Below are 57,671 nucleotides of genomic sequence, written 5' to 3' on the forward strand. Positions count from 1 at the left end.
GCCTTATCGCCTATTTCTTTGTGTACACGGGAGCGGGAACAGAACTTGATAAGATTATCATTGGTTCAGTAATGCCGCTCGTTCCGGGCCTGCTGATAACAAATGCAGTAAGGGACTTAATGGCCGGGCACCTTGTTTCTGGTCTGTCAAAAGGGGCTGAAGCCTTTTTGACGGCATTTGCCATTGGAGCTGGGATTGCTCTTGTATTCACTTTCTAAATGCATGAGCGGAGGAATATGCGTATGTTTATGTTGACACATATGATGACAAGCTTTATTGCTTCAGCAGGGTTCGGAGTGCTTTTCAATGCCCCGAAAAAATCGCTGCTGAAATGCGGGTTTGTCGGGATGGTTGGCTGGTTTGTTTATATTTTGCTTGTCAATTGGCAGTACGATGCTGTCATTTCGTCACTAATCGCAGCTTTTACCATTGCTGTAATCAGCCAGATTTTTGCCAAAATGTATAAAACACCTATCATTATTTTCAGTGTTGCCGGCATCATTCCACTGGTCCCAGGAGGGATTGCTTATGATGCAATGCGGAATTTTGTTGAAAATGATTATAATACGGCAATTCAGCTGGCCGCGAAGGCGTTCATGATATCCGGGGCAATCGCAGTCGGGCTTGTCATTTCAGAGGTAATCAATCAAATGATCCGCAAAGTTCAGTTTAAATCAAGAATCTAAATTGCAGGGAAGAATTATTACATCAGCCTTGTTTAGGAATTAAGCCGTAATATCTCCTCTAAATTATCAGACTCGTTCCAGAAATAAATAGGGACGGGTTTTTCTTGTAATAAATTCCTGGTGAATTTATAATCCTATTATGTTTGATTTTTTCAGAAAAAGGAGAATATGATGATCCGACGGTTTTTTAGCTACTATAAGCCACATAAGCGCCTATTCATTCTTGATTTTAGTTCGGCGGTATTCGTGGCAATTCTTGAATTGGGCTTTCCGCTTGCGGTTCAGTGGTTTATCGACAGCCTGCTTCCAAGCGGGAATTGGTCCATGATTGTATCCGTAAGTGCCGGCCTGCTTGCTCTTTATTTGACCAGCACACTACTGCAGTTTGTTGTTAACTATTGGGGACACAAGCTGGGCATCAACATCGAAACAGATATGCGGCAGCAGCTTTTTCAGCACGTTCAAAGGCAGTCTTTCCGCTTCTTCGATAATACCAAAACAGGGCACATTATGAGCCGGGTGACAAATGATCTTATGGATATCGGAGAGCTCGCCCATCACGGCCCGGAGGATTTGTTTATTGCGGTCATGACGTTTGTGGGTGCATTCTGGATCATGCTGACGATCAATGTAAAGCTCGCCCTTGTAACGATATTTGTTCTCCCGTTTCTTGTATGGCTGATTACATTCTGCAATATTAAAATGAACAAAGCATGGAAAAGGATGTACGGTGAAATTGCCGATGTGAACGCCCAGGTTGAGGATAGTGTATCTGGAGTACGTGTAGTTCAGTCTTTTACAAATGAAGCCTATGAGATTAAAAGATTTAGAGAAAACAATGGCAGATTCCGTCTTGCCAAGCTTGCAGCATATAAGATTATGAGCTTCAGTGCTTCCGGAGTCTATATGTTGACCAGATTAGTTACGCTGATTGTTCTTGTATACGGCTCCTGGCTGAGCTTCAATGGGCAGCTATCATATGGAGAATTGGTCGGATTTGTGCTCTATGTGAATGTACTCTTAAAACCGATTGATAAAATTAGCGCCCTTATGGAACTGTACCCAAAAGGAATGGCTGGTTTCAAACGCTTTTTGGAAATCATTGATACTGAGCCGGAGATAGAGGATGCAAAAGATGCCATTGAGGTTGAATCCTTAAGGGGTGATATCCGCTTTCAAGATGTAGCATTTAGTTATGACAAGCATAAATCTGTGCTTGAGGGGATTCACCTTCAAATAAAAGCAGGTGAAACAGTTGCTTTTGTTGGACCTTCAGGTGCCGGAAAGACAACGATTTGCTCTTTGATTCCACGCTTTTATGATGTAAATAGCGGAAGCATTAAGATCGATGGCATGGATATCAAGGATATGACGAAAAAATCACTGAGATCGCAAATCGGCATTGTCCAGCAGGATGTTTTCCTGTTTACCGGTACCCTGAAAGAAAATATAGCTTACGGAATGCTTGGGGCAACAGATGAGCAAATTGCTGAAGCTGCTAAAAAAGCTCACCTGCAGGATTTCATTGCATCTCTTCCGGATGGCTGCGAAACACAAATTGGGGAACGGGGATTAAAGCTGTCCGGTGGACAAAAACAGCGAATTGCCATTGCGAGAATGTTCCTGAAAAATCCGCCAATTCTGATTCTGGATGAAGCAACTTCGGCATTGGATACAGAAACCGAACAGATTATTCAAACGGCGTTGAATGAGCTTGCCGTAAACCGCACCACACTTGTGATTGCTCACAGGCTCGCAACCATTCGCAATGCAGACAGGGTGGTGGTTGTCACAGAAGACGGCATTGCCGAAGAAGGTACACATGATGAGTTAATAGAACAGGGCGGGATCTTCGCAGGTCTCCATAATGTGCAATTCCAAAGATAAAGCAGAATCCGTAATGGATTCTGCTTTTTTGTCTAAATGGTGACCTCTGCAAAATACTGTTTCATCAAACAAACCTGGAAAAGATATTAGAAACTGGCAAACAAGCATTCATTTTTACAAACAATGCCGGGAAATCTGCAAACAATTCATGAGAGCCAATAAATAAAAGCATAATTTTCAGAACAGTCAAAAAGAACTATCGATTTAGTCAAAAATATGGAAGTTTTTAACTAGAACAGGACTTATGTGGTATAGACAACTATACTCTATCTCTATTAATCTTACAGTATGTAAACCCTTTCAAACATAAAGGAGGTTATTGGCTGATGAAAGTTCATAAAATTAAAGGAGGCAGTATGAAAAATAAAACCAAGCTTGTTGTGCTATCTGCAGCACTTAGCACATCACTCTTTATTCCGGCAGCATATCCGGCATCTGCGCAGGGCGCGGAAGGAGTTAAGCCAACGATGGAAATGAAGAATCATAAAGATGTGAAACACAAAATTCATCCAATTTTTTCGTGGGATCGCCCTGGGCCGATTTCTCCTATTCTTCATCCAGGTTCAGCGGCGGGAGCTGGAATGGTTCAGCAGCCGCTCAATGAAATCGATCCATTAATGGAAGAGATGATTTCAGAGGGAGTCATGCCGGGTGCTGTTACATTTGTCGCAAGACGGGGCCATATTGTCAAACATGATGCATACGGATATTCCTACCGCTATACGGATGATAAATTCACTGAAGCGCAGAATCCGATTGAAATGACGGAAGATACTATCTTTGATCTGGCTTCAATCAGTAAAATTTTTACAACGACTGCTGCGATGATATTGTATGATGAAGGCCGCTTTCAACTGGATGATCCTGTTGCGAAATATATCCCCGAGTTTGCGGAAAACGGCAAGGAAAATGTAACGATTCGCCAGCTGATGACACATACTTCAGGATTTACTGCATGGATTCCTTTATATTCACAAGGGAGCAGCAGAGACGATCGCATGCAAATCGTTTTTAAACATCCATTAGCCAATGAACCAGGCGAAGCGTATACATACAGCGATTTAAATATGATTACGCTCGGAGCAATAATCGAACGCTTGTCAGGACAAAGTCTGGATGAGTTTGTGAAAAAACGCATAACCAACCCCCTCGGTATGAAGGATACGATGTATAATCCTCCTGAATCTTTAAAACAGCGGATTGCAGCCACGGAATACCAGCCTGCTATCGGCAGGGGTCTTGTCTGGGGGGAAGTTCATGATGAAAATGCCTGGTCCCTTGATGGTGTTGCCGGACATGCAGGTGTCTTTTCCACTGCATCCGATCTTGCTAAACTTGCCCATATGTATGTGAATGACGGGCGTTATGGCGGCAAGCGGATTTTAAAGGAAGAGACGGTGAAAATGCTGATTCAAAACCAGATTCCTCAATTTCCTGGTGATGATCATGGCCTTGGCTGGGAGCTTGGTCAGGGATGGTTCATGGATGCCTTATCAGAGGGAACTTCACTTGGGCATACAGGGTACACTGGAACATCCATTGTAATAAACCGGAATAATGGCACGATTGCGATTCTCTTAACAAATCGGGTCCATCCATCCAGAAATACAGTTACAACAAATATTGCAAGGCGGACATTTGCAAGACAGGTAGCAGATTCCATTCCTGTTGCAATCCCTGGAAAAGGAGATGCCTGGTTCTCAGGATATGGGGATAAAATTCAGCATAATTTAACGGCTAAAGTGGATCTCAATGAAGAAGCAGTCCTGTCGTTTGATACCTGGTACAGAACTGAAACCAATGCGGATATGGCCTTTGTTGAGGTATCAGAGGATGGCATCAATTGGACACAGGCTGCCCAGCCATTAACAGGCAGCAGCATTGATTGGAAGAAGGAAAAACTAACGATTCCTGCAGGAACCTCTCACATTCGATTCCGATACCAGACAGACAGTACAGTAAACGGCAGAGGCTGGTATGTTGATAATGTAAAACTCATATTTTCAGATGGCCAAAAAGTGACGCCTTCCTTCTCAGGAAACGGGTGGAAAAAAAGAAATTACTAGCATTCGATTTTTTAGTGAAAAGTAAGCTTAAGTGCATATGAAATTAATGCAGTAAGGACGGTGGAAGAAATGGTTAAAGCCCGCAAAGTAATGTTCATTTCCCTTCTCGCAATTACACTTGCCGTTTCACAGTTATGGATCGCAGGAACATTGAAAAAAGCATCAGCAGAAAGTGCAGCAAAGGATTTAATCATCCTGCAGAATGTGCCTGAGGCCAGTACAGAGATTGGTGGAGATACTTTTCGATTAAAGGCTCTTCATGTATTTAAGGAAGGACATTTCGTTGGAGTTTCAGATGATGTGAAATGGAAATCTTCCAATAAAAATGTTGCAGCAGTTGATCAGTCGGGGAATATCACCTTAATGGGGAAACCCGGAAAAACCTTCATCAGTGTAACGGATGGAGTATATAAGGACCGTATTGCACTTCAAATAAAACCTGACGGCAAAAAGGGCAGCAAAGGCAAGCCAGCTTTTAAAGTGAAAATCATTAAGGAGCATGGGAAACAGTATGATCTCATTAGCCGGGCAGTGAAAAACATGTCCATTGAAGAGAAGGTCGGCCAGATGCTGATGCCGGATTTCCGCACCTGGAAGGGAAAAAATGTCACTGAAATGCTGCCAGAAATTGAGAAGCTGGTGAAAGATTATCATCTTGGCGGAGTTATATTATTCCGTGAAAATGTAGTGACAACAGAACAGACAGCCACACTGGTTTCAGACTATCAGAAAGCTGCCGATAAATTCGGCTTATTGATGACGATTGACCAGGAAGGCGGAATTGTTACACGTCTTCAATCAGGAACGGACATGCCTGGCAATATGGCATTAGGGGCTGCACGTTCTGAAGAAATTTCCCGCAAGGTCGGCAAGGCGATTGGAGAGGAGCTTGCATCACTCGGCATTAATATGAACTTTGCACCTGTCATGGATGTAAATAATAATCCCGACAATCCGGTAATTGGCGTTCGTTCATTTGGTGAGGACCCGCAGCTTGTCGCTGACATGGGTGTTGCTTATACACAAGGATTGCAATCAGCAGGTGTTGCCGCAACTGCAAAGCATTTTCCCGGACATGGAGATACAGCAGTGGACTCACATCTTGGATTGCCTGAAGTACCACATGACAAAGATCGCCTAAAAGAAGTTGAACTTTATCCTTTCCAAAAGGGAATGGAAGCAGGGATTGATGCCATCATGACAGCACATGTTACCTTCCCTAAGATTGATGATACAAAAGCAATCTCGAAAAAAACGGGTGAAGAAATTGCAGTTCCGGCCACTCTTTCCCATAAAGTGCTGACTGAACTTATGAGAGAAGAAATGGGCTATGATGGTGTTATTACAACAGACGCAATGAATATGAATGCCATCGCAGAACATTTTGGACCAGTTGACGCGGCTATTAGAGCAGTTAAAGCTGGAACAGATATTGTCCTAATGCCTGTTGGACTTCAAGAAGTTGCAGAAGGGCTATTGAAAGCGGTGGAGAATGGAGAAATTTCAGAAAAACGCATTGATTCATCAGTTGAACGAATCTTAACACTGAAAATAAAGCGGGGAATTATTAAAGAAGAGACACCACAGCCGATTGATGAAAAAATTGCAAACGCACTTGAGATTGTTGGATCAGAAGAACATAAACAAATAGAAAAAGAAGCAGCTGAACGTTCAGTCACACTGGTAAAGAATGATAAAGATGTACTGCCGCTGCAATTATCTTCTGAAGATCATATTGTCGTTGTCGGCAATACGTATATTGCAGACTTAAAAAACGCAATCAGCAAGTTTCATGCAAACACAACGGTCATCCAGACCTCAAGCTATGCATTAACGGAAGAGCAGAAGCAGCTAATCAGGAATGCCAGTGCTGTAATTGTTGGCTCCTATACGTTTAATGTATCAGGCCGCTCACCTGACAGCGCGCAGATGAAAATGGTTAATTCCATCGTCGCTGAGTCAGAAGCCCCGGTTATTGCGGTTGGCATCCGTAACCCATATGACATCATGGCCTATCCGGAGGTTGATGCATACATTGCACAATACGGATTCAGAGCTGCGAGCTTTGATGCATCTGCAGGTGTTGTTTTTGGCCAGGTTAATCCTTCAGGTAAATTGCCTGTAACAATTCCGGGTACAGATGGCAGTGTTTTATATGAATTTGGCCATGGATTGAGCTATTAGGCACACTGTTATTTTTGAAAAGGAAAGGGTACGGGCAGCAGCCCCGGGGTTTTGCCCGTACCTCTTTCTTAACCAAGGAGGGAAAATATAATGAAGAAATGGCTCATGGCATTTTTGACAATGATTCTCGTACTCTCTTCTTTAACTGTTGTGCTTGCAGATAACGGCAATGGAAAAGGAAAAGGCAAGAAAAAGAAATTCGAGCTTGGTGTTGAAGTTCTTTTAGATGATAAAAAGGATCTCATAGAAGGAAAAAGAGTTGGTTTAATTACAAACCCTACTGGGGTCGACCAGAATTTAAACAGTATTGTCGATATTCTGCACAAAGATCCTGACGTGGAATTAACAGCTTTATATGGTCCGGAGCATGGAGTCCGCGGAAGTGCACAGGCAGGAGAATACGTTGAGTATTATATAGATGAAAAGACAGGGCTTCCTGTTTACAGTTTATATGGAAAAACCAAGAAGCCTACACCTGAAATGCTGGAGAATATCGACGTGCTCCTGTTTGATATCCAGGATGTTGGAACACGTTTTTACACGTATATTTACACAATGGCATATGCGATGGAAGCAGCAAAAGAAAACAATATCCCTTTCATCGTGCTGGACAGGCCAAATCCTCAAGGTGGAACAAAGGTTGAAGGGCCAGTGCTTGATATGAAGTATTCCTCATTTGTGGGGAATTACCCGATCCCGCTCCGGCATGGGATGACTGTAGGTGAGCTGGCTGAATTATTCAATGAAGAGTTCGAAATTGGTGCAGATTTGACTGTTGTCAAAATGAATGGCTGGAAGCGCAATATGTATTACGATGACACCAGCCTTCCGTTTGTCATGCCGTCTCCTAATATGCCAACGCTGGATACAGCTTTAGTATATCCGGGAGCTGCTTTGATTGAAGGGACGAATGTTTCTGAGGGACGTGGAACAACGAAGCCGTTTGAATTAATTGGTGCTCCATTTATCAATGCCGATGACCTGGCTGGACGTTTGAACAGTCTTAATCTTCCGGGGGTAACCTTTAGAGCTGCTTCGTTTACACCAAGCTTCTCTAAGCATGCAGGGCAGCTTTCCCATGGGATTCAAATTCATGTTACTCATCGCGATGCGTTCAAGCCTGTCGAGACAGGACTTCACATCGTGAAGGCGATCCATGATATGTATCCGGAAGACTTCGAATTCCGTGCAGAGAACAGTGCTGGAATTTCATTTTTTGACAACCTGATGGGCAATGGCTGGGTCCGTGAAGCCATTGAGGAAGGGAAGACAGTTGAAGAAATTTCCTCCAAATGGCAGACCGAATTAAAACTATTCAAAAAGACACGTGAAGAATATTTACTCTATTAAACTGGCAGGAAAGAACTTGGCGGCAAAATGCCCCAGGTTCTTTTTTTAATTATTAGGCGGGCCGGCATAATACTGATGGCGTCTGGTACTGAATGATAAAGCCTGTTCATAATATGTAATAATCCATGCAGAAAGAGGTGTATAACAATGTTGGGGTTTTTACAAAAGATTGGCAAGTCTTTAATGCTGCCGATTGCAGTCATGCCTGCAGCTGCACTTTTGTTAAGGTTGGGACAGGATGACCTATTAGGCATTCCGTTTATATCAGCAGCCGGGAATGCGGTCTTTGGACATTTGGCACTTTTGTTTGCCATAGGGATTGCCATCGGTTTTTCTAAGGATGGCAGCGGGGCAGCTGCCCTTGCCGGCGCAGTGGGGTATTTTGTTCTGACTGAAGGTGCCGCAGCAATAAACGAAACGGTCAATATGGGTGTTTTTGGTGGAATCATTTCCGGTATTATTGCAGGGCTATTATACAATAAATATCATGATATTAAGCTGCCGGAATGGCTTGGTTTCTTTGGAGGAAAACGGTTTGTGCCGATTATCACATCACTTGTTATGATTGTCATTGCATTTTTGTTCGGGTATGTGTGGCCGCCGGTCCAGGCAGGCATTAATGGTGTGGGCGATTGGATTATTGGTGCAGGTGCTGCAGGTGTTGGAGTCTTCGGATTCTTGAACCGATTATTAATTCCTGTTGGGCTCCACCATATTTTGAACACGCTTGTCTGGTTTGAGTTTGGTGAGTTTACCAATGCAGCCGGGGATGTCATTAAAGGGGACTTATGGCGCTTCCTTGCTAAAGATCCATCAGCAGGAATTTTCATGACAGGGTTCTTCCCGATCATGATGTTTGGACTGCCGGGTGCTGCTTTTGCCATGGTTGCCACTGCTAGAAAGGAAAGAAGGAAAGCGGTTGCCGGGGCGATGGCAGGTCTAGCATTTACTTCCTTTCTGACCGGTATTACAGAGCCGATTGAATTCTTATTTATGTTTTTATCACCAGTTTTATATTTAATTCATGCTCTTTTAACAGGTCTGGCTATGTCCATCTCCTATGCCCTGGATATTCATCATGGTTTCGGGTTCTCTGCAGGCGCCCTGGATTACATCCTAAACTTCGGCATTGCCCAGAAGCCAGTGCTGCTTGCGGGAATAGGTCTCCTTTATGGTCTTCTGTATTTTGTGGTTTTCTATTTCCTGATCAAGAAACTGGATTTAAAAACGCCGGGAAGGGAAGATGAAATTGAAGGTGAATTCCAAGATAATTATGCTGTTAAAGGCAATTATGCCGAAGCAGCAAATGCCTATTTGATGGCTTTGGGCGGTATAGAAAATCTCGAAGAAATTGATAACTGCGTGACCCGTCTTCGTTTAAAGGTGAAAGATATAGCGCTGGTTGATGAAGGGCATTTAAAACAGATTGGGGCAAAAGGAGTAATAAAGCTCAGCAAAACCAGTCTGCAGGTAATAGTTGGAACGGATGTAGAGTTCCTTTCAAATGAAATGAAGAAGAAACTATAAAATTTGTAATCTGGCTCTGTTGAAGGGCCGGATTTTTTATTCTCGTATGGTGGTGACTGGACAAGAGCCAATTTTTGCTGGCTCGGGATGTTTGTTTAAGCATGTCCATATTTGGAACATACGATAACAGCGTAAGGGTACCCTTATTAATTGAATAAAAAGGGGGGATATCACTATGGTAGGACCATTAACGGGGTTAATTGTGTTTGCTTTAGCATTCTTATTGCTTTTAGCAAGCATTTTCGCACCGAGATTGACAGGGAAAATTAGAGATGCAATTTGTCGGCTTTTAGAATGTCAAGCTCCTTGCGCATAATAATATAAAAGAATTTGAGTCCGTTTGAAACCCTGGTGAACGTCCAGGGTTTTTTAAATTGGTGTCCCTCAATTTCTGCTTTTACTGTATGTTTGTCCATTCCACTTATTGAGATTATACATAGTATAGGATAGAAACTAAGAAAGGCGGTCTGATTATGGTTGATAATAATGAAGGGAAAGGTGCATTAGAGGATTCGGAAAATCTGGAAAAGCTAGCTGCTAAACTGCTGAAAGACCAGACTATAGATTTTACTTCATTATTCAGTTTGGCCAGTAAAATAATTCAAGATGATTCTATAATGAATCTGTCAGAAGGTTTAAGAGAGATGCAAGAGGATGATGCAGTAAGTGAAGAGAATATCGAACTTGAAGATATAGAAGCATTAAGGAAACAAATGGCATCAATGAAAGCTGACCTGATTTTTATGAAAAGAGAGATAAGTGAATTAAAGGAACAAAATGCATCGCTAATAGGCATTTATATGAGGTTAATAAAAGCTGCAAATCAAGACTTTAAAAAAGGTGTCGGGCTTATTGCAGAAATAAGCAAGTTATTAAAATAAGGACTTAAAGCATTGCTTTGACGAGTAATGCTTTTTTAATATTTTATTTTATTTCCAATTCGGACTATTAGTCTATTAGCTGGAGCTAAAAAAATCGTAAAAGTATTGTTTGTTATCTTAAATAGTATTAATTAAAAAATTTCGCATTCCGATAAAAAAGTATTGTGCAATGAAGGAAAATCATTGATAATCTTTTAAAGATAGAGTGATACTCATCTATACATTTTTCTGATGAGGGGGAGTACATTGAAAATTCGTGTATCCGCTGTGCAGTATCATCTGCACACCATTCGTTCATTTGAAGAGTTTGCCATGCAATGTGAGCATTACATTAAAACTGCCCAGGAGTTCGGAACGGAGTTTGTCTTATTTCCTGAATTTTTTACCACACAGCTTTTGTCCATTGGAAGTGAGCAGGGAACAAGTCTGACGATTAACGAACTGCCTGGTTTCACCGATCAGTATAAAACGCTATTTTCCAATTTTGCTAAAGATACAAAAATGCATATTATCGGCGGTACACACGTTATTAACAAAGATGGCCGTCTTTATAATGTCGCTCATTTATTTTATCCGGATGGCCGGGTTGAAGAACAGGCAAAACTGCATATCACTCCTACTGAAGTCCATGAGTGGAATATGTCGCCTGGCGAAGGCCTCCGTGTATTTAATACAGATAAAGGCAGAATAGCCATCCTGACATGCTATGACATTGAGTTTCCGGAAATCGTCCGTATGGCTAAAGCAAAAGGAGCAGATGTTATTTTCTGTCCTTCCTGCACGGATGACCGGCATGGTTTCCACCGTGTCCGTTATACAAGCCATGCTAGAGCTATTGAGAATCAGGTTTATGTTGTGGTCACAGGAACAATTGGTTCCCTGCCTACTGTCGACTTTATGCGTGCCAATTTCGGCCAGGCAGCTGTCATTACACCAAATGATATTCCATTTCCGCCAAAGGGGATTATGGTGGAAGGCGAGTTGAATGACGATATGATTGTGACTGCCGATCTTGACCTTAGCCTTTTATATGAAGTCCGCGAACGAGGCTCTGTTACGACTTGGCGCGACCGCAGAACAGATCTGTATGTAGACTGGGAAAAAGAAAATATCGAAGGCTGAAATATGTCATATAGAAGCGAATTTTATGTGTTTGACGGGGATAAGCCGGTTCCGGCTGTAATCAGGAATTATAGTAAAGCGGATTTTGATCAGTTAATTGACATTCAGGCAGAATGCTTTCCGCCCCCTTTTCCTTCAGATTTATGGTGGAATAAGGAGCAATTGACTAACCATGTGGAGCTCTTTCCGGATGGTGCACTTTGCATCGAAGTTGAAGGAGTATTAGCAGGGTCTTTAACCGGGCTGATTGTTGATTTTGACCCTTCACACCCGGAGCATACATGGGAAGAAATAACAGACAGCGGCTATATTCGCAATCATAGTCCTCAAGGCAACACATTATATATTGTTGATATAAGTGTCCGCCCCAAGTTCCGAAAACTTGGGCTGGGCAAATTAATGATGCAGGCTATGTATCAGGTTGTCATAAACTTAGGTCTCGATCGCTTGCTTGGTGGGGGGCGGATGCCAGGCTACCATAAATTTGCCCATGAATTGTCTGCCCAGGAATATCTTCAGCAATTGATCAATGGGAAAAAGAAAGATCCGGTTATCACTTTTTTGCTGAGGTGCGGCCGAACTCCGCTCACTGTTGCAGAAAATTATTTAGAAGATGAAGAGTCACTTAATTACGGTGCCTTAATGGAGTGGAAGAATCCATTTAAAGTATAAGCGGCAAAGGAGATAGTACATTGGAATATATCAGAATTACGAGTATTCATGATCCGCTCTTTGTTAAAATGCATGAGTTAATGAAAGAAGTCTTTCCTCCTGAAGAAGTACTTGAGTTTGAACTATGGAAGGAACCTCTTGAAGATTCGGGAATTCGTGTGTTTGCGGCTGTTCATGAAGGTGATGTGGTTGGTGCTACCGAATATCGCTACTATCCGGAATGGAATATTGCCATGACTGATTTTACCATCATTGGCCGTCAGGGACTAAGCATTGGCCGTTTCCTTGCAGGAAATCGATCCAAGGATCTGACGGAACTTGCCCGCCAAAACGGTAAAGAGCTATTTGGCATGTTTGCAGAAATTTATGATCCTTATGGGATTGAAGACCATGAATTTGGCGGTGCCAAGCCAATGAACCCATTCGTCCGCCGTGAGGTTTTGTCTCATATGGGCTATCAAAAGCTTGATTTTCCTTATCTTCATCCTTCCTGGAAAAATGATGGGGAAGCAGTTAAAGGACTTGATTTTTGCTTCATGCCAGCTGATGAAGAAATCACAGAAATTCATGCTGAATTAGTCATTAATTTCTTAACAGAATATTATTCTGTTTTATCTGCTAAACCGCAGGATTGGTATACAATGATAGAGCAGTTAAAAGAGAAGGAATATATTTCCCTATTGCCTTTATAATCTGCAAAAAGCCCTAATACTTAAGGGCTTTTTATTTTTATGTTTAGAGGGGAAACGAAAAAGGGAATGAATATAATAGTAATGTTCAACCGAAAAGAGGGATCTGTTCATGGCCGTAAAGAGATTAATAAAAGCGTTTATTGCAAAGAAAGGTGTTTCGCTTGTGAAAAAATATGTTGTCCCTGCTGTTAAAAGGAAGCTGAAAAACAGAAGATAAATTTAGGCATCTTCCATTGGAAGGTGCATTTTTTTGGGACAAAAGAAATGCGGAATAATCTGAAATTAAATAGTGTAAATCTCATATGCTAAACATTTTTATAGTTACATAGGATGAAGGAGGACATGTATTATTTTGTAGAAATTTTAGGAAATCTGGGTGATGTATAAAATTCTGAATTTTCTTTACTATAAAAATGCAGTATTTCGGGACACTTAAATCTTAGAGTGCCGACTACATACAGCATTATATTAAGGGGGAGTCCATTTGAAAAAGGAAATCTTAATTAAAACCGCATTAGCTGGAGCTCTTGTACTTTCTGCGGGTGGCACAACAGCACTTGCACATGATGAATTCAGTGGAGGTATTGAAAAAGGTGATAGTCTGGCCGGTGTTGAATTATCTGTACCATTACTTGAAGGCACTAAGAATACAGGTAATCTTCAAGAAGTTGCGGCTGTTCCGCTAAAAGAAGTTAAAGAGGGGGTACAAAATTCATCGGGTGACGTTTATGCGCATAAAGGGTTTGCCTATGTAGGCACACATACGAAAAATGGCGGAGAAGGCGGAGTGCGTGTATTTGATATGAAAGAGCCTTCAAATCCAGTAGAAGTGTCGTCATTTGCTCATATTCCAGGGACATGGCAGGAAAAAGTAATTGTAAAAACTGTTAATACGAAGCACTTTAAAGGTGATTTGGCTGCAGTCAGCGTTCAAAAGGTAGATCGAACCAACCCAAATGCAAAAGGAGGATTTGTATTATACGATGTAACAAACCCTCGGGAACCAAAGGAACTGGGATTTTGGGAAGATACATCGGGGGCACGGGGAACACATGAACTTTACCTAACCGTTCAAGGAAATAATGTTTATGTGCTGACTGCAAATTGCTATGCAGATCTGTATTCTCATGGTGAAAAAATGGATGTTAATATTGTAGACGTTACAAATCCCTCAACGCCTGAAACAATTTATGAATTTAATCCGCGCAATTATATACCTGAAGTGAACGATGATAATTATGATGGATATAATTGGACTGATGAGGGAGGAATTCAAAGGGCAGCGTTTGCTCATAGCGTCAAAACAGATGGAACTGGGAAAACAGCTTTCCTTTCGTACTGGGATTTAGGAACAATCATACTTGATATTAGCGATGCCAAAAATCCAATTTATCTGGGCAGGACGGATTTCGCCAATGATGTTCAGGGAGCAGCCCATTCGATGGATTTAGCTAAAGGAGGAAATGTCCTTATAGAGACAAGGGAGGTATTTGGTCCAACCAGAGAGGGCTTTGAGAGTGCCTATGGCTACACAATGATTTATGATATCAAAGATAAGACAGATCCAAAGCTTCTAAGCACTTTTAGAACCGACTTCACTGAGAAGATTCCTGGAGGAGCGACGGTCCATGATCCAAAGGTTCAGGGGAACACATTGTATCTCTCACATTATGCAGGGGGTGTAAGGACAGTTGATATTACAAACCCGTCGAATCCGGAAGAAATTGGTGTCTATATTCCAAGCAAATCTAACATTTGGGGTGTATTCGTAGATCGCAATTATGTACTTGCATCCGATATGGGTTCTGGATTGAAAGTTCTGCAGAAAAACGGCAGCCAATAATATTTAAAAAACAGGAGTCCCAAGAAGGCTCCTGTTTTTTGATATCTCCTAAAAAAAGGACGGTTATAATGTTAAACTTTTGACCTGTGAAACTACAGAGTTATCTTTGAGTTTTCTGCTTTCATTTTTCTCGGCCAAACAGTATAACTGAAGCTGATGGCAAAATCGATTGCAAGAGCCAATGTCCATATTCTTGCTAATCCTTTGAGACTCTCCGTTTGCTTGGGATTGCCAATAAAAAGGATCATAGCCATTAATAAAACTAAACCAATTATCCATGCGAGAAGATGCCTATACCATCCGTTTCTTTCTCTCCTTGCATGTTCTCTGCCGTGTTTTGCAGGCTTCTCGGGTTTTGGTCCATTTTCGAACTTATAGGCAAATCTTTCGTCTCCCCATTGAATCAGAAGATCCATAGGCGACGGTTACACAATATAAATTGCTGCAATGCCATGGAAAATGGTTGCCTTTGTTCCTCTGTGCAAATCAATGGTAGTTGCTGCAATTAGAATTAAATCAATTAGCGGAGTACAAAGCAAAAAGAAAGCCCCTAATGATTTTTTCTTTAATATATATCTTGCTGTTAAACCTGCGGCTGAATTTACAGCCGTTTTTTTGTGTCCAATAAAATCTATTTTTGTTAGAATGCCTGGAGTTATCTGCCAATATCTTTAACTAAACGTTTAACTTTTGCTTGCAAGGGTAGTGAAAACCTAAGAAACAGATTTATTGAAAGGATGATTGATTTGCCAGAATCTCTCAATATAAAGATAAATGGTATAGAAATCAAGGCAAAGCAGGATCAAACCGTTTTGCAATTATTAAACGATAGTTCGATTGAAATTCCTCAGGTTTGCTTCCATCCGAGCCTTGGAGCAATAGAAACCTGTGATACCTGTATTGTTTCTGTCAATGGAGAACTCGTCCGTTCGTGCTCCACAAAAATGAAAGATGGAGACGTAATTGATACTGTGGATCCAGATGTAAAACAGGCGCAGACCATTGCCATGGATAAGATACTCTTTAATCATGAATTGTATTGTACGGTTTGTGATTATAACAACGGGGGATGTGAAATACATAATACGGTTAAGTCGATGAAAATCAATCATCAAAGCATCCCGTTTGATCAAAAGCCTTATGATAAGGATGAATCTCATCCATTTTACAGATACGATCCCGATCAGTGCATACTTTGCGGAAGATGTGTGGAAGCATGTCAGGACGTCCAGGTTACTGAAACCCTTACTATTGATTGGGAGCGGGATAGACCAAGGGTTATCTGGGATAATGATGTGCCAATTAACGAGTCCTCCTGCGTTTCCTGTGGACACTGCTCTACGGTTTGTCCATGTAATGCCATGATGGAAAAGGGAATGGAGGGGGAAGCAGGATTTCTGACTGGCATTGCTAAAAACACCCTTCGTCCAATGATTGAAATCACTAAAAATGTTGAAACGGGATATGGATCCATCCTGGCTATATCTGATATGGAAGCGGCAATGCGGGAAGAGAAAATTAAAAAGACCAAAACAGTCTGCACCTATTGCGGTGTCGGCTGCAGCTTTGATGTATGGACAAAGGGCCGAGAAATACTGAAGGTGGAGCCTCAGGCAGAAGCACCTGCCAACGGAATCTCTACATGTGTTAAAGGGAAATTTGGCTGGGACTTTGTGAATAGTGAGGAACGATTAACGAAGCCGCTAATCAGGGAAGGTGATTCATTCCGTGAAGCAGAATGGGAAGAAGCATTGGAAATGATTACACGAAAATTCTCAGAAATTAAGGAACAGCATGGCCCAGATGCATTGAGCTTTATTACCTCATCTAAATGTACCAATGAGGAATCATATTTAATGCAGAAACTTGGCAGGGCAGTCATAGGGACAAATAATATCGATAACTGTTCAAGATATTGCCAGACCCCTGCAACTGTAGGGTTATTCCGAACTGTGGGATATGGAGGGGATGCTGGTTCAATCGAAGATATTAAAAACTCTGAATTAGTGCTGATTATTGGTTCAAATACGTCTGAATCCCATCCTGTGCTTTCTACCAGGGTGAAGCGATCCCAGAAACTAAACGGCCAAAAAGTAATTGTAGCTGACTTAAGGGAACATGAAATGGCAGAGCGGTCTGATCTGTTTGTGCGTCCTCGTGCGGGTACGGATATGGTATGGCTTTCTGCCATTACCAAATATATTATCGACCAGGGTTGGGCGGATGAGAAGTTTCTGAAGGAAAAAGTAAATGGCCTTGAAGAATTTGTATCAAACCTGGAGAAATATACGCTTGAATTTGCAGAAGAAACAACCGGGATCTCCAAAGGCAATTTAATCAAAATGGCAGAAATGATTCATGAAGCCAATAGTGTTTCTGCATTATGGGCAATGGGTGTCACACAGCATCTTGGAGGCAGTGATACAAGTACAGCTATTTCAAATCTGCTTCTTGTAACAGGCAATTACGCTAAACCTGGCGCAGGTGCCTATCCTTTAAGGGGCCACAACAATGTGCAGGGGGCAGGTGATTTTGGAAGCAGCCCAGATAATTTGCCTGGTTATCAAAAGGTTTCAGACCCTGATGTGAGAAGGAAATTTGAAAATGCTTGGGGAGCAAAGCTTCCGGAAAAGGCAGGATTGAATAATCACGAAATGGTAGAAGGAATTCATGAAGGCAAGCTGAAAGCAATGTATCTGAAGGGTGAAGATATGGGGCTTGTGGATTCAAATATCAATTATGTGCAGGCTGCTTTTGAAAAGCTTGATTTCTTTGTGGTGCAGGACATTTTCCTTTCCCGTACAGCTGAGTTTGCCGATGTAGTGCTTCCTGCAAGTCCAAGTTTGGAAAAGGAAGGAACGTTTACAAACACAGAGAGGAGAATTCAGCGTCTTTACCAGGCGTTCGAGCCGCTTGGGGATTCGAAGCCGGATTGGCAGATTATCATTGAAGTGGCTAATCGGCTGGGAGCGGGCTGGACATATACGCACCCAAGTGAAGTAATGGAAGAAGCAGCTGGACTTATGCCACTATACGCAGGAGTTACTTATGATAGATTGGAAGGATACAATAGTCTGCAGTGGCCGGTGGCTGAGGATGGAACGGACAGTCCTCTCCTCTACACGGAAGGCTTTCCTTTCCCGGATGGCAAGGCAAGACTCTTTCCAGTAGATTGGACTCCTGCTCTTGAATATCCAATGGAATATGATATTCATGTCAATAATGGGCGTCTTCTGGAGCACTTCCATGAAGGCAATATGACCTACAAGTCAAAAGGAATCAGCTCGAAAACACCAGAAGTTTTCCTGGAGGTATCACCTGAACTAGCCGAAGAACGAGGGTTGAAAGACGGTACACTTGTTCGTTTGACATCGCCATATGGCAATGTGAAAGTAAAGTGCCATATAACGGATAGGGTTAAAGGGAAGGAAGTTTACCTTCCTATGAATGACAGAGGCGAAGCCGCCATAAATTTATTAACAAGCAGTTATGCCGACAAGGATACCGATACACCGGCATATAAGGAAACGAAAGTAAAGCTTGAAATCCTGAGTGAAGAAGGAAGCAATCCGCTTCCTAGAATTAATCACCGCTATGGCAATCCGCAGCCGCAAATTGGTGTAAATGTTGAAAAGAAATGGGCAAGAAAAGATTATATCTTCCCTGGAGAAATGGTGAAAAAGGAGCGGAAGCAGCATGGCTAAAGCGATTAATAGCATCAAGCGTTTTGAGTTAACCCCCGAGGATAAACGAAAAAAAGACCTGGAAGAAGTGGAGAATGCCCTGATCGAAAATAAGGAACCTATTCTTGAGCTTCTTACAGCTGTCGGACATATGCATGATCGGGGAGTTCTCTCATTATTGAATGGACTATTTGGACAGGGAGATAAAGTATTAAATGTACTTGTTAAAGCAGTAGATAAACCGGAAGCTACCAATACAATCAAAAACCTGCTTTTAATGGTTGGAACTCTTGGTACCATAAATGTCCAGCAGCTTGAACCCTTGCTGTTAAAGTTAAACTCCGGAGTTGCAAGAGTTGCGGAATATAAAGATACAGATGAAAAAACAAGCTATCTTGATCTCGTAAAGGCATTAAAAGATCCGGAAGTCAATCGGGCAGTTACGCTTCTGATTACTTTCCTAAAAGGAATGGGAGAAGACACAAGTGACATGGAAAGAAACACCCAGCTTCCAGAAGACCAGAAAATGCACAAAATGGAGAAAAACGAAAGAGATGTCCCTCCAAACAAAAGAGAATGAAATAAAGCCAGTGACCGCCATTTCGGGTCACTGGTTTTTTATTGGAAATGATAAGTTTAGGCAAATAGCCTTGAATATTGTCAATATTCTCTTTAATATCAATTTTATAGCAAAATTTTTGTGGAAAAATGGAAAATCATGTACTAGAATGGCAATATAGGAAAGTTTATTAGTTTGCCACCCAATACATACATCATTTGCGAAGTATAAGAAAGAGGGTAATAAAGTGGGCATTATAAATGAAGATAGTTTCATTGAAACAGTCCACATGAAAGGCTTGCAAATCTCCCTGATTGCTTCGGGGGATGGGACAGAGGTTATTTATCATAAGCTGGAGCCTGGTACAATGTGGGGGATTGAACCCCAAGAAGGCTGGGAAGCACTAGAATATTTATGCGTTCTTTCTGGGGAATTAATTCTTAGAAATGGAAATGAAACCAAGAAAATAAAAACAGGGAATTCTTTTTTTAAGGCACCAGTAGAAGAACATTATGTTTTTGAAGCAGCAGCTACCACTGAATTTCTTTATGTAACATCAAGACCAGTTTTTTTTCATTATAGTAAGGTAACAAAGGAAATGATGGAGTTATCAATATCGATTGAAGAAAAAGATGGATATACCAGAGATCACTGTCAAAGAATTAATAAGCTTTCTATGCTGGTTGGTAAAACACTAGAGTTAGATTCTAAGCAACTAGTAAACTTGAATTTAGCCTCTTTTCTACATGATGTTGGGAAGTTGCGCATACCCTTGGAAATATTGCAAAAACCCAGTAAACTCACTCCAGAGGAATGGGAAATAATGAAGAAACATTCTGTTTTCGGAAGAGAAATATTAGAGGAAACAGGATTGCCGCTCTTGGTAGATGCAGGAAAAATAGTTGAGCAGCACCATGAAAGATTTGATGGAAAAGGTTATCCTCTGGGATTGATAGGCAGCGAGATTTCTATTGAAGCTTCGATCATTTCGATTATTGATTCTTATGATGCTATTACGACGGATAGAGTATACAAAAAGGGCAGGAGTAAGGAAGAAGCTAAACAAGAATTATTGAATTACCGTGGAACTATGTATCATCCTGAAATTCTGGATGTTTTCCTGGAGCTTATAGATCAAATTTAAATTTATGGGGGAAAAAATGAAAAAGATAGGGTTTATTTTAATGGCAGTAATCTTGACTGCCGTATTAGGTACTAAAACCGCGGAGGCTGCATATTTATCGGAGTATGATAAATATGTCGAAGTTTCCTATGAAGATGCAAGGAAAATTGCTGATTTGCTGGGATTGAAAGATGTTCCATTAGGAGAGGAAACTGCAAGGTTATCATTTGAAATGCAAGAGAAGTTAATTGCAAAAATTGAAGTGATACTTAAAACAGAGATTGACCATTATTATGTATGGTTAACAGTAGATGGACAGCCTGTATTAGGAATTGATCCTCCAGTTCCATTGTATAATTAAATTAATAATTGAATTCAGTGTGAAAAGCCGATCAGAACTTGATTGGCTTTTTTGTCTGAAAAAAATTTAAACCAAGGTGCGTATAAACACCTTGGTTGCTAGCTAATAATAAATAAGTTTAACTTTTTATTAATCTTCCGCCCTTGCAACGATCCTTTCAGGATGAGAATAAACATTAAAAGACTGACCGCGAATAAAGCCAACGGCTGTGATGTTAAGATCTTCTGCCAGCTTTATGGCCAGATCAGTCGGAGCTGATTTTGATAGGATGATGCCTACTCCGATCTTGGAGGCTTTAAGCAAAACTTCCGAAGATATTCTGCCGCTGAAAGCAATGACTTTATCCCTAACAGGAATCCTGTTCTCAATGCAGTACCCAAGAATTTTATCTAGAGCATTGTGACGGCCAATGTCTGTTCTGCTGACAATCATATTATTCGCAGAAAATAGGGCAGCATTATGTACTCCACCGGTTTCTTGAAAAGTCAGACTGCCATCCTGCAGCTGTTTCATAAATGAAATGCACTGGCTGGGAGACAAGGTCAGCTTAGATGTAGAAGTTCTGGCTGTCCTGGCATCATTGTGGAAGTAAAATTGCCTGCTCTTTCCGCAGCATGAACCAATAAACCGTTTGGAGTGAAACTCATGGCTTGCTGTAGTAGTTTGGGTATGTAATTCCACATACGCAAATCCTTTGCTTTCATCTATTTGAATATCCTTGATTTCTTCAATTCTCCTGATAAAGCCTTCAGAAGCTAAAAAGCCGATTGTTAATTCCCGAATATTCTCTGGGCTGCAGACCATTGTTGCGAACTCTTCCCCATTTAGATGAATTGTGAGAGGGTGTTCGGAAACAATTGAATCTTCTGCATCCTGCAGAACTCCATTCTGAAATCTGACAATTTTTCTGCTGCTTAGAATATCCATAATTCTTCCTCCTAGAACCTTTCAACTAACAAAATAGTAGCATATAATTTCAGTTTAACAAGAAATTAAAATTGTTTAGTTTGACAATTATTGTATTAATTGATTAACTTATTAAAGTGAAACCTGTATTGAACATGTATAAATGGAATTATACATGATAATAGGGTATATGAGGGTTGGATTATGAACAAGTATGAAGCTGAATTCAGTAATTTAGTGCGCTCCTTCCGAAAAAAACATATGGGCAAAGGACCTAGCAAAGTTAGGACAACTTTCTGCAAACATTGGGCTATATGTGAAATGGAAGGTAATTTATCTCCTGTGGAAAAATTCATAGCAAGTGCAGACGAGGGAAAGCAAATGCTTAGGGCTGCCAGAACAGAAATGGTCAAGGAGATGTATAAAAAGAACCGGCCGGCTGAAATGGAAGAATTTCTGCAGGCAAAACTAATTGACCTGTTTGTAGATATAGATATCGAACGGGATTTTGGAATGTCGGTATTTGTGTTCGATCAGGATATCCAAAGAAAGTTTATGGATTAAAAAGTATTCATGAAAGACTGAAATCCGGAAGTTATAATGCGGATTCCAGTCTTTTTTTATTTTTTGGAAAACAGTACACAACTGTCGTTGGATATCTTCTCTCAGTAAAATAGGGAATTATGTCATATAAGGATGGCGAAAAAAGGGGTTTAATGTCACGTTTGAAATATTTTTGTAATATTGCTATAACAAGTCTGTCAAATAAGGATGGTATAATCCTCCATGGAAAGACAAATTTACTAGAGTTTTTTATTGTAATCGCTTAAAAAATATACATAGATAAATAGTTTGATATTGATACGGCTAATAAATGGCCAATTACATATAAGAAAGCAGGGTAATGACTTTGAGAAAAAGGCTCCTCGTTTTAAATACAACTATTATCCTTGGGCTTGGAAGTGCTTTTTCAATCCCAGGTGTAAATGCTGAATCAATCCATAAACTGGAAAATCAAAAAAGCCAAATTCAGCAGCAGCGTTCCAGCTTGCAGGCCACATTGGCTGAAGCGGATAAGGAATTGGTAAGTGTACTTAAAGAAATCGCTGAGTTAAATACTAAAATTAGTAAAGTAGAAAAGGCGATTGAAGATAATAATAAATTAATAGCAGAAACGCAGACTAAAATTGCAAGCACTAAATCAGAAGTAGATCAATTGAAGGCAGAAATGGCTATCATTGAGGAAAGAATCGAAAAGAGAAGCGCTATCCTAAAGCAGCGTGCACAATCGTTTCAGGAAAGCGGCGGAACAGTGGCATATTTAGATGTTCTTCTTGGTGCTTCCAGTTTCAGTGACTTTGTTGACCGTGTCGGAGCAGTAACCACATTTGTTCAGGCAGACAAACAATTACTGGAAGAACAGGAACAGGATAAAAAGGCATTTGAAGAAAAGAAGGCTGCTGTGGAAAAAGAGTTAGCGGGATTAACCAGCATGATGACCGAATTAAAAGGCATGCAGTCCATCATGGAAGAGCAAAAGCAGCAAAATAGCTCATTAATCCAGCAGCTAAAAGAAAAAGAAAATTCAATTGCAGATAAGAAGGCAAAGCTGCAAAGTGAAGATGTTAAATATGCTTCTATGATTGCTCAAATCGAACAAAGCATTGCAGCGCAAACAGCACCAGCTGCACAGACAGCAGGTTCAGCTCCAGCAGGTTCAGCTTCTGCCCAAAAGCAATCTCCTGCTTCCCAAAAAGCAAAAGGGTCAGCAAGCTCAGCTCCAAAGCCAACTGTTAATGGCAGCAGTGCAATCAGCATTGTGACAACTGCAGGAAATAAATATATCGGTAATTCAGTTTATGTGTTTGGCGGCGGCAGAAATGCTTATGATATCGCCAATGGAAGATTCGATTGCTCAGGCTTTGTACACTGGGCATTCTCACAGGCTGGAATTAGTGTAGGAGCCAGCACAGATTCTCTTAAATTCGCTGGGCGCCAGGTTTCAGCAAGCCAGATGAGAGCGGGAGATCTTGTCTTCTTTGATACTTATAAAAGGGACGGCCATGTAGGCATTTATCTCGGCGGCGGTAAATTCATCGGTTCACAAAGCTCAACGGGTGTTGCGGTTGCAAACATGTCCAGCGGCTATTGGAAAACTAAGTTTAATGGCCGAGTTGTACGCGTTATAGAATAGAAAAATTGACCTGACTTTCATGTGAAAACGTGGAAGTCAGGTTTTTTTGCTGTTTTCACATAGATTGTTGTTTTACGTTGTAAATTTTGAAAGTTGATTTTCACTCCAGGTTCTTGCTTTCAGCGAAGAGGGAGATTGTAATAACTTCTTTATCAGATTCTATGATACTGTGCCTGCATGTACCTCAGGTTCGGACTTGTTTTCTCGGATTTCTTCTACATCTGTCCGAATGAGCAATGTATTCGGATTCAATTTCATGGATATTCTCTACATCTGTCCGAATGAGCGATGTATTCGGACTCAATTTCACGGATATCCTCTATACCTGTCCGAATGAGCAATGTATTCGGACTTGTTTTCTCGGATTTCCTCTACACCTGTCCGAATGTGCATCGTATTCGGACTCAATTTCATGGATATCCTCTACATCTGTCCGAATGAGCACTGAATTCGGACTCAATTTCATGGATATTCTCTACATCTGTCCGAATGAGCACTGAATTCGGACTCAATTTCACGGATATCCTCTACACCTGTCCGAATGAGGAATGTATTCGGACTCAACCTCCCGGATTTCTTCTACATCTGTCCGAATGAACCCTATGTTCGGATCCTGATAGGAATTTTTAATAAATTCTAAATATTTTATTGATTATTACAATTTGCCGTGATTTAATAGGAAGTAACATATAACATATCAGATATGTGACGTCTGCAAGAAAGGAGGCAAGAGGATTGAATGTAAAAAAGATTTCAACGCGAAAAATTTCTGAAATTGCTGCAGAGCAAATTGAAGATATGATTGTCAAAGGATCCTTTAAGCCGGGAGAAAAACTGCCATCAGTGAGAGAATTATGCGAACTGTTTGGTGTCGGCCGATCAGCTGTCAGGGACGCTCTAACCTCACTGCAAGGCAAAGGAATTGTGCATGTAAAACAGGGAGAAGGCACATACATATCCCAATTTGATTCATCAAAGCTTTTTAAAAGTCCTCATTTGCATCCTGGCATTAAAGACATCCACGAGTTATTCCAGGCAAGAAAAATGGTTGAAACAGGTCTCGCTGAAATGGCAGCCGCAAATCGGTCGGAAGCACAGTTGGCTAAGATGAATAAGCTGATTTCCGATGCAGCCATCCATGGATGGGAGGAAGATTATCAGTTTCATATGGCGATTGCCCATGCAGCAGGCAATGATATACTTATCCAATTTGTGCAATTTATATCTGAAACATTGAAAAAATCCATGATCGATTTCCATCAATATCTTCAAACACGGGATGATATCGCCAAAAAGATTGAAGAGCAGCATCTGGGTATCTATTTGTCTATTAAAAATAAGCAGCCGGATCAGGCACATAAGAATATGATTGAACATTTAGAGCTGGTTGAGAAGCTTTTACAAATAAGTATCCTGCAGGAACAATAACGTTTTTTTGAAATTTATTAGAAACATTGTTTGTTATTACGAAACAAGCGGGGTGTATATGTTGATAGCAGCAGAATCGATAAGTACTTTAAAGACTTATTTTAGAGAAGACCAGATAAGTAAATATGAAGTTTCAAGCCGATTAGGCAACTCTGGGGAATTGATTGTTTTACCGGAAACAGAAGATGAGATTGCAGCTGTACTTAAGCATGCAGATTTGAATGGTCTAACCATCAACATTATGGGCGGTGGCACAAAACGCGGATTCGGAGGCTTAAATGAAAAAGCAGATCTTCTTTTATCGCTTGAAAAATATACAGGGATTGTGGAACACACACCTGGTGATATGACAGTAACAGTAAGATCCGGTACTCGTTTTAAAGACCTTCAGGATTATCTGGCAAAGCATAATCAAAAAATATCTCTCGATCCTTTTTGGCCCCAAAATGCCACAATAGGCGGAGTCATTGCAGCAAATGAAAGCGGACCCAAAAGATTGGGCTATGGTTCAGCCCGTGATGCAGTCATTGGATTAAGGACAGTTTATCCGGATGGAAAGGTAATACGCTCCGGCGGCAGAGTTGTAAAAAATGTTGCCGGCTATGACATGAATAAACTGTTTATAGGATCGATGGGAACACTTGGTGTAATTTCTGAAATAACCTTAAAGCTTCGCCCAATTCCTAAATGTGAGAGTTTGGTTCTCGTTTCGTTCGCAAAAGGAGATCTCGAGGAAATAAAGGCGTTTGCAGTAAAGGTTTTGGATTCTATGATTGAACCGGTTTCGCTTGAGCTGCTGAATCCGGCACTTTCAGATAAGCTTGCCGGAATAAATTCCTACACCGTTGCCATGAGTTTTGAAGATGTGGAGAGTTCAGTTCGTTATCAGGAAGTTTTTGTGGGAAATATGCTGCCGAAAGATGCGAAATTGAGTATAAGCTCTAAGGAAAACGCGGATTTGTTTTGGGACCGCTTTTATAGGCACATCCCTAATGGGGCACATAAGGAATTGCCAATCCAAACTGAAGCCTCCTTTAAAATTGGAACTGTAAATCTCGACGCGGTAAAAGTATTAAAGGAAACTGAACTGCTGCAGGATAAATTCAATGTGAAAATCGAATCACATGGAGGTCTGGGTCATGGATTGAGTCAAGTGACCATTAGAGGAGCAGAGCCAGATGTCGCCAATGCTGCTGTAAATGTAAGGCAGATCGCTGAAAAAGATGGAGGATACGCGATTGCAAAACACCTTCCATTTGAACTTCGGAAAAAAGTGGATGTATGGGGAAATAAACCTTCTTATTTCTTTTTGCTCCAGGGGATTAAAACAAAGGTCGACCCAAATAAAACATTAAGCCCAAACAGATTCATAGGAGGGATTTAAATGAGTGTCCGGGAACTCGATTTAAAGCAGGAACCGCCATGTACGTCGGGATTGGGAAACTATTTATGGAGTGATCCGCCAGATGAAAAGAAATGGGCTGACTGTGTCCATTGCGGAATGTGTCTGGAATCATGCCCGACATATGAACAGACAGGTCAGGAACAGCATTCTCCACGGGGGCGTGTGCACCTAATCAAATCTGTGGCTGAAGGGAAACTTCAAGTAAATGAGCAATTCATGGACCCTGTGTTTCAATGTCTGGATTGCCGCGCCTGTACAACTGCATGCCCGGCTGATGTCGATGTTGGCGGTTTGATTGAGGAAGCACGCGGCCAGATTCGGCAGGCAATGCCATTGACTGGTGTAAAAGGAGCCATCAGCAAGTTTTTTCTTCATGACCTTTTCCCTCACCAGAATCGCTTAAATACGCTAGGCGGCCTTCTGAAATTCTATCAAAAAAGCGGCATGCAAAAAGCGGTCCGGAAAACCAAATTAATCAATATCATGCCGCAGCACCTTGTCGATATGGAATCCATCATGCCTGAGGTGAAAGAGCCTATAAAAAAGAAATATAAAGACGTTAAAGTAATCAAAGCAAAAGGGGAGACAAAGCAGGAAGTTGCGATGCTGACCGGCTGTGTTATGGATGTTATGTTCAGTGATATTAACGAATCGACGATAAATGTACTGACCCGAAATGGAAATGATGTTGTCATTCCCCAAAGCCAAACATGCTGCGGTGCCCTGCATGTTCACGCGGGAGACCGTGATATGGGCAGGAAGCTGGCGAAGCAGAATATGGAAGCATTCAAAGACTTTGATAAAGTGATTGTTAATGCAGCCGGATGCGGGTGCATGATGAAGGAATACGCAGAATTATTTAAGGAAGACCCGGAACTGCATGCAAAAGCGGAAAAGTTCTCTGAAAAGGTTGAGGATATTTCAAAATTTCTTCATGATACAGGCTATGAAAAGCCAAAGGGTGAAATGAACACTAGAATAACTTACCATGATGCCTGCCATTTAGCGCATGGTCAGGGAATCCGCCAGCAGCCGCGCGATATTCTCCTTGATATTCCTGGTGTAGACATGGTCCACATGCCAAATTCAGACCGTTGCTGCGGGAGTGCAGGGATATACAATATTACCAATCCGGAAATGGCCAATGCGGTACTTGAAAGCAAAATGGAAAATGTTCCAGATGATGTGGAAATGATCTCAATGGGAAATCCCGGCTGTATGCTGCAAATGGCAATGGGAGTTCAAAAATACGGCAGGAATCAGAAAATTGTCCATACTGTCCAGCTTCTTGACTGGGCTTACCAAAAGGAAGACCGTGTGAAGGAGGGAAAAGAGTGAGAACGAAAGATCGGATTAAATCACAGGACAAACATATCTTAAATTTGGCTGAAATTGTGGGCGGTTCCCGTTCCATTCTTTACCAGAAGGAAGATCTTGTTGCTTATGACTGTGACGGCTTTACGATCCATAAGCACTTGCCCAAGGCAGTCGTTTTTCCAAAGAATACACAAGAAGTGGCGGAAATTGTCAAGTACTGCTCGGAAAACAATCTCCCCTTTCTCGCCAGGGGGGCAGGTACGGGGCTGAGCGGCGGAGCCATACCTCTTAATGGAGAAATAATAATCAGTATGGTAAGGATGAAAAAACTTATTAGCGTTGATCTTGAAAATCGCCGCGCCGTAGTGGAGCCTGGATTTGTAAATCTGAAACTCACGAACTCAATATCCGATAAAGGCTATTATTACGCACCAGATCCATCCAGCCAATACTGCTGTACAATTGGCGGCAATGTTGCAGAAAATGCCGGAGGTGCCCATTGTCTGAAATACGGAGTTACTACAAACCATATTCTTGGACTTGAAGTGGTCATGCCTAATGGCGAGATAGTGGAAATTGGCAAAGACGGTATTCCCGATGCTCCCGGATATGATTTGCTGGGTCTGATCACAGGTTCTGAAGGGACCCTAGGAATTGTGACAAAAATAACTGTAAGGGTACTAAAAAACCCTGAAGGAAAGCAGACTGTCCTTGCCTACTTTGATCGGGTTGAAGATGGAAGCCAGGCAGTATCAGATATAATATCTGCGGGTATTGTGCCAGCAGCCCTTGAAATGATGGATAAGACTGCTATTGAAGGGGTGGAAGCTGCTGCTTTTCCGGTAGGCCATCCAAAAGATATAGAAGCAGTTCTTTTAATAGAAGTGGATGGAATTGCAGCGGGAATTGAGGAACAGATCGACCAAATCCTTGAGGTTTGCAGAAAGAGGAATGTCCGTGAAGTCCGTGCGGCCGGAAGTGAAGAGGAAAGAGCAAGATGGTGGGCGAACCGTAAGACAGGCTTTGGTGCCATGGGAGCCATTTCTCCTGATTATCTGGTTCAGGATGGGGTCATCCCTCGAAGCAAGCTGCCTGAAGTTTTGAGCAGGATCAACCAGATTAGCAGTGAATCGGGGTTGAGAATTGCTAATATTTTTCATGCGGGAGATGGAAACCTGCATCCTCTTGTCCTTTTTGACGCAAGGATACCAGGAGAATCAGAGAAAGCTCTTGAAGCTGGGAGCCAGTGCCTAAAAGTCTGCGCCGATGTTGGAGGTACCATAACTGGAGAACATGGTGTCGGCATAGAAAAGCGGGAAGAAATGCGATTTGTTTTCACAGAAGAAGAAATAGCTGCCCAGACAGAAATCCGGGAAGTCTTTAATCCTCATAATCTGCTGAATGCCGGAAAGCTGTTCCCATCGCCAGGCAGATGTGCTGAAATCAAAAAAGAGATGAAGGCCCAGGCAATTTCATAAGAAATGCCCAGCCTTAAATAGAAGAAGGCTGGGCATTTACCGAATGTTGGAAAATTTTATCAAATCGCAGAATAAAGTTGTGTGAAAATTATTGAAAATTCATTTGGAAACATGCTATTATTTTTTTAAGAGAATGTTAGAAACGCCGTTTTGTAATAAGAAACAATCGCATTAAACTTAAAATGGTAAAGCAGCAACCAAAGGAGGAAATGAATAATGGGGAACTATGTGAAAACAGGAAGCCTGCAAGTTGCAAGGGAGCTGTATGAATTTATTAATTCTGAGGCACTGCCGGGAAGCGGAGTGGATCAGGAACCATTTTGGTCAGGCTTGGAAGCGCTTATAAACGATCTGACGCCTAAAAATAAAGCATTGCTGGCGAAGCGGGATGAAATTCAGCATAAGCTGAACAATTGGCACAGAGAAAATCAAGATTTTGATTTTAATAGCTATAAGTCATTTTTAGAAGAGATCGGCTATCTTGAGCCAAGGGCCGAAGATTTTAACATTACTACAGAAAACGTGGATGATGAAGTAGCTGTGAAGGCTGGACCACAATTGGTCGTTCCAGTTAATAACGGGCGTTATGCGATCAATGCAGCGAATGCCCGTTGGGGAAGCTTATACGATGCACTTTACGGCACAGATGCAATCAGTGAAGAAAACGGGGCAAATAGAGATGGCGGGTATAATCCTGTAAGGGGAGAAAAGGTTATTGCGTTTGCCAGGGAATTCCTTGATCAAACCGCTCCTCTGTCAAGCGGTTCCCATAAAGATGCTGTTCAATATAAAGTGGAAGAAGATAAGCTGGCTGTTGTACTTAATAATGGCGAAATTGCAAATCTAAAAGAAGAAGCAAAGTTTGCCGGATACCAGGGAGAGAAGGATCAGCCTTCTGCGGTACTTCTAAAGAATAATGGCCTTTATTTTGAAATTCAAATTGACAGAGGCCACACGATTGGAAAAACGGATGATGCCGGAGTAAAGGATGTTTTGCTTGAAGCTGCAATTACTACAATTATGGATTGTGAAGATTCAGTAACAGCAGTTGATGCTGAAGATAAGGTCCTTGTGTACCGTAACTGGCTCGGATTAATGAAGGGTGACCTTTCCGCCAACTTTACGAAGGGCGCTAAATCAATGACACGTACATTAAACCCTGACCGTTCGTATGTTTCTCCAAATGGAAAGGAGTTCTCATTATCAGGACGCTCATTGATGTTTGTCAGGAATGTCGGACATTTAATGTCCATTAATGCGATTTTGGATGCAGACGGAAATGAAGTGCAGGAAGGTATCCTGGATACGGTAATTACCAGCCTGATTGGCAAGCATACATTACTTGGAAATGGCCCATACCAAAACTCATCAGAAGGTTCTATTTATATCGTTAAGCCAAAGATGCACGGTTCCAAGGAGGTTGCTTTTGCAAACGAGTTGTTTGACCGGACAGAAGATCTGCTCGGACTTGAGCGGAATACACTAAAAATTGGTGTAATGGATGAAGAGCGCCGTACATCTTTGAACCTGGCAGCCTGCATCCGTGAAGTAAAGGAGCGCATCGTCTTCATAAACACCGGATTCCTTGACCGGACTGGGGATGAGATGCATACTTCCATGGAAGCTGGCCCAATGATCCGCAAGAATGACATGAAGGCAACAGCCTGGCTAAAAGGCTATGAAAAATCCAATGTCAATACAGGCCTTGAAACAGGATTCCAGGGCCGTGCACAAATTGGAAAAGGTATGTGGGCTATGCCTGATCTGATGGCTGCCATGATGGAGCAGAAGATCGGCCATCTGAACGCAGGAGCAAATACTGCCTGGGTACCGTCTCCAACTGCTGCCACTCTTCATGCTTTACACTATCATCAGGTGGAAGTTCAAAAGGTGCAAAACCAGCTGCTGGGAGAAATTTCGGACCTTCGTGATGAAATCCTGCAGATTCCGGTTGCTGAAAATCCGCAATGGAATCCGGAGGAAGTCCAAGAAGAACTGGATAACAACGCACAGGGTATCCTGGGATATGTTGTCCGCTGGGTTGAGCAGGGCATCGGCTGTTCTAAAGTTCCAGATATCAATAATATTGGATTAATGGAGGACCGTGCGACATTAAGGATATCAAGCCAGCATGTTGCGAATTGGCTCCACCATGGAATCTGCACGAAGGAGCAAGTGCTTGAGACACTGAAGAAAATGGCAAAGGTTGTAGATGAACAAAATAGTGGAGATCCCGCTTACCGCCCAATGGCTGCTGACTTCGATCAATCGGTTGCATTCCAGGCAGCATGTGACCTTGTTTTTGAGGGCTATGAACAGCCAAATGGCTATACAGAACCGATTTTGCACCGCCGCCGTCTTGAAGCGAAGTCCAAGTATGCTGTTAAGCAGTAGTAGTTTTAGAACAGGGCATGGATATGCCCTGTTTTTCTAAAGATCTGCAGACTTAAAGAAATCGAGGGGAGAAGGAAAAGATGAAATTTACTAGGTTTGAAGTTAATGGAGCAGTATATACAGGAGTCTCAGAGGGTGGCCAATTAAAAGAAATCAAAGGTGATATTTTCGGAGATTGGGAATATACTGGCCAGAGTTTTTCTCAGGATGCTGCTAAACAGCTTGCACCCTTGGTTCCAAATCAGATTATTGGAATTGGAGCTAACTATGTGTCAGTGAAATCAGATTTGCCTGAGACACTCCCGGAAATTCCTGTATTCTTCTATAAGCCTGTATCTTCTGTTATAGGGCCAGATGAGGATATTATCATTCCTGAAGGCATTGAAGAGGTGAAATTTGAATCCGAACTGGCAGTGGTCATTGGCAGAGAAGCTAAAAATGTAGCAGAGTCAGATGTGCTTGATTATGTTTTTGGCTATACAGTTGGGAATGATGTTACTGCACCTCAATTCTTCCATAATGATGGGCATTGGACTATTGGCAAATCCTTTGACACATTTACTCCACTTGGTCCCGTAATTGAAACAGAACTGGATCCGTTTCAGGTTAAAGTGGAAGCAAAATTAAACGGCTCAGAGAAACAGAACAGCAGCACAGATTTAATGATTATCCCGATCCGAAAAATGATTTCCTACCTGACTAATGTCATGACTCTGATGCCAGGAGACATAATCCTTACAGGAAGTCCTGTTGGAGCTGAGATGGTTAAGTCAGGCGATATTATCGAATGTGAGATCAAAGAGATTGGGACTCTGCGGAATACTTTTGCAGTGGCACGTGAAAGCGCAAAAACGGTATAATCTATCTGTAATCGATTAAGGTTTTTGCACCAGAGGTGAGTGTTGTGGAAAGAGAAAACATGGTCAAGTCCGTCAGCAGGGCACTGGATATTATTACATTGATCAGCCTGAAAAAAAGCGGTCTTGGCGTAACGGAAATTGCCAATCAGATTGATATCAATAAAAGCTCTGTTTATCGTATTCTTTCTACTCTTGTTCAGTACGGATATATAGAACAGGATAGCGAGACCGGCAAGTACAAATTAGGGTATAAATTCCTGGAGATCAGTTCAAAACTGCTTGAATCAATCGATCTGCGTGCAGAGGCAAGACCTTTTTTGCAGGAGCTGGAAAATGAAACTAATGAAGTCATTCATTTGGTCGTTTACGATCAGGGAGAGGTTGTGTACATCGAGAAGCTTGAGGGCAATGAGACTCTAAGGATGCATTCTAAAGTCGGAAAACGTGCTCCAATGCATTGCACATCTGTCGGTAAAGCTATTCTGGCTCATCTGCCTTCAAGTGTTGTTATTGATATCCTTGAAAGAAAAGGGATGCCGGTCCATACAGATAAAACCATTACGGATAAGGATGAATTTATGAAAGAACTGGGGCAGGTCAGGCAAAATGGCTATGCACTTGATCTTGAAGAAAATGAATACGGGATTACATGTGTTGCCGTTCCTATTTTTGACCACCTCGGCAAGGTCATTGCTGCAGTCAGTATTTCAGGCCCGACAATGAGAATGACAAGTGATCGTCTTGATGCATTAAAATCTATAATGGTAAGAACAGGACAAGGGATTTCCGTCCGGCTGGGACATGTCAGCCGAATAAGTTAGGTTTAGCCCAATATATCTTGATAAAAAGATATATTGGGCTAATTTTTTTGTATATACATACAAATATTTTTGTGTAAATACATAGATTAAATTTTCCAAATATTATTGAAATTATGAAAAATGTTTGTATAATAAAAATAAGCTTGGTTCATTGTTGTATAACAAAACAATTATAGTTATATAACATGTTTCGTAGTCCGCAACAAAGTGCAATTATTGTTCGCTATTACAAAACAAAAGGGGGAAAAGTAATTAATGAGTACTGGAATGTTAGCTTTATTATCATTATTGCCAATAATCGCAGTCGCAGTATTCCTTGTCGGACTGAGATGGCCGGCAAGTAAGGCTATGCCCATCTCGTACCTTGTAGCAGTTGTACTGGCGCTATTTGTCTGGAAGGTGTCGGGTGCAAAAGTAGCGGCTGCATCCATTAATGGCCTGGTTGTCGCCGGAACACTCCTATACATTATTTTTGGTGCAATTCTGCTTCTGAATACTCTGCAGGAAAGCGGCGGATTAAAGACCATACGCCAGGGATTTACCGATATCTCTCCTGACCGCAGAATTCAAGTGATTATCATTGCCTGGCTGTTTGGATCTTTCATTGAAGGCGCATCAGGGTTTGGGACTCCTGCAGCAGTAGCTGTACCGCTATTGGTTGGGCTGGGCTTCCCGGCGATGGCAGCTGTAATTGCCGGGATGGTCATTCAAAGCACACCAGTTTCATTCGGTGCAGTAGGTACTCCTATGCTCGTTGGTGTTCAGACCGGCTTATCTGGCAATGCGAGCCTTACAGATAATCTGCTTGGCCTGGTAACGCAAATTGCCGGACAAGTAGCTATTCTCCATATGATTGCAGGCACATTAATTCCTTTATTTGTGGTAGCTTTAATGACAAGATTCTTTGGCAAGAACAAATCATTTACAGATGGGATAAAAATTTGGAAGTTTGCACTGTTCGCTTCTTTTGCCATGACAATCCCTTATGTAATTGTCGCAAATGTTCTTGGACCTGAATTCCCGTCTATGATTGGCGGATTAGCTGGTTTAGCAATTGTTGTTTTTGCAGCTAAAAAAGGTTTTCTTATGCCTCCTAAGGATCAGGTCTGGGATTTTGAAGAGAAATCCAAGTGGGATCCTGAGTGGACCGGCAAACTTGAAATCAAAGCAGTTGCTCATAAAAGCGGAAGCATGACCATGATGCGTGCCTGGACTCCTTATGTTTTAGTCGGTCTGTTTTTAGTATTGTCGAGATTGAAATCGCTTCCATTTTTAGGGTGGCTTCAGTCGTGGACTGTTAAGTTTGAAAACATTTTTGATTCCGGCATCACCTCAAGTTTCCAGCCGCTGTATTTGCCGGGTACCATTTTTATTCTTGTATCCGTTATCACCTATTTTATTCATGGAATGAATTCCAGTTCATACAAAAAAGCCTGGGCAGATTCAGGAAAGACAACTGTAGCTGCTTCAACAGCTTTAATTTTCACAGTTCCGATGGTACAGGTTTTCATCAATACCGGCGGGGGAGATGCTGGCTATAATCAGATGCCGATCGAACTCGCAAATGGTGCCGCAGCTCTTGCTGGAGAATTCTGGCCATTCTTCGCAACGTTTATAGGAGGTATTGGTGCATTTATCGCAGGAAGTAATACTGTAAGTAATATGATGTTTTCTTTATTCCAATATGATGTTGGTTCGCAGATAGGAGTGGATGCAACCTGGATTGTAGCCCTTCAGGCAGTCGGCGGAGCAGCTGGAAACATGATATGTGTCCATAACGTGGTGGCTGCATCAGCTGTTGTTGGTCTTGTCGGAAAAGAAGGCGCTGTCATTCGTAAGACTCTGTTCCCATTCTTCTATTATGCATTGCTGGCTGGATCAGTCGGCTACTCGATTGTATGGTATTCGCAAAAAGGAATCTTCAATCTTGGTTCCTTCGTTGCGGTTGGCATCGCAGTCGCAGCTGTATATATCATCGCAACAAACAATAGACGTTCCAACATGATTTTGCCTCCGCCTCCGGTGAATGTGAAATCTGCTAAATAAGAATACTTATAACTGGTTTAGCCCTTTGGCTGAATCAGTTTTTTTTTTAAAAAATTTTATATTTCCTCTTCTCTTTTCCAATTACTTGTAATATAATCTTACTGTATTAACTGTACTATGAATGGTAGTACACTGTATACAGATGGGAGGGTAAGCATGTTTGAATTGGACGTAAGGAGCCGAAAGCCTATATATGAACAGCTGGTTGAGCGGCTTAAAGAGCTGATCATCACCGAGGTCTTAGCAGCAGATGAACAGCTGCCTTCCGTTCGAACGCTGGCCCATCAGCTGACAATCAACCCCAATACGATTCAAAAAGCATACAGGGAACTTGAATCCCAGGGCTATATTTATTCTATAAAGGGGAAGGGCAGTTTTGTCAGTCCAGCGACTCCCAATCTGAACAGTGAAAAAATAGAAAAAGTGAGAAATGAGCTTTCAAAGCTTTTATCAGAAGCTATATATCTTGGAATCACAAGTGATGAATTATTTAAGATGATTCAGAAATTAGAAGCAGCTATAGGGGGTGGGATAGAAGATGATCAAAATCCGTAATGTACGTAAATCATTCGAGGAGATGGATGCTGTCGAAAATGTCTCCATCGAAGTCAATAAAGGGTCCATATACGGCTTGCTTGGGTCAAATGGAGCAGGGAAAACAACGCTCTTGAAGCTTTTGGCAGGCATCTATGCGGAGGATGAGGGGTCTGTTGCTATTGACGGCCAGCCGGTCTTCGAAAATCCGGTAATTAAAGAAAAGATCTTTTTTATTCAGGATCATCCCTATTTTCTTCCTCAATATACAGTTAAGCAAATGGCTCAATTTTATCAAAATATTTACAGCAGATGGGATGACGGCCGCTTTGTGGAACTTGCTGCAATTTTTGAAATGGACATACATAAAAAGATTCATAGATTTTCAAAAGGCATTCAAAGGCAGGCTGCTTTTATCCTTGCTTTGTCTGCCAGGCCGGAAGTTTTAATTTTGGATGAGCCTATGGATGGCCTGGACCCGGTTATGAGAAAAAAAGTGAAAAGCCTGCTTATAGACGAGGTTGCCGAAAGAGAAATGACCATTCTTATTTCCTCTCATAACCTGCGTGAAGTGGAAGATTTATGTGATTTTATTGGCATCATGCATAAAGGGCGTATGATCCTGGAAAAAGACCTGGATGACCTTAAAACAGATACACATAAGATTCAAGTGGCTTTTAAAGGATCTGTACCAGCCATTTTCGATCCACTGAAAATTCTTCATAAAGAAAAAAGAGGCAGTATTATGATCTGCATTGTAAAGGGAAATGCGAAGGAAATATCGTCATATGTAGAACAATTTAAGCCAGTGATTTTTGACATGCTTCCCCTTACATTAGAGGAAATCTTCATTTATGAAATGGGGGACATTGGATATGCAGTCCAAAACATCCTTGGTTAGGAGGGAAATTCTAAAAACGATTTTCAGAAGTGTCGGCTGGGTTTCCATTGTATATTTTCTCGTTCTGTTCTTCGCTATTCCACTTGATATAATAATGAATTCTTCAGAGGAACAGCGGAAATTTCTGGACATTGACAATCTGTTTCAATACAACTTCCAGATCCAGTTTATTTTTAATATATCAGTGCCGGTGATCTTGTCTGTGTTCTTATTCAGATACACACAGGTAAAACAGTATAGCGATTTAATGCACAGCCTCCCAGTCAAGCGGGATTCCATTTTCCATCAGTATGCTTTATCAGGAATCATGCTATTAATTACGCCTGTTTTACTCATTGCTTTAATAGTCCTGATCCTTTACCAGCCCATGAATTTGCAGGAGTTCTATTCAATTGGGGAGATATTCAATTGGGTGGGCATCACCCTTTTATTTAATATTGTGATTTACCTGGCAGGAGTTTCTGTAGGAATGCTGACGGGATTATCCGCCGTTCAGGGTGCCTTAACGTATATTTTCCTCTTGCTCCCTGTAGGCATGATCATTTTAGTCTCTATTAATTTGCCATTCTATTTATTTGGCTATCCAGACCAATATTATATGGCAAGCAAATTTGAGAAGTTTTCTCCCTTAATTGCATTATCTCAGATGAACATGCGCACTCCCTCAAGCGCAGAGGCTGTTATTTATCTCTTGCTTATTTTGTCTCTGTATTGTCTTGGTTTGCAGATCTATAAAAGGAGAAGGATGGAGGCTGTCTCCCATGCCCTGGTTTTTCCGATTACAAAACCCATCTTTAAATATGGTGTAACTTTTTGCACGATGCTTTTAGGGGGGGGATATTTCGGTGAGATGCGCGGCGGCATGAGCTGGCTTATAGCTGGCTACGTGTTTGGAGCATTGATTGGATATGCGGCTGCCGAAATGGTTCTGCAAAAATCATGGCGTGTGACCATTAATGTGAAAGGATTGCTGGCATACACAGCTTTAATGGCGGCTTTATTCGTCTTATTCCAATTTGATTTTACTCAATATGAAAAAAGTGTACCACGGGGCAATGAAATTGAGCGGGTTCATTTTAGCGAGAGTTTTTACCTTTATAGTGATATCGATCATGAGGAACCCTTATATTTGAAAGAATACGAGAATATAGATTTGGTCAGAAGATTTCATGAGACGATTATAAAGGACGAAAACAGGCTTGCGCAGATTCCGGGCCGCGATTCAGTTTTTATCGTGTATGAACTGAAGAATGGCGAAAAGCTAATCCGTGATTACAGGATTAATAAAAAGGAATACCAGCCATTTCTTAAGCTGATTTATGAATCCGATGAATACAAAAAGGCTACCAATGAAATCTATCAGGTTTCAGCCGATGACACTACAAAGATAACGATTACTCCAACTGGACCTGTTAATAAACGGGCGGTCATTACAGACGATAAAGATCTAAAAGAGGCTATTGAGATATTGACGGAAGAAGTTGATTCTGCTTCCTTTGAAGAGCTCCAGGGAAGTGACGAGCCATATGCGCACATTGAGATTTTTTATAATGACAGCAATAAAGCATATATGCCTTGGTATCCTTCTTATGCAAGGTTTGAGGAATGGCTGGAAGAAAAGTCACTATTGAATGAAGCAAGAGTGAACAGCAATGATATCTCTTATGCTTTGGCTGCAAAAGCGAAGGATATCGATATCAATTTTGCAGCCGGGTACTCGTATGAAGAAGTTTTTGAAGAAATGAGAAATAGCAAATCTGCCGTCAAATTAACGGATAAGGAACAATTAGAAAGCAGCTTGAAAAATTCAGAAGGATTCATTGATGGAGACTATATTATTGCGTTCTATTTTGATGAGCAAAGGACAATTGATATTAAAAGCTTCACAGAAAAAACAGTTCCAGCCTTTATAAAAGAACGGCTTCAATAAAAGGTTAGAAACCTATAGGAGAGGGGGATTAAAGTGATTAAACCTTCAGTGGATATGACAGAGGTCTGCAGGCTATACAATAAACGGCTCTATCATATTGCTTATAATATAACAAGGGATCATTATCTTGCACAGGATGTTGTGCAGGAATCGCTGCTCAAAGCATATAAAAAAATGGACAGCATTGATGATCAGGAAAAGCTGGGGGCCTGGTTATCCTCGATTGCAACCAGAACTGCGATTGATTTTGTCCGAAAAGAAAGAAGGACAAATGAGAGAATACAGGATTCCGTTGATTTTGAAAACTGCATGGGAAATAAATATATTGATGCCGGGCTTGAAGCAGAAGTCAATTTGCTTGAGGAGCAGATATATGCTTATGTAGATTCCCTCTCCTATGAACAGAAAAGGGTTTTCCTGCTTAAAACAAAGCACGGGCTGAAAGAGAAAGAAATAGCGGACATTCTCCATCTCAACCCAAACACTGTCAAAACAAAATTGTATCGGGTTAGGCAGCACCTTAGAGAAATTCTTGGCGATCGGTATTTGGCATAGAAAAACAGCTTCTGAAAGGGAGCTGTTTTTTTGTGCAATTACAGGGAATTGATAAATAATCAGCAGGAATTCGGCCACTCAGCAGGAAAATCTGCATTCCTAATGGAAATGTCTTCATAGAAAAACCTGATTAATAAAAGGAGGTTCACTATGGAAGTGAAAGATTGCAGGGCCATTATCACTGGCGGTGCTTCAGGGCTTGGCGAGGCGACTGTGAGAAAAATAGCCGGCTGCGGCGGAAAAGTTCTTATTGCAGATTTGGCGGAGGATCGGGCAAGCCATCTTATCAAGGAACTGGGGGGAAATGTTCTTTTTTTGAAAACGGATGTAACAAAAGAAGAAGACGTAAAAAGAGCAGTGGCATTTGCATCTGAACAATTTGGCAGCTTTAATACTGCCGTTAACTGTGCCGGCATAGGAATTGCCGCCAAGCTGATTGGCCGAAAGGGAGTCCATACACTGGAGATATTCCAAAAGGTCATTACGATTAATCTGATCGGGACTTTTAACGTCATTCGGCTGGCTGCTGAACAAATGGCAAAGAATGAGCCGAATGAACAAGGTGAAAGGGGCGTCATTATTAACACGGCCTCCGTAGCAGCCTTTGAAGGACAAATTGGCCAGGCTGCATATAGTGCATCAAAGGGCGGTGTGGTTGGCATGACCTTGCCAATTGCCAGAGAGCTGGCGGGTTATGGAATTCGTGTTATGACAATTGCCCCCGGTTTGTTTAATACACCTATGTTTGATTCGCTGCCTGAAGAGGCAAGGAATTCCTTGGGGCAAATGGTGCCTTTTCCTTCAAGGCTGGGATATCCTGAGGAGTATGCCAGGCTGGCAGAGAGTATTTTAGTGAATCCGATGCTGAATGGAGAAACGATCCGTCTGGATGGCGGCATCCGTATGCAGCCAAAGTAATAAAGAGAGAGCGGTTCTTTATACAAAGGCAGTTTCCGCAAGGTTTGTTGCTTTTTGTATATTAATTAATTAGTTGATTGGAGAGAGCAGCCTGGAGCGTAAATCAACGGACAACAATGATAGGCGAAAAAAATTTATACGAAAAAAGACTTTACGAAAGACAGATATTTTAAAAAAATGAATTTTAAATGTTCTAAAAATATAGATAATTATTGTACAATATAATTGTAAGCCTTTACAAAGGCAGTGAATAATACTTTGTGTTATGTCAAAAAATTTTTAGATTCGGAGGATCATAATATGGCTGCTTCATACATACAGGAAGAGCATGAAATTTTTCGGGAATCTCTGCGTAAGTTTTTAGAGAAGGAAGCATATCCGTATTATGACAAATGGGAAGAGGACAGGATCATTCCCCGGGATTTTTGGCACAAGATGGGGGAGCAAGGTTTTTTATGCCCTGATATTGATGAAAAATATGGCGGAAGCAATGTTGATTGGGGCTTCTCAGTAGTCATTAATGAAGAACTTGAACGGGTTGGTTCAGGCATGGTGGGAATTGGGCTCCACAATGATATTGTTGTTCCTTACATTACTGCTTATGGAACAGATGAGCAAAAGGAAAGGTGGCTGCCAAAGTGTGCAGAAGGTGAAATCATTACTGCTATCGCAATGACTGAACCTGGCGCCGGATCTGATTTAGCCGGCATCAGAACGACAGCAAGGCTTGATGGGGACCATTACATAGTGAATGGTGAAAAGACCTTTATAACCAATGGAATTCATGCCGATTTAATCATCATAGCCTGTAAAACCAATCCCAATGCAGTTCCCAGGCATAAAGGAGTAAGCTTGCTTGCGATCGAGAGGGGAACAAAGGGGTTTTCAAGAGGAAGAAAATTAAACAAGGTTGGCCTTCACTGTCAGGATACGGCAGAGTTAATTTTTGAAGATTGCATGGTTCCGAAAGAAAATCTGATTGGAGAAGAAGGGAAAGGTTTTCTGTATTTGATGGATAAGCTGCAGCAGGAAAGACTTGTCGTTGCAATCGCTGCCCAGGTGGCTGCAGAGGAAATGCTTAATTTAACAATGAATTATGTTAAGAATCGCGAGGCATTCGGAAAACCGGTCAGCCAGTTTCAAAACACTCAATTTAAGATTGCCGAAATGGCAACAGATATTGAGATGGGAAGGTCGTTTCTTGATCAATTGATCACAGAGCATATGGCAGGGAAAGATGTAGTTACAAAGGTCTCCATGGCGAAATGGAAGCTTACTGAAAACGCCCGGAATATTGCCGCAGAATGCATGCAGCTTCATGGCGGCTATGGCTACATGGAAGAATACGAGATTGCGAGGAGATACAGGGATATACCAGTTGCCAGTATATATGCAGGTACAAATGAAATCATGAAAACTATTATTGCGAAGAACATGGGTTTATAAGGAGGAGTAAACATGCGTGAAGCTGTCATTGTCGAAGGTGTCAGAACACCAGTAGGAAGAAAAAACGGCTTTTTAAAAGATATCAGGGCGGATGATCTGGCTGCTGAAGCACTAAAGGCACTTGTCGGACGTGCAGGCATAGATCCGCATTTCATTGATGATGTCATTCTTGGATGTGTCTCGCAAATAGGCGAACAAACAGGGGATATTGCAAGGGTCGCAGCATTGATAGCCGGTTTTCCGATTGAAGTGCCGGGGACCACCATTGACCGTCAATGCGGCTCCAGCCAGCAGGCTGTTCATTTTGCAGCTCAGGCGATTTTGGCGGGAGATATGGATATTGTGATCGCAGGCGGTGTCGAAAGCATGTCCCGTGTCCCTATCGGCTCCAGTTATCAGGGTGCAGGATTCAGTGAAAAACTGACAGACAGACATGAAATCATTCACCAGGGTTTATCAGCTGAACGCATTGCTGAAAAATATGGTTTTACAAGAGAAGAACTTGATCACTATTCATTAGAGAGCCACCAAAAGGCTTTAAAAGCACAGGCGGAAAAGCGTTTTGAGAGAGAGATTGCACCCTTAGATGCGACATTGTCTGATGGGCAGCTTATGACGGTATCGGAGGACTCCGGCCCCAGAAAGGAAACTTCGCTGGAAGCACTAGGAAGCTTACGAACTGTTTTTAAAGAGAATGGAGTCATTCATGCAGGGAATTCAAGTCAAATCAGCGATGGGGCCGCTGCACTATTAATTATGTCACGGGATAAAGCAGAGGAGCTTGGAATGAAGCCAAGGTTCAGGATTCTTGCCCGTACAGCAGTTGGCTCTGATCCTACTTTAATGCTGACTGGACCGATACCGGCAACTGAGAAAGTGTTAAAGAAAGCTGGACTGGCTATTGAGGACATCGACGTGTTTGAAGTGAACGAAGCATTCGCTCCTGTTCCGCTCGCCTGGCTGAAAGAAACAGGAGCCGATCCCGCAAAGCTTAATCCAAACGGCGGAGCCATTGCACTCGGCCATCCTCTGGGGGGCAGCGGTGCACGGCTGATGGTTACCATGATGCATGAACTGGAAAGAACAGGGGGGCGCTATGGACTGCAGACCATGTGTGAAGGCCTTGGAATGGCGAATGCAACTATTATTGAACGATTAGACTGAAAAATGGGGAGGAATAAAAATGACTACTACTATTGGGAGAATTTTTGATTTAACTGCCGGAAAGTTTCCGAATAAAGAAGCCCTGTATGATGTCAGGAAAAATCTTCGTCTTACCTATAAGGAATGGAGTCTTGAGATCAATAAATTGGCGAATTCCTTAATGAATGACGGCGTCAGAAAGGGCGACAGGGTTTCAACCTACCTTTTTAATACAGAGGAACTTGCAACAGCATTCTTTGCATGTGCAAAAATCGGTGCCATTTTTAATCCCATCAACTTTAGGCTGATGTCAGAAGAAGTTGCTTATATCCTTCAGGATGCAGATCCAAAAGTAGTGTTATTTGAACAAATGCTGGAATCCGGCATTACCCCAATTGCTAAACGTTTTCCTCATACTGCCTTCTGGTTCATTGATGACAATGCACCCGGATATGCTTCATCCTATCGGGAAAAAGTGGATGCAGCATCGCACGACGAAATCGAAATAGAAATTGACGAAAATGACTTGTACGCGATTATGTACACGAGCGGTACCACTGGTAGGCCAAAAGGAGTTGTACACAGGCATCGGGATATGGCTGAACAAAGTTTAATCGTAATAGGAGCCACAAAGCTTGAAAGCAGTGACAATGGTCTTGTGACTGCTCCAATGTTCCACTGTGCAGAGCTTCACTGTGCCTTTTTGCCGAGGGTGCATGTGGGGGCTAAAAATACCATCCTCCATCACTTTGATGCAAAAGAAGTATTACAGTTAATTTCAGATGAGAAGATTACAAAGTTTTTTGCAGCACCTACCATGTGGAATATGCTGCTGCAGGAAAACTTAAGCGATTATAATCTGGAAAGCCTGAAGCTGGGACTGTATGGAGCAGCTCCAATGGCGCCGGCACTTGTGTATGCATGCCGGGAAAAATTAGGCATCTCCCTTGTACAGGCATATGGAATGACCGAGATGGGGCCTGCCATTACGTTTTTATCTGAAGATGATCAGATCCGGAAAGCAGGGTCTGCAGGACAGGCATGTTTAAACCATGAAATAAGGATTGTAAGACCGAATGAAAATGGTCCATCTGATCCTGATGATATGGTGCCGGCAGGGGAAACAGGTGAAATCATTGTAAAAGGTCCATGCATGATGAATGGTTATTTCAATCGGGATGAGGCAAACAGCCTTGCCATGCATGGAGGCTGGTACCACTCTGGTGACATAGGATATCTGGATGATGAAGGCTATTTGTACGTTAAAGACAGAGTCGATGATATGATCATTAGCGGCGGAGAAAACATTTACCCCCGGGAAGTGGAAGATATTTTATATACGCATATTGGCGTACTGGATGTGGCAGTGATTGGCCAGCCTGATGACCGCTGGGGTGAGACGGTCACAGCATTTGTCGTAAAAAAAGATCCGGCACTATCTGAAAATGAGCTGGATGAACTGTGCAGGAATAGTGATGAACTCGCTAATTATAAGCGGCCAAGAAAATACGTATTCTGTGAAGCGCTGCCAAGGAATGCGAGCGGAAAGATACAGAAGTTTATGCTCCGCAAGCAGCTGGAGGATCTGTTCGCTGACGGAAAAATTTAGCCGGAAGAAAGGGATGCATGATGTTAAAAGGCATAAGAGTAATCGATTTTTCCAATTATCTTCCTGGTCCGTTTGCTTCCCAGAGGCTTGCAGAGCTTGGAGCTGAAGTGATTAAGGTTGAATCTTTGACGGGTGACCCCGCAAGGCAGCTGGATATTCAAATACAGGGTACAGGAGCAGTGTTTGCCGCCAACAACCGAGGTAAAAAAAGCATTACACTCAATCTGAAGAGTGAGGAAGGAAGAAGTGCAGCCCTAAAGCTGATTTCTGAAAGTCATGCCGTGCTGGAAAGCTTTCGGCCAGGAGTCATGAAAAAACTCGGACTTGATTATGAGACTGTAAAAAGACATAAACCTGCTATCGTTTATTGCTCCCTTACAGGCTACGGGGAGAATAAAGATTTTCAATATTTAGGCAGTCATGATTTGAACTATATGGCAGTAAGCGGCGCCCTTTCCCAGCTGAAGGACCGCAGCGGCCGTCCTGTTCACCCGTCCAATACAATAGCGGACTTTATGGGAGGAATGGCTGCGAGCGAAAGGATACTGGCAGCCCTGCTTTCCGGCAAAGGCGGGCATCACTCCATTTCCATTGCTGAAGTGATGGCTTCCATCATGGGAAACCATTTGCTGATTGAAAAAGAAATGGGTTATCCAAATGGACTTCCGGTACTAAGCGGGGAAATCGTCGCCTACTCCATTTATGAGACAAAGGATGCGCGGTTTGCTGCACTTGCTGCATTAGAGCCGAAGTTCTGGATAAACTTCTGCAGGAGTGCCGGCAGAGAGGATTGGATTGATTCCCATTTCTCCCGTGCCTCTGGCAATAATCCTGTATTTTTGGAGATGACCGAATTATTTAAAAGCAGGACATTAAAAGAGTGGACTGAATTCGGGCAAAGAGTTGATTGCTGCCTGACTCCGGTATTGGAGACGGGTGAATTAAAAGACTTTCCACTTTTTAGGAGGATTTATGAACGAGACGGGAATTACCCTTTCGTTAAAATGCATGGAGGAATGGACTCGGCAGTGGATGGCCCTCCAAAACTGGGAGAACATAATGAGGAAGTCTTAAACACTATTGCTGGAATGTCAGCAGAGAAATTAAATTTATGACAGAAAATTAAAGTATGTCCTGAAAGAATGAAGAGTCCCTAATCATGAAGATGATTAGGGACTCTTCATGTTTCATGCCTCAAAAATTGTGACACTTGCGAGATTAAGTCGAGTCACTCTTCCAAATGGATTTTAGCCTTTGAATATTCGAAAGAGAGGGGATGCTGCTGAGATTAAATGGTATAATGAAGGGGAATATATATTAAAATAAACTTTTTTCTATTTTTGGAGTGTGATGGTCACTAGTGCGTTTTATTAAAACAATCCCCAATATAGTCACTTTGGGTAATCTATATTGCGGTTTTCTTTCAATCGGAATGGCAGCCAATGGCGAATTTAAAAATGCAGCAATATTAATTTTAATCGGCATGATGCTTGATAGCATGGACGGCAGGCTGGCAAGAATGCTTAAAGCGGATAGTACGCTTGGAAAAGAACTTGATTCGCTGGCAGATATTGTTACATTTGGTGTTGCCCCTTCATTTTTGGTCTTTTATACATATTTTTTTCAATTTGGAATTCTTGGATTGATTGTTTCAGGTCTTTTTCCTTTATTCGGGGCATATCGGCTTGCCCGATTCAATATCAGTCCCCCAAAGTCCTCATTAAATTATTTTATAGGAGTTCCGATAACAGCAGCAGGAGGGATCATGGCCATACTGACCCTTTTTGGTGACCGTATTCCCAATATCATCACAACTGTTGTGTTTACTGCACTATGCTTTCTAATGGTAAGCAGAATTCGGATCCCCAGCTTTAAGGAAGTTCCTCTTCCAAAATACGGGACGATTGTTACCATTTTTCTAGGAAGTGTCCTGTACGTTATTTATAAGGGCTCCTATGGACCATTCCCCGATTTAATTTATATTGCGATTCCGCTATACATTGCATATTTGACCTACCGGTTCATTAAAGGTAAAAACAAAAAAGATATCGATTAAGTAGAAAAGAGAAAGCGCCTTGCCCACCTTCGGCACCTTGAGGGGGGCTGCTTGCGCAGGAAAGTTATCGAAGTTTAAAGTTATACTTTTTTACAAAAAAAAGGCCGGAATGGCCTTTTTATTTGTAAAATACTTTGTCTATATTATATTTTGCATGAAGGGTATTAATGATATAAGTCTCATAAATTTCGCGCTCCATGCTGTCTTCAACGTAAATGACTGCAATTTTATAGACATCATCACGATGATTTTTTATTGGGGAAACATTATCTTCAAAATGCTTTTTCACGCGCTGCCTTAATTTTCGTGCCTTCCCAGCAAAGAGCAGATCTTCATTCGCATCGAAGAACAGAATCATGCCGCCCTTGTCTCTTGGTATCTTATGATAATCTGTGAAACCATAGACACTGCTAAGGTCACTTTCTCCTGCCTGCCCCGTTTGCCTGCTTCTTGTAATGACGAGATTTGGCTCGGGAATTTCAATTTTTATCAATATCATCACTTCCTATTCTAAGATTAAAGAGTACCATAAATTTCATATGTAATCCACATTAAAAGCATCATGGGATTCTGCCTGGCCCCAGAAACCTAGTGAACTGCAGGTTGCCCTCCTATCTTCGGAACATTTAGAACTCGATCATCTAAAGATCATGCAAAACTTGCCGTGCTACATGTACTGCTGAAAAAATTTTTAAATGCTTGGATTATATAGAGTGTAATTGTTTTTGTCTTTCTTTTGTCATATTCAGCAGCACTTCATTATTAAGCGAGCGTGCCATTTTAAGGGTGAGGTCCAAAATCTTCTTGATTCCTTCCTTCTGGCCGTAATCAATAGCTACCCGATCACATTGAACTTCAGTATCTGTACAGATTATATTCTTTCCAGCCGGATAGGTAATATGTCCAATTTCATGCAAAATTATGGCTTCTTTTATTTCTCTGTCTGAACAGAACTTTTCATAATCATAGACGACAATAAACCATTCATAATGCGCATCCAGGGATCGATAAAACATAGTCAGGAGTCTGCAGTCAATATTCCAAAAGCTCAGCCAGTTTTCATCGTTTAGACCAAAGTTTTTTAAAACAGTATGTTTATCTTCTAATATGGCTATTTTTCTTTCTCGGCCGCAATAGGCTAAGGAAAGCTCTTCACACAAACAGATCAAGTCAGATTCTCCTTTTATTTAATTTCGAATTACTAGCATTGTTATGTAAGCGGCACTTTTTTAATCACCAGCCAATAAGAAATTAATGGATCTGTTGCAAACCTGCCATGCTGCAGTAAAATGCCAAAAAAGGGACAGCACATAAATTTAAGGAAAATCTGAGAGAGGAAATGATTTAGTCGTGATTTAACTAGTAATCCAAAAGCGGGGCATCAGCAGCCTTCATAATGGGTGAAGCTGGACTAAGACCAAACTAAGCTGGGCACATTGTGTTCAGCTATTCTTCTTTCTATTTACATAAAGAGTGTGCATACTATTTACGACTTAGCTCATAGTGAAAAATACTTACACATAAGGAATTTGTCATATCAATATTCCCAATCACATAGAAATGAAAAATAGCTTAGCACTGAAAAATATTTTAAATATTAAAAGGAGAAAATAAACATGTAAAGAATATTTAAACTATTCATAATTTTATAAAAAATACTTTGCTTATCGAAATAAAGGGGGTTGAAAGATTGGGGATTTTAGAGATAAAAGATGCTACTTTAAGGTTTGGAGGTGTAGTAGCTCTCGATCATGTCTCATATGAAGTGCAGGAAGGAGAGATTTTTTCGCTTATTGGGCCAAATGGGGCAGGGAAGACAAGTATGCTGAATTGCATTAGCGGACTATACAAGCCTTCATCTGGTTCCATCCACTTCAAAGGGGAAGATATTACCCGCTATAAACCTCACAAAAGAGCCAGTATGGGTATTGCCCGGGCATTCCAGAACATCGAACTTTTTCCGCATTTATCTGTTTTGGACAATCTGATGCTTGGCAGGCATGTCAGAATGAAAACCGGGCTTCTTGCAGGAGGATTTTATTGGGGAAAGGCGCAAAGAGAGGAAATTGAACATCGGAAAAAAGTTGAGCAGGTAATCGATTTTCTTGAAATTGAGGATATCCGCAATACTCCCGTGGGAACTCTTTCGTATGGATTGCAGAAAAGGGTCGAAACCGGCAGGGCTCTGGCACTGGAACCTGACATCCTTCTTCTGGATGAGCCGATGGCAGGCATGAATAGTGAAGAAAAAGAGGACATGGCCAGATACATTATCGACATTCATGAAGAAATGAATACAACCATTATATTAATTGAACACGACATGGGAGTTGTTATGGATTTATCCGATCACATTGCAGTTCTTGATTTCGGGAAACTGATTGGCTACGGGACGCCCGAAGAGATTCAGAATAATCCTAGAGTCATAGAAGCTTATCTGGGAGAAGAGAATGCCGTATAACAGATAATTCGGCTAAAAGTTAGTTTTATTTTTTAGGAGGGGGGAGCGATTCTATGAGCATGACATTTACGCAGCTGCTGATTGAAAGGGCTTACACAAAAGGGTCACAAGTTGCTTTAAGAGAAAAAGAATTTGGAATTTGGAATGAAATCACGTATGAAGCGTTCTTGGAGAAAGTTATGAATTTCAGCTTGGGGTTGGCATCTTTAGGTCTGAAAAGGGAGGATAAGCTAGCCATTATTGGCGATAACAGACCTGAATGGGTAATCAGTGAGCTTGCTGTGCAAAGCTTGGGCGGCATTTCAGTCGGAATCTATCAGGAATCCTTACCTGCTGAACTTAGTTACATCATTGATAATTGTGACGCAACTATAATAGTAGCAGAAGATCAGGAGCAAGTGGATAAGCTTCTGGAAATTAAAGACTCCATTCCTAAAGTCAGAACGATTATTTATTATGATTCACGGGGCATGAGAAGTTACCGGGAGGATTTTCTTTTTGAATTTGAAGAGGTTCTGCAAATGGGACGGGTTTATCACACTGAGCAGCCTGATTTATTTGCACAGGAAGTTGATAAAGGTTCTGCAGATGACGTGGCTATTTTATCATATACTTCAGGAACGACAGGCAATCCGAAAGGAACGATGCTTACTTACAGGAATCTGATAGACATGGCTAAAAACCTATCAGACATCGATCCGCTGACTGATAAGGATGAATATGTATCATTCCTTCCGCTTGCCTGGATCGGGGAACAAATGATGACCTTTGCTATGGGCTTATACAATGGGATGACGATTAATTTCCCTGAAGAGCCGGCAACCGTATTGGAAGACCTTCGGGAAATTGGGCCACAGGTTATGTTTTCACCTCCAAGAATATATGAAGATATGGTATCTCGCTTTCAGGTCAGAATTCAGGACAGCGGCTGGCTAAAAAGAAAGATATATAATTTGTGCAAGCCGATAGGCGAGAAGGCAGCCAAAGCACATTTTGAAAACAAACCTGTCAGCACTGGAACGAAGGTTCTCTATAGAATTGCTGATTATCTGATGTTCAGTGCGATTCGCGATCATTTCGGACTCCTGAAGATCAAGCGCGCTTATACCGGAGGTGCCCCTTTAGGCCCAGATGTATTTGAGTTCTTCCACAGCATAGGAGTCAATGTGAAAAGCATTTATGGGCAGACAGAAGTTTCAGGCATATCTATTGTGCACAGGGACGGAGACATTAAGCTGGACAGTGTTGGAATTCCTATTCCTGGAACAGAAGTGAAAATTTCTGATGAAGGAGAAATTCTGATCAAAAGCTCAAGCGTCTGCAAAGGGTACTATAAAAACGAGAAAAGTACAATCGAAACCATTCAGGATGGCTGGCTACATACAGGGGATGCAGGGAGGCTGGATGAAGATGGGCATTTGTATATCATTGACCGTATTAAAGATGTCATTCGCCTTGATACAGGTGAGATGTTCTCCCCGCAATTTATCGAAAATAAGCTGAAATTCAGTTCGTTCATACAGGAAGCGGTAGCAATCGGGAAGGATCGCCCATATGTGGTTGCCATGATCAATATCGATATGAAAAATGTAGGGCGCTGGGCAGAGAAAAATCAAATCAGCTATACAACTTATACCGATTTATCATCCAAACCGGAAGTGCTGGAACTGATCGAAAAACAGGTGCAGGAAATCAATCAGACCCTGCCTGAAAAAGCCCGGGTGAAAAAATTCGTTCTTCTTTATAAAGAACTGGATGCAGATGATGAAGAGCTTACAAGAACAAAGAAAGTCCGCAGGCAGTTTGTTGCTAGAAAATATCAGGCCTTAATCGATGGTCTTTATACAGAGGACAAAAAAATACGGGTCAATGGCACGATCAAGTATCGTGATGGCATGGAACAAACCATCCAAACAACACTTCAAGTCATTTTTTTGGATGAAGGAGAGGGGGCAGCTTAATGACTTTTTTCTTGCAGATGCTCGTAACAGGAATAGTTGTAGGAAGTGTTTATGCACTTGTGGCACTGGGTTTTGTGCTTATTTATAAATCCAGTGACGCCATCAACTTTGCACAAGGAGAGTTCCTTTTAATTGGAACGTATGTATGTTTAACGCTTATTACAGCCTACAACATTCCGTTTATTGCAGCCCTTTTAATTGCGCTTATGTTCAGTGCCGTTTTAGGATTTGTCATTGAACGTATTGTTCTGCGTCCGTTTATTGGAGAGCCGGTCATATCGATGATAATGGCGACGATCGGTTTATCGAGTGTTCTTGCTGGGATTGTCCATATTATTTGGGGACATGAAACACGTGTGTTTCCAAAAATCTTCTCAGAACAGCCGATTAATCTTGGTGAGATTGTCATTGCACCTGTCTATTTATGGTCACTTTTAATCGTTGTGGCTATGCTTATCATTTTCACCCTCTTTTTCAAATATTCGAAGCTGGGAATTGCGATGAGGGCAACCGCAGATGATCAGCAGGCGGCTATGTCAATGGGTATCAGCGTTAAGATGATTTTCGCAGTTGCCTGGGCAATTGCTGCAATTGTTTCTGCGGTTGGTGGCATCCTTCTCGGGAACATAAATGGTGTTAATGCATCCCTTTCAGCGATCGGCTTAAAAGTACTTCCGGTTGCCATCTTAGGAGGACTTGACAGTATCCCCGGGGCCATCATCGGGGGACTGATCATCGGCATTCTTGAGAGCTTGACTGGCGGATATCTGGATCCATTGGTTGGTGGCGGTCTGAAAGAGGTTATGCCGTTTGTCATCCTCGTATTTATCCTTATGTTCAAGCCATATGGTTTGTTCGGAAAAAAAGAAATCGAGAGGGTGTAACCGATGAGAAATCCTTTTGTAATGGATTGTGGAGAATTCCATGTAAATTATAAACAAGATATGGCCATCTGGAAAATCTCCAGAGTAAGGATGCGGGTATTCATTCTTCTGGCAATATTTGCAGTCTTTCCGATGTTTGCATCCGATTATATCATTGGACTGGCAACGCTTTGCGGAATTGCCGCGATTGGTGCGATTGGCCTGAACATCCTGACGGGCTTTACGGGCCAGATTTCCATAGGGGTAGGCGCGTTTCTCGGAGTAGGCGGATACACGTCGGCCATTCTGACAGCCAAGCTTGGATTAAGCTTTTGGATTGCCATGCCGACAGCCGGCATTGTGACGGCGATTGTAGGCGGACTATTCGGATTGCCTTCCTTAAGGCTAAAAGGATTATATTTAGCCATTGCGACACTGGCAGCACAGGTAATCATTTTGTTTATTATTTCCCGCTGGGATGCGCTGACAGGCGGAACAGCCGGAATGGTTCTATCAAGGCCTGAACTTGGCAGTTTTGTCTTTTACAGTGAGCGGAGCTATTATTATTTGATGTTTGCAGTGCTGATTATTACAGCCACCTTCACCCTGAACCTCTTCCGGTCGCGGGTCGGCAGGGCATTCATAGCAGTACGTGACCGTGATGTAGCAGCAGAAGTGATGGGAATCGATCTGTTTAAGTATAAGGTATTGGCATTTATTGTGAGTTCCTTCTTCGTTGGCATTGCCGGAGCTTTACTGGGCCACTATACCATGGTTGTAAGTCCAGAGCTATACAGCATTACAGTGTCCATCGAATACTTAGCAATCATACTGGTCGGCGGATTAGGGAGTGTATTCGGGTCGATCTACGGAGCTGTTTTCATTACATTGCTTCCAGTTGTTCTAAGATCAGGTGTAGAAATGATGAGCGGGGTTTTTCCAGACTTATCTGCAGTCTTAATAGGTATGAAAGAGGTAGTATTTGGCCTAGTGATTATCTTATTCCTGATTTATGAACCGCAGGGACTCGCGAAAATATGGAAAAATATTAAAGACTACTTTAAACTATGGCCGTTTTCTTATTAATTCCCGGGTAATAATTTCTGAAAATTTTGAAAGTAAAACTTTCAAATTTTTATAAAAAAGAGGTAAAAATGAGGGGGAACATTATGAAGAAGGTTTGGAAAGGTTTATTGGCAGCAACATTAATGGCTGGAATGCTGGCTGGCTGTTCAGGAGGCAGCGAGGAAGCATCGGGTGACAAGAAAGGCACAGTCAAAATCGGCGGTATCTTTGACCTTACGGGCGGTACCGGGGATGTTGGAACACCATATGCAGAGGGTGAAAAAGCATTTTTTGAATCCATTGCAGGAAAGGAGATCAATGGATATAAGCTCGAATTAATCGGTGATGACTATGCTTATAAAATTCCTGAAGCCCAAAAACTTTATCAGAAATTGAAATCAAAAGATAAAGTATCGGCCATTTTAGGATGGGGGACAGGTGACACAGAAGCGCTTCGCCAGCAGGTGGCAGCTGACAAACTTCCATTCATCTCGGCTTCATACTCAGAGAATCTAAAAAATATTGACGAAAGCCCATATAACTTCCTGGCCGCAGCTTCATACTCAGATCAGGCAAGATCCGTACTGAAATGGATAAAAGACAATCACACTGGCGGCACACCTACTGTAGCATTAATATACAACGATACGGCTTTTGGAAAATCCCCAATTGAAGATGCCAAGAATTATGCAAAGGAAAATGGCATTGAAATTGTTGATGAGCAAATAGTTGACCTGAAAACACTTGATGCAACCTCCCAATTACTGAACATGGAAAAGAAAAATCCTGATTATGCGATTATCAACCAAACTTGGGGGGCAACCGCAACGATTCTAAAAGATGCTAAAAAGCTTGGCCTTGATACACAATTCATCGGTTTAAACTGGGCTGCAGGTGAAGGTTTGCTTCCAATTGCGGGTGATGCGGCTGAAGGATTTATCGGGGTTGTCACACATGCATTCCCTTATGAAGATCTTCCTGGAATGGAAGAAATCAAGAAGTTCGTAGAAAGCAAGGGTGAAAAGCTGGAAGACAAGAACCAGAAATTTATCCAGGGATGGGTTTCCGCCAAAATTATGGTTGAAGGCCTAAAACTTGCTGAAGACCCGACTTCAGGTGAAGGAATCCGTGCCGGCCTGGAGAAAATCTCAAATCTGGATCTTGGCGGTCTAGCCGCTCCAGTTACTTTTTCACCTGACAATCATGCTGGCACCAACCAAATTCGATTGGCAGAAGTGAAGAACGGGCAGTTTGAAGTGTTCACTGATTATATCGGCTACTAAAATGATGGGGGCGAGGTTTTTTACCCGCCTCCTGTTAACTTTTACAGGCTTGGAATATCGCTAAATTGTGAACTATGCAAATAAATTCGAAATTTGGCAAACAAGCGCTTGGCATTCGCAAATAAATCTCAGGTTTTGCAAACAAACCTGGAAAACCAGCAAACAACAAATAATTCAGAACTTGACCTTGGAACGAATAAATAGAGAAAGAGTTAATAAAGCTGGGAGGACAGATGTATGCTGACAATTAACAATGTCGAAGTGATGTACGATAAGGTCATCCTTGTACTAAAGGGGATGTCGATGGTGGTGCCGAAAGGGAAAATAGTTGCTTTGCTCGGCAGCAATGGCGCAGGGAAAACCACCACCCTTAAAGCCATTTCCGGACTGTTGAAGAGTGAGAATGGTGAAGTGACAGACGGATTTATCGAGTTGTATGGGGAGCGCATTGATGTTAGCGATGCTGAAACCATCGTAAAGAAAGGGATTTTTCAGTGCATGGAAGGAAGGCGCGTGTTCAAGCACCTTTCTGTGGAAGATAACCTGATTGCGGGTGCACATACCAGGAAAGACCGGAAGAATATTAAAAGTGATATTCAAAAAGTTTATCATTACTTTCCAAAGCTTGAAATGCTGAAGCACAGGCAGGCCGGATATCTGTCAGGAGGAGAGCAGCAAATGCTGGCCATTGGCAGGGGGATTATGGCAAAGCCAAAGGTGCTGCTTCTCGATGAGCCTTCATTGGGACTGGCCCCGCTATTGGTAAAAGAGATCTTCGGGATCATCAAAAAAATCAATGAAGAAGAGGGTACCACGATATTGGTAGTTGAGCAAAATGCCAATGTTGCCTTATCGATTGCCGATTATGGATACATCATGGAAAACGGCCGGATTGTAATGGATGGAACGGTGGACCGGCTCCTTTCCAATCAGGATGTGCGTGAATTTTACCTTGGTATGGGAGATAAGGGACGGAAAAGCTATAAAGATATTAAATCTTATAAAAGAAGAAAGAGGTGGCTGTAGTGGAAAAGCTGAAGGAAGTGATTCAGCATGCATATGACAGTGCCAAAGGATTTAAAAGTCAGCTTGAAGAGGCACGCATTTCTCCAAGTGACATTCTATCTCTCAAGGATTTACAAAAAATTCCCGTGCTTAAAAAAGATCGATTGCCGGAATTGCAATCAGCAGACCAGCCCTTCGGAAGCCTTGCAGCTGTAAAGCCAAATGAGATGGCACGGATTTTTATGTCACCAGGTCCAATTTATGATCCGCAAACCACTGAGAAGGATTTTTGGCGTTTTTCAGAAGCTCTCAGGACAGCCGGGTTTAACAGTGATGATATTGTACAGAATACATTTTCCTATCATCTTTCACCGGCAGGCTTTATGTTTGACTCGGCACTTCGTGAATTAGGTGCAACTGTAATTCCGGCCGGAACCGGGAATCGGGAGCTGCAGATCCAGATCATGAAGGATGTCCTGGTAACCGGCTATGTGGGAACTCCGAGCTTCTTTAACCTTTTGCTCGATGCCATTGAAGAGAAAGGATGGAAGATTGGTAACGAAATAGCGATTAACAAAGTATTCTTCACTGCTGAAATGCTGACTGAACAAATGCGGAAAAGGTGTGAAGACAATGGGATTTCGGTATATGAAGGCTATGGAACTGCCGATTGCGGGTGCATTGCTTTTGAAGACAAGCAGGGCCCTGGCCTGAGAATAACTGATTCTGCCATTGTACAAATCTGTGAACCGCAGACTGGGTGGGAGGTTTCAGATGGAGAAGGTGAAGTGGTTGTCACTCTATTTGATAAAAGCTACCCGCTCATCCGCTTTGGCACTGGCGACCTCTCCCGCTGGGTTAAAGGGTACGGGGGAAAACGGATTGCAGGAGTGCTGGGGCGTGTTAGTGATGGAGTAAAGGTTAAAGGAATGTTTGTACGAGAAAAACAGCTTGCACAGGTTTTGAATGAAGCAGGGTATTCAGTTTTTCAGGCTTTTGTCACAAATGAGAACGGGCAGGATCAGCTTACTATTTTCGTAGAATCTGAGCAAGGGTTGGACTCTGAGCTTTCATCAAAAATTCAGGACGTGATCAGGGTCAAGCCAATCCTGGAATTAACAGCGGCAGGCTCAATTAAGAAGGATGATAAGAAGCTGGTGGATAACCGGAACTACGAATTAAAAAAGGTGTAGTAAAAGGAGGCTGATTGAATCGGCCTTCTTTTTTGTGGAGAACTGAATTTGTACTCTGAAAAAAGCCGAAAGAGATCATGATTTTAAAATGGGAAATAATCTTTCGCATTAACGCCAAAAATGTGGTGTGGAGGAGGAAAATGGTAGTTAACCAGCCGGATTAACGCGTAAAAAGGTAAGAGGGAGAAAAACCGCAGCTAATCAGCTGCTATCAACAAAAATAGAGTTGCAATCCCCAAATAATCACAATTGGTGCCGCTTATAAAAAATCAACGACTGCCATCGCTATTCTCACATTCCACTACTAGAAACAATCCTTTATAATAGGAAGTCACGTTTGTAACCTTCATGCCGGAATCCTGTATAGCCAGAAGTGTATCACGGTTTAGATGGCAGCCGTCACAAATTCGTTTCCATAGAGGGGTTAAGGCTTCCTGGGCAAATGCCAGAGCGGGCTGCTCCATTTTTACGTGTTCAAAGAATAGTATTTTTGCCTTTGGCTTACAGACTCGTCTGATCTCCGCGAGTGCTTTGTCAGGGTTTGGTATCGTGCAGAAAACAAGAGTGGCAACTGCTGAATCAAATGTTTTGTCCGCAAATTCAAGATTTTCAGCAGACTGCCGGTGGATATGGATAGGAACACCAGCCGCATTCTTGCGTGGAATAGATTTTTCAATCATTGCCTGACTTGGTTCAATGGCATCGACCAGAGCCGCATTTTTGTATAATGGGAAGTTGATGCCTGTGCCGGCGCCAACTTCAAGTACCCGGCCGTCCGCCATGGAAAGAATTTCACTTCTGATTTTCCGGAATTTTCTTATTTCAAGAGGCTGCATGGCCAAATCATATAGGGATGGGAATAAGCTGCTCAAAATTTTCACTCTTTTCTTAATAGCTGTCTTTTTCTATTTTACCCTTTTCCGAAAATGAAACAAGCTGGTACCTCTCTTAGGGCACCAGCATCAATAAATCAAGGGAGGCTGTCGAACATTTCGTTCAGCTTTTCATATGTGTCCGGATACTTTGCCTCATACTGAAGGTAGGTTGGGACAGGGTAGCGCACACCGCCTTTGTGGGTCTGCTTTAATCCCTCAGCAAATTCATCTGACATTGAAAAAGGAATAGTAAAGGCCATTTCGTGATCATGTGTCTGCCCGAAAACCCTATCACCATAGCATGGCAGTATCACCTGTGGCTTACCCGTTTTTATGGTCTTAATAACGATATCGGCACAGTCAGCTCTAGCTGTAAATGTGGATGTAA

The 57,671-nt window shown here is 41.9% G+C and carries 48 protein-coding genes and 1 pseudogene (2 of these 49 only partly in view); 43 read left to right on the top strand and 6 right to left on the bottom strand.

Annotated features, from left to right (window positions below; translation table 11 throughout):
- The 12 genes from JI665_RS20540 to JI665_RS20595 all read left to right on the top strand — a co-directional run.
- A protein-coding gene (locus JI665_RS20540; RefSeq protein WP_206843347.1) for a threonine/serine exporter family protein crosses the window boundary here: on the top strand, positions 1-218 show its 3' portion. The gene continues 535 nt to the left of window position 1, outside the view; 218 of the gene's 753 nt are visible here — the last part of the coding sequence; its start codon lies off the left edge, out of view; it ends in the stop codon at positions 216-218.
- A gap of 24 nt (positions 219-242) precedes the next feature.
- Positions 243-686, top strand: a complete 444-nt coding sequence (locus JI665_RS20545) for a threonine/serine exporter family protein (RefSeq protein ID WP_206843349.1) — start codon at positions 243-245, stop codon at positions 684-686.
- 171 nt (positions 687-857) lie between these two features.
- Positions 858-2,573 carry an ABC transporter ATP-binding protein gene (locus JI665_RS20550; RefSeq protein ID WP_206843351.1) on the top strand — a complete coding sequence of 572 codons (1,716 nt, stop codon included), beginning with the start codon at positions 858-860 and terminating at the stop codon, positions 2,571-2,573.
- Between the two features lie 326 nt (positions 2,574-2,899).
- Positions 2,900-4,639 (top strand): serine hydrolase domain-containing protein, encoded by a 1,740-nt coding sequence (locus JI665_RS20555; protein ID WP_206843353.1) that lies wholly within the window; start codon positions 2,900-2,902, stop codon positions 4,637-4,639.
- A 69-nt stretch (positions 4,640-4,708) separates the two neighbouring features.
- Positions 4,709-6,823 (top strand): glycoside hydrolase family 3 N-terminal domain-containing protein, encoded by a 2,115-nt coding sequence (locus tag JI665_RS20560; RefSeq protein WP_206843957.1) that lies wholly within the window; start codon positions 4,709-4,711, stop codon positions 6,821-6,823.
- A 90-nt stretch (positions 6,824-6,913) separates the two neighbouring features.
- Positions 6,914-8,173, top strand: a complete 1,260-nt coding sequence (locus JI665_RS20565) for an exo-beta-N-acetylmuramidase NamZ family protein (protein WP_206843355.1) — start codon at positions 6,914-6,916, stop codon at positions 8,171-8,173.
- Between the two features lie 147 nt (positions 8,174-8,320).
- Positions 8,321-9,700, top strand: a complete 1,380-nt coding sequence (nagE, locus tag JI665_RS20570; RefSeq protein ID WP_206843361.1) for an N-acetylglucosamine-specific PTS transporter subunit IIBC — start codon at positions 8,321-8,323, stop codon at positions 9,698-9,700.
- A gap of 473 nt (positions 9,701-10,173) precedes the next feature.
- Positions 10,174-10,581, top strand: coding sequence for a hypothetical protein (locus tag JI665_RS20575; RefSeq protein ID WP_206843363.1), 408 nt, complete (start codon positions 10,174-10,176; stop codon positions 10,579-10,581).
- 246 nt (positions 10,582-10,827) lie between these two features.
- Positions 10,828-11,703, top strand: coding sequence for a carbon-nitrogen hydrolase family protein (locus JI665_RS20580; RefSeq protein ID WP_206843365.1), 876 nt, complete (start codon positions 10,828-10,830; stop codon positions 11,701-11,703).
- A gap of 3 nt (positions 11,704-11,706) precedes the next feature.
- Complete coding sequence (locus tag JI665_RS20585) at positions 11,707-12,375, top strand: GNAT family N-acetyltransferase (RefSeq protein ID WP_206843367.1); 669 nt, start codon at positions 11,707-11,709, stop codon at positions 12,373-12,375.
- Between the two features lie 20 nt (positions 12,376-12,395).
- Positions 12,396-13,067 carry a GNAT family N-acetyltransferase gene (locus tag JI665_RS20590; protein ID WP_206843369.1) on the top strand — a complete coding sequence of 224 codons (672 nt, stop codon included), beginning with the start codon at positions 12,396-12,398 and terminating at the stop codon, positions 13,065-13,067.
- A gap of 484 nt (positions 13,068-13,551) precedes the next feature.
- Positions 13,552-14,910 carry an LVIVD repeat-containing protein gene (locus JI665_RS20595; protein ID WP_206843371.1) on the top strand — a complete coding sequence of 453 codons (1,359 nt, stop codon included), beginning with the start codon at positions 13,552-13,554 and terminating at the stop codon, positions 14,908-14,910.
- Between the two features lie 92 nt (positions 14,911-15,002).
- On the opposite strand, the pseudogene JI665_RS29275 reads toward JI665_RS20595, so the two are convergent.
- Positions 15,003-15,557 (bottom strand): annotated as a pseudogene (locus JI665_RS29275) (hypothetical protein).
- 90 nt (positions 15,558-15,647) lie between these two features.
- Between JI665_RS29275 and fdhF the strand changes: the two are divergent.
- The 4 genes from fdhF to JI665_RS20620 all read left to right on the top strand — a co-directional run bounded on the left by fdhF (position 15,648) and on the right by JI665_RS20620 (position 20,636).
- On the top strand, positions 15,648-18,614 hold the full coding sequence (gene fdhF, locus JI665_RS20605) for a formate dehydrogenase subunit alpha (RefSeq protein WP_206843373.1): 2,967 nt from the start codon (positions 15,648-15,650) through the stop codon (positions 18,612-18,614).
- On the top strand, positions 18,607-19,173 hold the full coding sequence (locus JI665_RS20610; RefSeq protein WP_206843375.1) for a DUF1641 domain-containing protein: 567 nt from the start codon (positions 18,607-18,609) through the stop codon (positions 19,171-19,173). Before fdhF ends, JI665_RS20610 begins: the two co-directional genes overlap by 8 nt.
- 226 nt (positions 19,174-19,399) lie before the next feature.
- Positions 19,400-20,296 (top strand): HD domain-containing phosphohydrolase, encoded by an 897-nt coding sequence (locus tag JI665_RS20615; RefSeq protein WP_206843387.1) that lies wholly within the window; start codon positions 19,400-19,402, stop codon positions 20,294-20,296.
- A gap of 16 nt (positions 20,297-20,312) precedes the next feature.
- The gene (locus JI665_RS20620; protein ID WP_206843389.1) at positions 20,313-20,636 is read left to right on the top strand and encodes an 8-amino-7-oxononanoate synthase; all 324 of its coding nucleotides are present in this window, start codon (positions 20,313-20,315) and stop codon (positions 20,634-20,636) included.
- Between the two features lie 129 nt (positions 20,637-20,765).
- Here the strand turns inward: JI665_RS20620 and fdhD are convergent, their stop codons facing one another.
- The gene (fdhD, locus tag JI665_RS20625) at positions 20,766-21,563 is read right to left on the bottom strand and encodes a formate dehydrogenase accessory sulfurtransferase FdhD (protein ID WP_206843398.1); all 798 of its coding nucleotides are present in this window, start codon (positions 21,561-21,563) and stop codon (positions 20,766-20,768) included.
- Between the two features lie 183 nt (positions 21,564-21,746).
- Here fdhD and JI665_RS20630 point away from each other — a divergent pair, with 183 nt between their 5' ends.
- The 20 genes from JI665_RS20630 (at position 21,747) to pssA (ending at position 46,577) form a co-directional block, all read left to right on the top strand.
- Complete coding sequence (locus JI665_RS20630; protein ID WP_206843400.1) at positions 21,747-22,106, top strand: DUF2294 domain-containing protein; 360 nt, start codon at positions 21,747-21,749, stop codon at positions 22,104-22,106.
- Positions 22,107-22,446: 340 nt separating this feature from the next.
- Complete coding sequence (locus JI665_RS20635) at positions 22,447-23,736, top strand: coiled-coil domain-containing protein (protein WP_206843412.1); 1,290 nt, start codon at positions 22,447-22,449, stop codon at positions 23,734-23,736.
- A 735-nt stretch (positions 23,737-24,471) separates the two neighbouring features.
- Positions 24,472-25,164 carry a FadR/GntR family transcriptional regulator gene (locus JI665_RS20640; RefSeq protein WP_206843424.1) on the top strand — a complete coding sequence of 231 codons (693 nt, stop codon included), beginning with the start codon at positions 24,472-24,474 and terminating at the stop codon, positions 25,162-25,164.
- Positions 25,165-25,225: 61 nt separating this feature from the next.
- On the top strand, positions 25,226-26,548 hold the full coding sequence (locus tag JI665_RS20645; protein WP_206843962.1) for an FAD-binding oxidoreductase: 1,323 nt from the start codon (positions 25,226-25,228) through the stop codon (positions 26,546-26,548).
- Positions 26,549-27,907, top strand: a complete 1,359-nt coding sequence (locus JI665_RS20650) for a (Fe-S)-binding protein (RefSeq protein ID WP_206843426.1) — start codon at positions 26,549-26,551, stop codon at positions 27,905-27,907.
- Positions 27,904-29,364, top strand: coding sequence for an FAD-linked oxidase C-terminal domain-containing protein (locus tag JI665_RS20655; RefSeq protein ID WP_206843443.1), 1,461 nt, complete (start codon positions 27,904-27,906; stop codon positions 29,362-29,364). Before JI665_RS20650 ends, JI665_RS20655 begins: the two co-directional genes overlap by 4 nt.
- Positions 29,365-29,580: 216 nt before the next feature.
- A complete protein-coding gene (locus tag JI665_RS20660; protein ID WP_206843448.1) occupies positions 29,581-31,758 on the top strand; it encodes a malate synthase G in 2,178 nt (725 codons plus the stop codon).
- Between the two features lie 80 nt (positions 31,759-31,838).
- Positions 31,839-32,618 (top strand): fumarylacetoacetate hydrolase family protein, encoded by a 780-nt coding sequence (locus JI665_RS20665; RefSeq protein ID WP_206843460.1) that lies wholly within the window; start codon positions 31,839-31,841, stop codon positions 32,616-32,618.
- A 44-nt stretch (positions 32,619-32,662) separates the two neighbouring features.
- A complete protein-coding gene (locus JI665_RS20670; RefSeq protein ID WP_206843462.1) occupies positions 32,663-33,439 on the top strand; it encodes an IclR family transcriptional regulator in 777 nt (258 codons plus the stop codon).
- Between the two features lie 255 nt (positions 33,440-33,694).
- On the top strand, positions 33,695-35,485 hold the full coding sequence (locus JI665_RS20675) for an L-lactate permease (RefSeq protein ID WP_206843465.1): 1,791 nt from the start codon (positions 33,695-33,697) through the stop codon (positions 35,483-35,485).
- Between the two features lie 156 nt (positions 35,486-35,641).
- Positions 35,642-36,040, top strand: a complete 399-nt coding sequence (locus JI665_RS20680; RefSeq protein ID WP_206843477.1) for a GntR family transcriptional regulator — start codon at positions 35,642-35,644, stop codon at positions 36,038-36,040.
- Positions 36,024-36,920 carry an ABC transporter ATP-binding protein gene (locus JI665_RS20685; RefSeq protein WP_206843480.1) on the top strand — a complete coding sequence of 299 codons (897 nt, stop codon included), beginning with the start codon at positions 36,024-36,026 and terminating at the stop codon, positions 36,918-36,920. The genes JI665_RS20680 and JI665_RS20685 overlap by 17 nt, the downstream gene beginning before the upstream one ends.
- On the top strand, positions 36,895-38,850 hold the full coding sequence (locus tag JI665_RS20690) for a DUF6449 domain-containing protein (protein WP_244671269.1): 1,956 nt from the start codon (positions 36,895-36,897) through the stop codon (positions 38,848-38,850). The genes JI665_RS20685 and JI665_RS20690 overlap by 26 nt, the downstream gene beginning before the upstream one ends.
- Before the next feature lie 33 nt (positions 38,851-38,883).
- On the top strand, positions 38,884-39,405 hold the full coding sequence (locus tag JI665_RS20695; RefSeq protein ID WP_312886269.1) for an RNA polymerase sigma factor: 522 nt from the start codon (positions 38,884-38,886) through the stop codon (positions 39,403-39,405).
- A gap of 150 nt (positions 39,406-39,555) precedes the next feature.
- Positions 39,556-40,323, top strand: a complete 768-nt coding sequence (locus JI665_RS20700; protein WP_206843484.1) for a 3-hydroxyacyl-CoA dehydrogenase — start codon at positions 39,556-39,558, stop codon at positions 40,321-40,323.
- Between the two features lie 300 nt (positions 40,324-40,623).
- Positions 40,624-41,769, top strand: a complete 1,146-nt coding sequence (locus JI665_RS20705; protein WP_206843489.1) for an acyl-CoA dehydrogenase family protein — start codon at positions 40,624-40,626, stop codon at positions 41,767-41,769.
- Between the two features lie 12 nt (positions 41,770-41,781).
- A complete protein-coding gene (locus JI665_RS20710; RefSeq protein WP_206843492.1) occupies positions 41,782-42,933 on the top strand; it encodes a thiolase family protein in 1,152 nt (383 codons plus the stop codon).
- A gap of 19 nt (positions 42,934-42,952) precedes the next feature.
- Entirely contained in the window at positions 42,953-44,521 is a 1,569-nt protein-coding gene (locus tag JI665_RS20715; protein WP_206843494.1) for a fatty acid--CoA ligase, read from the top strand.
- 20 nt (positions 44,522-44,541) lie between these two features.
- Entirely contained in the window at positions 44,542-45,636 is a 1,095-nt protein-coding gene (locus JI665_RS20720) for a CaiB/BaiF CoA transferase family protein (RefSeq protein WP_206843968.1), read from the top strand.
- 245 nt (positions 45,637-45,881) lie between these two features.
- Complete coding sequence (pssA, locus tag JI665_RS20725) at positions 45,882-46,577, top strand: CDP-diacylglycerol--serine O-phosphatidyltransferase (protein WP_206843495.1); 696 nt, start codon at positions 45,882-45,884, stop codon at positions 46,575-46,577.
- Positions 46,578-46,695: 118 nt separating this feature from the next.
- Here pssA and JI665_RS20730 read toward each other — a convergent pair whose 3' ends face one another.
- Both JI665_RS20730 and JI665_RS20735 read right to left on the bottom strand, forming a co-directional pair.
- On the bottom strand, positions 46,696-47,070 hold the full coding sequence (locus tag JI665_RS20730; protein ID WP_206843497.1) for a nucleotide excision repair endonuclease: 375 nt from the start codon (positions 47,068-47,070) through the stop codon (positions 46,696-46,698).
- A gap of 211 nt (positions 47,071-47,281) precedes the next feature.
- The gene (locus JI665_RS20735) at positions 47,282-47,746 is read right to left on the bottom strand and encodes a hypothetical protein (RefSeq protein ID WP_206843499.1); all 465 of its coding nucleotides are present in this window, start codon (positions 47,744-47,746) and stop codon (positions 47,282-47,284) included.
- A 521-nt stretch (positions 47,747-48,267) separates the two neighbouring features.
- Here JI665_RS20735 and JI665_RS20740 point away from each other — a divergent pair.
- The 7 genes from JI665_RS20740 to JI665_RS20770 all read left to right on the top strand — a co-directional run bounded on the left by JI665_RS20740 (position 48,268) and on the right by JI665_RS20770 (position 56,408).
- On the top strand, positions 48,268-49,038 hold the full coding sequence (locus JI665_RS20740) for an ABC transporter ATP-binding protein (RefSeq protein ID WP_206843501.1): 771 nt from the start codon (positions 48,268-48,270) through the stop codon (positions 49,036-49,038).
- 53 nt (positions 49,039-49,091) lie between these two features.
- Entirely contained in the window at positions 49,092-50,999 is a 1,908-nt protein-coding gene (locus tag JI665_RS20745) for an AMP-binding protein (RefSeq protein WP_206843503.1), read from the top strand.
- A complete protein-coding gene (locus JI665_RS20750; RefSeq protein WP_206843507.1) occupies positions 50,999-51,883 on the top strand; it encodes a branched-chain amino acid ABC transporter permease in 885 nt (294 codons plus the stop codon). The genes JI665_RS20745 and JI665_RS20750 overlap by 1 nt, the downstream gene beginning before the upstream one ends.
- A gap of 3 nt (positions 51,884-51,886) precedes the next feature.
- Positions 51,887-52,948, top strand: coding sequence for a branched-chain amino acid ABC transporter permease (locus tag JI665_RS20755; RefSeq protein ID WP_206843509.1), 1,062 nt, complete (start codon positions 51,887-51,889; stop codon positions 52,946-52,948).
- Positions 52,949-53,031: 83 nt separating this feature from the next.
- Positions 53,032-54,210 carry an ABC transporter substrate-binding protein gene (locus tag JI665_RS20760; RefSeq protein WP_206843511.1) on the top strand — a complete coding sequence of 393 codons (1,179 nt, stop codon included), beginning with the start codon at positions 53,032-53,034 and terminating at the stop codon, positions 54,208-54,210.
- A gap of 237 nt (positions 54,211-54,447) precedes the next feature.
- Positions 54,448-55,236: an ABC transporter ATP-binding protein gene (locus JI665_RS20765; RefSeq protein ID WP_009333564.1), complete on the top strand. Its 789-nt coding sequence runs from the start codon at positions 54,448-54,450 to the stop codon at positions 55,234-55,236.
- Positions 55,236-56,408: a phenylacetate--CoA ligase family protein gene (locus JI665_RS20770; protein ID WP_206843513.1), complete on the top strand. Its 1,173-nt coding sequence runs from the start codon at positions 55,236-55,238 to the stop codon at positions 56,406-56,408. Before JI665_RS20765 ends, JI665_RS20770 begins: the two co-directional genes overlap by 1 nt.
- 269 nt (positions 56,409-56,677) lie before the next feature.
- Here the strand turns inward: JI665_RS20770 and JI665_RS20775 are convergent, their stop codons facing one another.
- Positions 56,678-57,280 carry a class I SAM-dependent methyltransferase gene (locus JI665_RS20775; protein WP_206843515.1) on the bottom strand — a complete coding sequence of 201 codons (603 nt, stop codon included), beginning with the start codon at positions 57,278-57,280 and terminating at the stop codon, positions 56,678-56,680.
- Between the two features lie 98 nt (positions 57,281-57,378).
- Positions 57,379-57,671: the 3' end of a DUF169 domain-containing protein gene (locus tag JI665_RS20780; protein ID WP_206843516.1), read on the bottom strand. Its footprint extends 508 nt past the window's final position; the window shows 293 of its 801 coding nt (coding positions 509-801); its start codon lies beyond the right edge, outside the window; its stop codon occupies positions 57,379-57,381.

Origin of the sequence: Bacillus sp. NTK034, assembly GCF_017303275.1 — a bacterium.
Taxonomy (GTDB): Bacteria; Bacillota; Bacilli; order Bacillales; family Cytobacillaceae; genus Cytobacillus.

Excerpts from the sequence above, each read along its gene's own strand:
- JI665_RS20545 (WP_206843349.1), top strand. The coding sequence starts at position 243 with ATGTTTATGTTGACACATATGATGACAAGCTTTATTGCTTCAGCAGGG.
- JI665_RS20550 (WP_206843351.1), top strand. The coding sequence starts at position 858 with ATGATCCGACGGTTTTTTAGCTACTATAAGCCACATAAGCGCCTATTC.
- JI665_RS20555 (WP_206843353.1), top strand. The coding sequence starts at position 2,900 with ATGAAAGTTCATAAAATTAAAGGAGGCAGTATGAAAAATAAAACCAAG.
- JI665_RS20560 (WP_206843957.1), top strand. The coding sequence starts at position 4,709 with ATGGTTAAAGCCCGCAAAGTAATGTTCATTTCCCTTCTCGCAATTACA.
- JI665_RS20565 (WP_206843355.1), top strand. The coding sequence starts at position 6,914 with ATGAAGAAATGGCTCATGGCATTTTTGACAATGATTCTCGTACTCTCT.
- nagE (WP_206843361.1), top strand. The coding sequence starts at position 8,321 with ATGTTGGGGTTTTTACAAAAGATTGGCAAGTCTTTAATGCTGCCGATT.
- JI665_RS20575 (WP_206843363.1), top strand. The coding sequence starts at position 10,174 with ATGGTTGATAATAATGAAGGGAAAGGTGCATTAGAGGATTCGGAAAAT.
- JI665_RS20585 (WP_206843367.1), top strand. The coding sequence starts at position 11,707 with ATGTCATATAGAAGCGAATTTTATGTGTTTGACGGGGATAAGCCGGTT.
- fdhF (WP_206843373.1), top strand. The coding sequence starts at position 15,648 with ATGATTGATTTGCCAGAATCTCTCAATATAAAGATAAATGGTATAGAA.
- JI665_RS20610 (WP_206843375.1), top strand. The coding sequence starts at position 18,607 with ATGGCTAAAGCGATTAATAGCATCAAGCGTTTTGAGTTAACCCCCGAG.
- JI665_RS20620 (WP_206843389.1), top strand. The coding sequence starts at position 20,313 with ATGAAAAAGATAGGGTTTATTTTAATGGCAGTAATCTTGACTGCCGTA.
- fdhD (WP_206843398.1), bottom strand. The coding sequence starts at position 21,563 with ATGGATATTCTAAGCAGCAGAAAAATTGTCAGATTTCAGAATGGAGTT.
- JI665_RS20630 (WP_206843400.1), top strand. The coding sequence starts at position 21,747 with ATGAACAAGTATGAAGCTGAATTCAGTAATTTAGTGCGCTCCTTCCGA.
- JI665_RS20635 (WP_206843412.1), top strand. The coding sequence starts at position 22,447 with ATGACTTTGAGAAAAAGGCTCCTCGTTTTAAATACAACTATTATCCTT.
- JI665_RS20650 (WP_206843426.1), top strand. The coding sequence starts at position 26,549 with ATGAGTGTCCGGGAACTCGATTTAAAGCAGGAACCGCCATGTACGTCG.
- JI665_RS20660 (WP_206843448.1), top strand. The coding sequence starts at position 29,581 with ATGGGGAACTATGTGAAAACAGGAAGCCTGCAAGTTGCAAGGGAGCTG.
- JI665_RS20665 (WP_206843460.1), top strand. The coding sequence starts at position 31,839 with ATGAAATTTACTAGGTTTGAAGTTAATGGAGCAGTATATACAGGAGTC.
- JI665_RS20675 (WP_206843465.1), top strand. The coding sequence starts at position 33,695 with ATGAGTACTGGAATGTTAGCTTTATTATCATTATTGCCAATAATCGCA.
- JI665_RS20680 (WP_206843477.1), top strand. The coding sequence starts at position 35,642 with ATGTTTGAATTGGACGTAAGGAGCCGAAAGCCTATATATGAACAGCTG.
- JI665_RS20685 (WP_206843480.1), top strand. The coding sequence starts at position 36,024 with ATGATCAAAATCCGTAATGTACGTAAATCATTCGAGGAGATGGATGCT.
- JI665_RS20690 (WP_244671269.1), top strand. The coding sequence starts at position 36,895 with ATGCAGTCCAAAACATCCTTGGTTAGGAGGGAAATTCTAAAAACGATT.
- JI665_RS20700 (WP_206843484.1), top strand. The coding sequence starts at position 39,556 with ATGGAAGTGAAAGATTGCAGGGCCATTATCACTGGCGGTGCTTCAGGG.
- JI665_RS20705 (WP_206843489.1), top strand. The coding sequence starts at position 40,624 with ATGGCTGCTTCATACATACAGGAAGAGCATGAAATTTTTCGGGAATCT.
- JI665_RS20710 (WP_206843492.1), top strand. The coding sequence starts at position 41,782 with ATGCGTGAAGCTGTCATTGTCGAAGGTGTCAGAACACCAGTAGGAAGA.
- JI665_RS20715 (WP_206843494.1), top strand. The coding sequence starts at position 42,953 with ATGACTACTACTATTGGGAGAATTTTTGATTTAACTGCCGGAAAGTTT.
- JI665_RS20720 (WP_206843968.1), top strand. The coding sequence starts at position 44,542 with ATGTTAAAAGGCATAAGAGTAATCGATTTTTCCAATTATCTTCCTGGT.
- JI665_RS20745 (WP_206843503.1), top strand. The coding sequence starts at position 49,092 with ATGAGCATGACATTTACGCAGCTGCTGATTGAAAGGGCTTACACAAAA.
- JI665_RS20750 (WP_206843507.1), top strand. The coding sequence starts at position 50,999 with ATGACTTTTTTCTTGCAGATGCTCGTAACAGGAATAGTTGTAGGAAGT.
- JI665_RS20755 (WP_206843509.1), top strand. The coding sequence starts at position 51,887 with ATGAGAAATCCTTTTGTAATGGATTGTGGAGAATTCCATGTAAATTAT.
- JI665_RS20760 (WP_206843511.1), top strand. The coding sequence starts at position 53,032 with ATGAAGAAGGTTTGGAAAGGTTTATTGGCAGCAACATTAATGGCTGGA.
- JI665_RS20765 (WP_009333564.1), top strand. The coding sequence starts at position 54,448 with ATGCTGACAATTAACAATGTCGAAGTGATGTACGATAAGGTCATCCTT.